This window comes from Paenibacillus sp. NPDC058174 (assembly GCF_042883865.1).
Classification (GTDB): domain Bacteria; phylum Bacillota; class Bacilli; order Paenibacillales; family Paenibacillaceae; genus Pristimantibacillus.
On sequence record NZ_JBHVUY010000002.1, the window covers coordinates 491,028 to 548,698 of the forward strand.

Annotated in this window: 45 protein-coding genes (2 of these 45 cut by a window edge); 36 read left to right on the forward strand and 9 right to left on the reverse strand. The window is 48.1% G+C overall.

Annotated features, from left to right (window positions below; translation table 11 throughout):
- The 18 genes from ACFVVF_RS13705 to ACFVVF_RS13790 form a co-directional block, all read left to right on the forward strand.
- A protein-coding gene (locus ACFVVF_RS13705; protein WP_387810122.1) for an ABC transporter permease crosses the window boundary here: on the forward strand, nucleotides 1-1,175 show its 3' portion. The gene continues 142 nt to the left of window position 1, outside the view; the window shows 1,175 of its 1,317 coding nt (coding positions 143-1,317); the start codon falls outside the window, past its left edge; the stop codon is at nucleotides 1,173-1,175.
- A gap of 335 nt (nucleotides 1,176-1,510) precedes the next feature.
- Entirely contained in the window at nucleotides 1,511-3,313 is a 1,803-nt protein-coding gene (locus ACFVVF_RS13710) for a cache domain-containing sensor histidine kinase (RefSeq protein ID WP_387810125.1), read from the forward strand.
- Nucleotides 3,306-4,907, forward strand: coding sequence for a response regulator (locus tag ACFVVF_RS13715; protein ID WP_387810128.1), 1,602 nt, complete (start codon nucleotides 3,306-3,308; stop codon nucleotides 4,905-4,907). Before ACFVVF_RS13710 ends, ACFVVF_RS13715 begins: the two co-directional genes overlap by 8 nt.
- A 168-nt stretch (nucleotides 4,908-5,075) precedes the next feature.
- Nucleotides 5,076-7,016, forward strand: coding sequence for a beta-L-arabinofuranosidase domain-containing protein (locus ACFVVF_RS13720; RefSeq protein WP_387810131.1), 1,941 nt, complete (start codon nucleotides 5,076-5,078; stop codon nucleotides 7,014-7,016).
- Nucleotides 7,017-7,206: 190 nt separating this feature from the next.
- The gene (locus ACFVVF_RS13725) at nucleotides 7,207-8,547 is read left to right on the forward strand and encodes an ABC transporter substrate-binding protein (RefSeq protein ID WP_387810134.1); all 1,341 of its coding nucleotides are present in this window, start codon (nucleotides 7,207-7,209) and stop codon (nucleotides 8,545-8,547) included.
- Nucleotides 8,548-8,739: 192 nt separating this feature from the next.
- Nucleotides 8,740-9,513 carry a carbohydrate ABC transporter permease gene (locus tag ACFVVF_RS13730; protein ID WP_387810137.1) on the forward strand — a complete coding sequence of 258 codons (774 nt, stop codon included), beginning with the start codon at nucleotides 8,740-8,742 and terminating at the stop codon, nucleotides 9,511-9,513.
- Nucleotides 9,513-10,340: a carbohydrate ABC transporter permease gene (locus ACFVVF_RS13735; protein WP_387810141.1), complete on the forward strand. Its 828-nt coding sequence runs from the start codon at nucleotides 9,513-9,515 to the stop codon at nucleotides 10,338-10,340. Before ACFVVF_RS13730 ends, ACFVVF_RS13735 begins: the two co-directional genes overlap by 1 nt.
- A 93-nt stretch (nucleotides 10,341-10,433) precedes the next feature.
- A complete protein-coding gene (locus ACFVVF_RS13740; RefSeq protein ID WP_387810144.1) occupies nucleotides 10,434-11,906 on the forward strand; it encodes an arylsulfatase in 1,473 nt (490 codons plus the stop codon).
- A gap of 130 nt (nucleotides 11,907-12,036) precedes the next feature.
- Complete coding sequence (locus ACFVVF_RS13745) at nucleotides 12,037-12,990, forward strand: formylglycine-generating enzyme family protein (RefSeq protein ID WP_387810147.1); 954 nt, start codon at nucleotides 12,037-12,039, stop codon at nucleotides 12,988-12,990.
- Nucleotides 12,991-13,042: 52 nt separating this feature from the next.
- Nucleotides 13,043-14,710, forward strand: coding sequence for a discoidin domain-containing protein (locus tag ACFVVF_RS13750; protein ID WP_387811463.1), 1,668 nt, complete (start codon nucleotides 13,043-13,045; stop codon nucleotides 14,708-14,710).
- A 610-nt stretch (nucleotides 14,711-15,320) separates the two neighbouring features.
- Nucleotides 15,321-16,127: an imm11 family protein gene (locus ACFVVF_RS13755; protein ID WP_387810150.1), complete on the forward strand. Its 807-nt coding sequence runs from the start codon at nucleotides 15,321-15,323 to the stop codon at nucleotides 16,125-16,127.
- A gap of 178 nt (nucleotides 16,128-16,305) precedes the next feature.
- Complete coding sequence (locus tag ACFVVF_RS13760) at nucleotides 16,306-16,602, forward strand: hypothetical protein (protein WP_387810153.1); 297 nt, start codon at nucleotides 16,306-16,308, stop codon at nucleotides 16,600-16,602.
- A gap of 81 nt (nucleotides 16,603-16,683) precedes the next feature.
- Nucleotides 16,684-17,799 carry a GntR family transcriptional regulator gene (locus ACFVVF_RS13765; protein ID WP_387810156.1) on the forward strand — a complete coding sequence of 372 codons (1,116 nt, stop codon included), beginning with the start codon at nucleotides 16,684-16,686 and terminating at the stop codon, nucleotides 17,797-17,799.
- Nucleotides 17,800-17,945: 146 nt separating this feature from the next.
- Complete coding sequence (locus tag ACFVVF_RS13770) at nucleotides 17,946-19,238, forward strand: ABC transporter substrate-binding protein (protein ID WP_387810159.1); 1,293 nt, start codon at nucleotides 17,946-17,948, stop codon at nucleotides 19,236-19,238.
- A gap of 88 nt (nucleotides 19,239-19,326) precedes the next feature.
- Entirely contained in the window at nucleotides 19,327-20,619 is a 1,293-nt protein-coding gene (locus tag ACFVVF_RS13775; RefSeq protein ID WP_387810162.1) for a glycoside hydrolase family 125 protein, read from the forward strand.
- A 26-nt stretch (nucleotides 20,620-20,645) separates the two neighbouring features.
- On the forward strand, nucleotides 20,646-21,533 hold the full coding sequence (locus ACFVVF_RS13780) for a carbohydrate ABC transporter permease (protein WP_387810165.1): 888 nt from the start codon (nucleotides 20,646-20,648) through the stop codon (nucleotides 21,531-21,533).
- 6 nt (nucleotides 21,534-21,539) lie between these two features.
- Entirely contained in the window at nucleotides 21,540-22,424 is an 885-nt protein-coding gene (locus tag ACFVVF_RS13785; RefSeq protein WP_387810167.1) for a carbohydrate ABC transporter permease, read from the forward strand.
- A 35-nt stretch (nucleotides 22,425-22,459) separates the two neighbouring features.
- Entirely contained in the window at nucleotides 22,460-23,521 is a 1,062-nt protein-coding gene (locus ACFVVF_RS13790; protein ID WP_387810170.1) for a glycoside hydrolase family 76 protein, read from the forward strand.
- Nucleotides 23,522-23,599: 78 nt separating this feature from the next.
- Here ACFVVF_RS13790 and ACFVVF_RS13795 read toward each other — a convergent pair whose 3' ends face one another.
- Both ACFVVF_RS13795 and ACFVVF_RS13800 read right to left on the reverse strand, forming a co-directional pair.
- Nucleotides 23,600-23,869, reverse strand: a complete 270-nt coding sequence (locus ACFVVF_RS13795; RefSeq protein WP_387810173.1) for a hypothetical protein — start codon at nucleotides 23,867-23,869, stop codon at nucleotides 23,600-23,602.
- 915 nt (nucleotides 23,870-24,784) lie between these two features.
- Nucleotides 24,785-25,585, reverse strand: coding sequence for an AraC family transcriptional regulator (locus tag ACFVVF_RS13800; protein WP_387810175.1), 801 nt, complete (start codon nucleotides 25,583-25,585; stop codon nucleotides 24,785-24,787).
- Nucleotides 25,586-25,785: 200 nt separating this feature from the next.
- On the opposite strand from ACFVVF_RS13800, the gene ACFVVF_RS13805 reads away from it, so the two are divergent.
- A complete protein-coding gene (locus ACFVVF_RS13805; RefSeq protein WP_387810178.1) occupies nucleotides 25,786-26,790 on the forward strand; it encodes an aldo/keto reductase in 1,005 nt (334 codons plus the stop codon).
- 66 nt (nucleotides 26,791-26,856) lie between these two features.
- On the opposite strand, the gene ACFVVF_RS13810 is transcribed toward ACFVVF_RS13805, so the two are convergent.
- Both ACFVVF_RS13810 and ACFVVF_RS13815 read right to left on the reverse strand, forming a co-directional pair.
- Nucleotides 26,857-27,072 (reverse strand): hypothetical protein, encoded by a 216-nt coding sequence (locus tag ACFVVF_RS13810; protein WP_387810181.1) that lies wholly within the window; start codon nucleotides 27,070-27,072, stop codon nucleotides 26,857-26,859.
- Between the two features lie 127 nt (nucleotides 27,073-27,199).
- Nucleotides 27,200-27,784, reverse strand: a complete 585-nt coding sequence (locus ACFVVF_RS13815; protein WP_387811466.1) for a GbsR/MarR family transcriptional regulator — start codon at nucleotides 27,782-27,784, stop codon at nucleotides 27,200-27,202.
- A gap of 230 nt (nucleotides 27,785-28,014) precedes the next feature.
- On the opposite strand from ACFVVF_RS13815, the gene ACFVVF_RS13820 reads away from it, so the two are divergent.
- The 14 genes from ACFVVF_RS13820 (at nucleotide 28,015) to ACFVVF_RS13885 (ending at nucleotide 45,812) form a co-directional block, all read left to right on the forward strand.
- A complete protein-coding gene (locus tag ACFVVF_RS13820; RefSeq protein WP_387810184.1) occupies nucleotides 28,015-28,896 on the forward strand; it encodes a carbohydrate ABC transporter permease in 882 nt (293 codons plus the stop codon).
- 21 nt (nucleotides 28,897-28,917) lie between these two features.
- Nucleotides 28,918-29,760 (forward strand): carbohydrate ABC transporter permease, encoded by an 843-nt coding sequence (locus ACFVVF_RS13825; protein WP_387810187.1) that lies wholly within the window; start codon nucleotides 28,918-28,920, stop codon nucleotides 29,758-29,760.
- Nucleotides 29,761-29,801: 41 nt separating this feature from the next.
- A complete protein-coding gene (locus tag ACFVVF_RS13830) occupies nucleotides 29,802-31,157 on the forward strand; it encodes an ABC transporter substrate-binding protein (RefSeq protein ID WP_387810190.1) in 1,356 nt (451 codons plus the stop codon).
- 16 nt (nucleotides 31,158-31,173) lie between these two features.
- Entirely contained in the window at nucleotides 31,174-31,956 is a 783-nt protein-coding gene (locus tag ACFVVF_RS13835; RefSeq protein ID WP_387810193.1) for an HAD family hydrolase, read from the forward strand.
- Nucleotides 31,953-32,294: a DMT family transporter gene (locus ACFVVF_RS13840; protein WP_387810196.1), complete on the forward strand. Its 342-nt coding sequence runs from the start codon at nucleotides 31,953-31,955 to the stop codon at nucleotides 32,292-32,294. The genes ACFVVF_RS13835 and ACFVVF_RS13840 overlap by 4 nt, the downstream gene beginning before the upstream one ends.
- 35 nt (nucleotides 32,295-32,329) lie before the next feature.
- Entirely contained in the window at nucleotides 32,330-33,187 is an 858-nt protein-coding gene (locus ACFVVF_RS13845; protein WP_387810199.1) for a metallophosphoesterase family protein, read from the forward strand.
- A 199-nt stretch (nucleotides 33,188-33,386) separates the two neighbouring features.
- A complete protein-coding gene (locus tag ACFVVF_RS13850; RefSeq protein WP_387810202.1) occupies nucleotides 33,387-33,950 on the forward strand; it encodes a YdeI/OmpD-associated family protein in 564 nt (187 codons plus the stop codon).
- Between the two features lie 2,068 nt (nucleotides 33,951-36,018).
- Nucleotides 36,019-37,791, forward strand: a complete 1,773-nt coding sequence (locus ACFVVF_RS13855) for a sensor histidine kinase (RefSeq protein ID WP_387810205.1) — start codon at nucleotides 36,019-36,021, stop codon at nucleotides 37,789-37,791.
- On the forward strand, nucleotides 37,784-39,379 hold the full coding sequence (locus ACFVVF_RS13860; RefSeq protein ID WP_387810208.1) for a response regulator: 1,596 nt from the start codon (nucleotides 37,784-37,786) through the stop codon (nucleotides 39,377-39,379). The genes ACFVVF_RS13855 and ACFVVF_RS13860 overlap by 8 nt, the downstream gene beginning before the upstream one ends.
- Nucleotides 39,380-39,505: 126 nt before the next feature.
- Complete coding sequence (locus ACFVVF_RS13865) at nucleotides 39,506-40,810, forward strand: ABC transporter substrate-binding protein (protein ID WP_387810210.1); 1,305 nt, start codon at nucleotides 39,506-39,508, stop codon at nucleotides 40,808-40,810.
- Between the two features lie 76 nt (nucleotides 40,811-40,886).
- Nucleotides 40,887-41,765, forward strand: coding sequence for a carbohydrate ABC transporter permease (locus tag ACFVVF_RS13870; RefSeq protein WP_387810212.1), 879 nt, complete (start codon nucleotides 40,887-40,889; stop codon nucleotides 41,763-41,765).
- On the forward strand, nucleotides 41,765-42,583 hold the full coding sequence (locus ACFVVF_RS13875; RefSeq protein WP_387810215.1) for a carbohydrate ABC transporter permease: 819 nt from the start codon (nucleotides 41,765-41,767) through the stop codon (nucleotides 42,581-42,583). Before ACFVVF_RS13870 ends, ACFVVF_RS13875 begins: the two co-directional genes overlap by 1 nt.
- Nucleotides 42,584-42,715: 132 nt before the next feature.
- Nucleotides 42,716-44,824 carry an alpha-galactosidase gene (locus ACFVVF_RS13880; protein ID WP_387810217.1) on the forward strand — a complete coding sequence of 703 codons (2,109 nt, stop codon included), beginning with the start codon at nucleotides 42,716-42,718 and terminating at the stop codon, nucleotides 44,822-44,824.
- Nucleotides 44,825-44,879: 55 nt separating this feature from the next.
- Nucleotides 44,880-45,812, forward strand: coding sequence for an aldose epimerase family protein (locus ACFVVF_RS13885; protein ID WP_387810219.1), 933 nt, complete (start codon nucleotides 44,880-44,882; stop codon nucleotides 45,810-45,812).
- Nucleotides 45,813-45,851: 39 nt separating this feature from the next.
- Here the strand turns inward: ACFVVF_RS13885 and ACFVVF_RS13890 are convergent, their stop codons facing one another.
- The gene (locus ACFVVF_RS13890; protein WP_387810221.1) at nucleotides 45,852-46,739 is read right to left on the reverse strand and encodes an AraC family transcriptional regulator; all 888 of its coding nucleotides are present in this window, start codon (nucleotides 46,737-46,739) and stop codon (nucleotides 45,852-45,854) included.
- 166 nt (nucleotides 46,740-46,905) lie between these two features.
- On the opposite strand from ACFVVF_RS13890, the gene ACFVVF_RS13895 reads away from it, so the two are divergent.
- The 3 genes from ACFVVF_RS13895 (at nucleotide 46,906) to ACFVVF_RS13905 (ending at nucleotide 52,789) form a co-directional block, all read left to right on the forward strand.
- Entirely contained in the window at nucleotides 46,906-50,268 is a 3,363-nt protein-coding gene (locus tag ACFVVF_RS13895; RefSeq protein WP_387810224.1) for a DUF5107 domain-containing protein, read from the forward strand.
- 863 nt (nucleotides 50,269-51,131) lie between these two features.
- Entirely contained in the window at nucleotides 51,132-51,899 is a 768-nt protein-coding gene (locus ACFVVF_RS13900) for an alpha/beta fold hydrolase (protein WP_387810227.1), read from the forward strand.
- 5 nt (nucleotides 51,900-51,904) lie between these two features.
- Entirely contained in the window at nucleotides 51,905-52,789 is an 885-nt protein-coding gene (locus ACFVVF_RS13905) for an SGNH/GDSL hydrolase family protein (RefSeq protein ID WP_387810230.1), read from the forward strand.
- A gap of 53 nt (nucleotides 52,790-52,842) precedes the next feature.
- Here ACFVVF_RS13905 and araA read toward each other — a convergent pair whose 3' ends face one another.
- The 4 genes from araA to ACFVVF_RS13925 form a co-directional block, all read right to left on the reverse strand.
- A complete protein-coding gene (gene araA / locus ACFVVF_RS13910; RefSeq protein ID WP_387810232.1) occupies nucleotides 52,843-54,345 on the reverse strand; it encodes an L-arabinose isomerase in 1,503 nt (500 codons plus the stop codon).
- A 27-nt stretch (nucleotides 54,346-54,372) separates the two neighbouring features.
- Nucleotides 54,373-56,040, reverse strand: coding sequence for a ribulokinase (locus tag ACFVVF_RS13915; protein WP_387810235.1), 1,668 nt, complete (start codon nucleotides 56,038-56,040; stop codon nucleotides 54,373-54,375).
- A 3-nt stretch (nucleotides 56,041-56,043) separates the two neighbouring features.
- Entirely contained in the window at nucleotides 56,044-56,751 is a 708-nt protein-coding gene (gene araD, locus ACFVVF_RS13920; protein ID WP_387810238.1) for an L-ribulose-5-phosphate 4-epimerase, read from the reverse strand.
- Between the two features lie 178 nt (nucleotides 56,752-56,929).
- On the reverse strand, nucleotides 56,930-57,671 hold the 3' portion of the coding sequence (locus ACFVVF_RS13925; protein WP_387810241.1) for a GntR family transcriptional regulator. It continues 350 nt past the right edge of the window; 742 of the gene's 1,092 nt are visible here — the last part of the coding sequence; its start codon lies beyond the right edge, outside the window; its stop codon occupies nucleotides 56,930-56,932.

The following is a 57,671-nucleotide window of genomic DNA, read 5'->3' on the forward strand; positions in this document are numbered from 1 at the left end:
GCGACAGCGGCAAAACGATTCAAATCGGTTATGTGGTGCAAGCTGATGACAATGCAGGAACGAAGCTCTCCGAGCAGTTGAAAAGCTATTTTGCCTCCCAGGAGAAGCCTGGGGTAGAGTTTATTGAAATTGCGAAGGCGGCAAATGCACAAGAAGGCGAAAAGGCTTTGAAAGCGGCTATTGCCGACAAGAAGATCAAAGGCTACCTGAGCTTTGGCGAAGTGACGCCAAGCGGACTGCCTAGCGTCACGTACAAGTCAGAGAAGATGCTTGAAGGCTCAACAACATTGAAGCTGGAAAGTGCTTTGCGAAATGTGCGGACGGAAAACATTTTGAAGGATGCAGGCGTGTCAGAGGAGCAGAAAGCGCAGCTATTCGCTCCGGTTGCCATTGAGTCGGTACAAATCGCGGCGACTGATGGAGCCGGCAGCACAGCAGGTGGCAAAGACGCTAGCCAGCAAGGTATGGCGATTGCACTCGTTACCATCATTATACTCATTCTGTTCTTTGCCATTATGGTGACGGGACAGATGATCGCTTCCGAGATTACATCGGAGAAGAGCTCCCGCGTCATGGAGGTTCTGATTACAAGCGTAGCGCCGCTGACGCAAATGTTCGGTAAAATTTTCGGCGTATTCCTGGTCGGCCTCTCGCAAATTATCGTATATGTATTGGTTATTGTAGCGAATGCCAGCATGCCGCATAACTCGGATGCATTCAAGCAATACAATATCGATCTGTCGACAATCGATCCGATGCTGCTCGTATACGCGCTTATTTACTATTTGGCTGGTTACTTCCTCTACTCGACGCTGTATGCGGCAGTAGGCTCGATCGTAAGCCGGACGGAGGATCTGGGTCAAGCCGTAATGCCTATTACGCTGCTCTCGATGGCGGGCTTCTATATCGCTACGTTCAGCCTCTCCAACCCGGACAGCATGTTAGTAACCGTTGGTTCTTACGTACCGTTCTTCTCGCCATTCGTCATGATGCTCCGCATCGGCCTGTCGAACCCGCCGGTATGGCAAGTGCTTACCTCGCTCGGTATCCTGTTAGTCAGCATCTACCTGGCAGGCTGGCTGTCGGCTAAGATTTACCGCACTGGTGTACTGATGTACGGCAAGCGCCCATCGTGGAAAGAGATTAGAAAAGCGATGAAGGCTTATAAGATTTAAGGGAAGGGCAACACGCCTAAACAGCCCAGCAGAGCGAGCTACTTGATTCTGCTGGGTTTTTCTTTTCTTAGGCAGCCGGAATAGGGGGTAAAACCTGAAAATTACAACAGCTTTCTATAATGGAATTATATTGAATGGTATATTGACTGTGAGATAAAGTGACTGTTACAATGGCTTCATCAAAGATTGAGCTAAATTTTTTTGATACTAAAACCAACTATACATATAGAATTAATTATCATAGGCTTGCGAGAGGGGCATATCGTTGTTGGGAGTACAGATTCACGAATTGCAGGCTTTATCCAACTGTATAAGGAGTGGAGTCTAGACTGAATATGCGCCATCTAAATTTAAGAACTAAACTAATTTTATCAATAACGATTACAGGCTTGATTCCGCTTCTTTTGCTGGTGTTCATCTCTTATTATCATGTTGTTTCTTTTACAGAAAAAAAGTATGTGAATGGGAATCAGATATCTCTTCATCAGCTAGAGCAAAGGTTCGATGACTATTTTAATCGATTAGATCAAAATTCAGTTCGTTTTTTTAGTGATTCCTTCTATGCAAGTGACATTTTAAACATACAGCTGCAATCAACAGAGTATTATAGCCGCACGTTATACAATTTATTTAATTTCTATTCGGAAAGGAAAGAGACCCATTCTGCGATGTTCTATAATCCTGCGGAGGATGAGGTGTATGTCGTTAACGATACGATTAACGCTTCTTTTCATGGGGGAGAAGAAATAACTAGAAGGGAATGGTATCAACGATTGCTGGCAAGTTCTGAGGGGCGGACAATCGAGCCTCTGCGGTGGATTGAGAAATATCCTGAGCGTTATCATGTGAATCAGCAAGAAGCGATGTTTTCTTTAAACCGTGTTATGTATGATAAAAATAAAGCGTATGGAATTCTTACAGCAAATTATAAAACGGATTTTCTTAAAAGTGCACTATTTGAATTAGTTAGCGATGCAGATGAAATGATTGTCTTGACAGATAAAGCTGGCGCTGAACTTACATCTACCCGGTCGTTTAATCCCTCTCAGCAAGTAGAAGACAGCGGGTTGTATGCTGCAATTATAGGAATGGGAACTTCATCAGGCTATATGCACTATAAGTCTACTGGAGAAAAAACGGAACAAATCGTGATTTTCACTATTTCACCGAAGTGGGGGCATATTCTTTACAAGAAGGTTCCCGTGCAAACGGTGTTGCGTGAAGTCGCTCAGACGAGAAATACGATGCTGGGCATTAGCGCCATATTATTAATACTTTTAATCATTACGACAGCTATACTTTCTATGCGATTTACGAAACCATTGGTTCAATTAATGCGGCATATGATAAAGGTCGGAAATGGTGAATTTGAAAGTGAGCTTATCGTAAAATCGCATGATGAAATTGGAGCTATTTCTGCAGCATTCAATCAGATGAGTCGGAAAATTAATTATATGCTTAATGAGCAGTACAAGAATGAAATCATTCTTAAAACTGCTCAGTTAAAAATGCTTCAATCGCAGATTAATCCTCACTTTTTCAATAATACTTTACAGGCCATCGGAGGAGTAGCGCTTGAAAAAGGTGTAGATGAGATTGAATATATGGCTCGTGTTCTGTCTTCTATGCTAAGATATAGCATTTCAGCGACGGGAAATGCTGTTCCGCTGCGTGCTGAAATTGAAAATATAGAACAATATTTAACGATTCAAAAATTCAGATTTGAAGAACGATTGAACTACTCGCTTGAGGCGGACGAAAAGTATTTAGACTTTCGTGTGCCAAAACTGATTTTGCAGCCTTTAGTGGAAAATGTAATTATTCATGGGATCGAAAAAAGTATTAAGCCAGGTACGATAACTATTAAGATTTTTGCAGATCGCGGCAGCCTCGTTATAATGATTGCGGATAATTTCGAAGGCATAGATCCTGATCGATTGGCTGATCTTCAAGCTAAATTAAAGGAAGCTGCTCCAAACGATTGGATTTATCTGCAGAATCACGGCATTCTGAATGGTTTTTATCGTTTGAAATTACGGTATGGGGAACCATTTAGAATGGAAATAGATAGTGATCAAACAAAGGGAACCACAGTTTCTTTGCACATCCCGATCGAGAGAGAGGATCAGAATGATTAAAGTAGTTATTGCAGATGACGAGAATAAGCCGCGCAAAGCGATCGCTAATATGGGGAGCTGGAACGATCTCGGATTAGTATATGCAGAAGTAACGAATGGAACGGAGTTAGTTGAGTATGTGGCGAAGCATCATCCTGAAATTGTAGTAACCGATTTGCGGATGCCCGGGATAAGCGGAGGTGAGCTTCTTCAGGCTTTGCGTAATTATGATGAGCAGATCCAGGTCATTGTAATTAGCGGTTATGACGAGTTTGAATATATGAAACAAGCAATCGTGACAAAAGTCGTCGATTACTTGATGAAGCCATTTAGTAAAGAACAACTCAATTCGGCATTATCCAAAGCCATAAATGAATTGGAAAGCCTTCGTCAGCGCAGACTGCAAACAGAGTTGGCGGTGCAATATTATAAAGAAGAAGTTATGACGCAGCTCTCTGAAGGGAGGGCGTTCAATCTGGACAATTTTCGTGAGTGGACTGGTATTCCCTTGCGGGAGGAACTGTTCTATCAAGTCACAATGCTAAGGATAGCTAATTTCACTTATTTGAGTAAGCAATTTTCTGATCGTAAGCTGTTGTCCTCTGAGGTAACGAGTGTATTAAATAAAATACTAGAAAAGCGCGGCATTGTGTTCCAGTCTGGCGGAGAAGAGTATGAGTGCGGCATGTTGTTGTATATGAATAGCATGGATATGGATCGTACTGAGGCGTTGCTCGAGGAGATCGTTGCACAATTAAGAACGAGTTTGAATATTGGGGTGTTCATTGGAGTCGGTGAATGTTATTACGGGGTTTCACTAATAGGTGATTCTTACCAGGAAGCGCTTCTTGCTCTGAAACGCAGTTCTTTCCGTCAAGACGGAGGCATTGGGCTTTACCGTGAATTAAATATATTGACCGATACACTCCTCTCGGATCAAGGTAAGAAGATAGATCTTTTAGGTTTAGCAGTTTTGAACGGTAATATGGGTTACATTCGGGAATGGATCAACAGCTGCTACACAGAGATTACAGCTCTGCCAATGATTCAAATAACAAGCATGACGGATCTGTTAATGAGAATATGGAGAGAGTTAGAACTATTAGTAGGGAGCGAATATATTGATCTCATAGACCGGCCAAGGTTGTTGAAGAAAGCGCAAGAAATTGAACAACAGCTCCACGTGGAGTTAGAACTTACTGCTCTCAGAGAATTATGCTTGGCTTTTATTTCAGAGGTAGAATTGATAATGAAAAAGAAACAATCCTATCAGGATTGGGAGCAAGGTGTTATTTATGACATTCGTCTTTACGTTGAAAATCATTTCAATGAAAAGGTTTCATTACAGGACCTGGCAGATCGTTTTTATATAAGCAGAGAATCTATTTCAAGATTGTACAAGAAAATATTCGGAACGAATTTGTTCAATCATATTATTCAATTAAAGGTCGATCAGGCCAAGCTTATGCTGGTGGATGAGCGACGCGTCAAAGTGAGGGAGATTGTTGATAGGCTTGGATTTACAGATGAAAGTCACTTCTCCAAAACATTCAAAAAGTATACGGGTCAGTCTCCGAGTGCATATCGTAATGAATATACGAACTTTTCTATTTAGACGGCAGATGAATATTATAAAAAAGGCTATCTTGTCAGTAGAGTAATCTGCGATAGGATAGCCTTTTGCAATTTAGTACAAGCGGATGACAAGCGTATACCTGCTGTAATTACTTGCGGAGTAATATACTTGGGGTTGCTTATTAAATGTCAGGAGGTTGTTACCGCTATGAGTTCTATTCACGAGATGCCAAGATCTTATTTTAATACATTAAATGTAGGAGAAATTAAACCTAAAGGCTGGATTTTACAACAAATGAAACAGGATTTGGAAGAAGGCATCGCTGGACATTTACCTCAGCTGACTTCCTTTATCAATCCTAAAATATTTAAGGAAAAGCGGGTGGATAGTTTTGAAGTTACACCATCTGGCATGGTACAAGACACACCTAGAACCTGGTGGAGCGGTGAGCAAACTGCTTTTTGGCTGGATGGTTATATACGGATGGCATATTTGACTGGGAGCAAGAAGGACATTCGTATCGCGGACAACTATATAAAGGAGATACTGCATAGTCAGGATGGGGATGGCTACATTGGTATATATACGAGTTTAACTCGATTTAAGCATAAAAAAGAGAATGGTGAATTTTGGACTCAAAGTCGTATTTTTATGGTTATGCTTGCTTACTATGAGCTATCTGGGAAAACAGAGTATTTGGATGCGGTTGTGAAAGCGATGCGCTTAACCATGCAGCATTATGGATCCGGCAATAAAAATTCATATTTTAATAATGAGGAACCGGCAGGAGGAACGGGACATGGTCTTATGATGGTTGAGGTTCTAGAATGGCTCTTCAGGATTACGGGGGAAGATGACTTTTTGACATTTGGGCTTTGGTGCTATGAGGATTACTGCTCGGCAAAAAAGATTCGGGATACGGATAATCAGCTAGAGCATTTATTGGACCTGGAAAAGCCGTTCATGTGGCATGCCCCGCATACTACTGAGCATTTGAGAATTCCAATTTGGCTGTATTATGCAACGGGGGATCCTGTACTTAAAGAGGCTAGTGAGAATGCTTATACGAAAATCAAACGTTATTTGGTTCCAAGCGGTGCTTGTATAGGGGATGAGAATATTATTGGCCGCGATCCAGACCCTTCTTTGCCTTATGAGTATTGCGGCATCACTGAACTAATGATCAGCATGTATGCCGCGCTTCAAAAAACGGGAAATATAGAATGGGCAGAGCGAATTGAAAGACTTGCCTTTAATGCTGCACAAGGTGCAAGACTTCCGGATGGCAAAGCCATTTCATATTTGTGCAAGGATAACCGCGCAAGTGCAACCACAGAGGACATTAGTTCGGGAAATCCTACAGAAAAGCTAGCGAAGTTCCAGTATTCACCTACACATGAGAAGGGAGCCCTCTGCTGTGCTGGAAACTCAGTCAAGCTGATGCCGTATTATGTGAACCAGATGTGGATGCGAGTAGGAGTAGGGGAACGAGAGGGCTTGGCTATGGTTTCTTATGGCCCAAGTTGTGTTAGAACTACAATCCAAAATGTTGCAATTGAAATTGAATCGATAACGTCTTATCCATTCGATGAAAGCTTTATATTCAATATTATTTTAGAGAAAGATCTGGCATGTCCGCTATATTTCCGTATTCCAGCATGGTCGACTGCTTATGACGTACATTGCGAAGAAGCAAAAATCACAGAGCAGGATGGATATTTAGTTATAGTTAAAAGTTGGAAAAGTAAGGATCAGATACGTCTTCTATTCCAGTCTGATATCAATTTAACCTATGCTGTGAATGGGGAGGCCGCGCTTAATAGAGGTCCGTTACTTTATGCTCTGCCAATCACAGAGCAGCGAATCACTACTCATTGTTATGAGGGAACAGATTTTGTTGATTTCGATGCAATTCCTAATAGTGAAAATCTCGTTCATATGGACTGGATGCTGGATGGAACGAAACAAAACTTTGGTTTTACTTTTGAAAACAATTCCTTAAAAACGGAAGCGGGATGGGAGAAGCCCTCGAATCGGCTGAATGGAGAATTGCTTGATCAAGATGAAGCATCCCACCCCGTCACATTAGTACCAATTGGAGCTACTGTTCTTCGTAAGATAACATTTCCGATCTATTTAAGAGATTAGGGAAGGATTAGAGATTGAGCTAGAGTTGTCTTTATTCGTCAATAGAATACAAATGAATGGCAAGGAGATACATATCTTCGTATAACGTGAAAGGGTAAGATGAATTCATAGTAAAAAAGTTGGATATTAAATGGGCGAGAACAATTGTACGAATCGTCCAACAAAAAATGGGCTGAGCAGGAGGATTTATATGAAAAGAAATATTTTGATTTCCGTTATTGTCTTGCTTTTATCGCTGTCTCTAGCAGCATGTGGCAACTCCAACACCACGAATGAAGCGTTAACCCCGCCGGCATCGGGTTCCACCCCTGCCTCTGAGAGCACCAGCGCATCTCCTGAACAAATAGGAAAGCCTGTTTCGCTCGAGTACTTCACCATGCAGCAAATTACGGCGGATCAAAAGAAATTCATCAATGATGCGCTTCAGAAAGATCAACCGAATCTTACGGTACAATTCAAGCATGTCAGCGATAATTATCTCGTCGCTCTGAAGTCGAGAATCGCTGCAGGGGATGCTCCTGATCTGTTCGATGGAAACGGATACGTGGCAAATGCAGATTATGTTGAACCGGGTTATGTTCTTGACCTGACAGATTCGGGAATAATCGACGGAATACTGCCTCAATTTCAAGATGCGGGTAAATACAAAGGTAAAGTATACGGAATTCCTACCCTTGCCCAAGGAAAGGGGATGATTTACAACAAGACCGTCTTCGAGAAGGCGGGCATTACAGCACCTCCTAAGACCTTGGATGAACTCACGCAAGCTGTGGAAAAACTGAAAGCCATCGGCGTAACTCCGATAGCGACTGGATTCAAGGACGTGTGGGTAAGCCACCAAATGTTCTGGGATGTTCTCGCGCCGAACGCGAACGCGGGCGACTTCGTTCAATGGTATGCCGATATGACTTCGGGTAAGGCCTCTTTCTCCGATAATAAAGGACTGGAACAATCGCTGCAGCTTATCGATATCGTGAAGAGCAATACGTTTAACCGTCCATTGACGAGCGATATCAATAATTTGGCTAACAATATTGCAACAGATAAAGCCGGTATCGCCTTCCAAGGAGACTGGACGTATTCCAACAATATTGTAAATATGAATCCCGATGTGAAGGTAGGATTGGCTCCTATCCCGGTTTCCAGCAATCCGGATGATGCAGTCATGCTTTACTCAGCCCAAGGAATCGCATTTGTGTCTAAGGATACGAAACATCCGGAAGAAGCGAAAGCTTTCTTGAAATGGATGACTTCCCAAGCCGGCGCTCAGGCGTATACGGAAGTTCTTAATCAGGCTTCTCCGGTGAAAACGGATGTGGAATTAAAAATAACGAATCCGCTTAGCATTGACGCCAATACTTATGTACAAAGCGGCGGCAAAACAGTAGGTTTCATTAAAACGTACTGGCCAACCGGTTTCCAAGACACAGTAGGAAAAGAAATGCAAAGGTATGTTTTGGGAGAGATTGATAAGAAACAATTCTTCAAACTGCTGGATGACAAATGGAAAGAGCTAACAGCCGTCAAATAGCTAACATAATCGGGCGGTAACCTCTGAACGTCAGGTTATCGTCTGATCTTAATTTATGAGAGGAGTCGGCTTATGTCGTTAGTCAATATTAGAGAAAAATGGCGTTCATGGCTGTCATATTGGATTTTTCTATTACCATTTACTGTTATGTTCGTCATATTCTTTTTTATTCCCTTATTAAGAGGGTTATGGATGTCGTTTACGGATTCCACGATGGATCCCAGTGCATGCTTTATCGGGATTAAAAATTACGTCGATATTTTCACAAGTGATTCCAACTTCTTTCATTCGTTATGGATTACGATCTTGTTTACTTTTCTAAACGTCCTATTATCCAATTTAATTGCCATATTACTAGCTCTGGCGGTGGAATCAGTTCAATCTAGATTGAAGAACGTGTTCCGTACATTGTTTTTCCTGCCTTATATTTTTGCGTTAGTTGTCGTTGGTTTTACTTGGAAATTCATTTTTATTGACGCATTGCCTGATTTAGCGGAGAAGCTGCATTTGCCATTCCTGAATATAGATTTTCTAGGTGTTGCGAGTAATGCGATCTATGCCATTATCATAATGAATGTCTGGTATACCTTGGGATACTTCATGGTTATCTATGTGGCTGGTTTGCAGGGCGTAGATAAATCTATTTTAGAATCCGCCCGAATGGAAGGCGCGACAAGCCTTACTTTATTTGTGAAAATAATTCTGCCATTGCTCATGCCCGCGGTAACGATTTGCGTCTTTACGGGTTGCATGTCATCATTCAAAATTTTTGATGCTGTATTCGTCTTAACGGGCGGCGGGCCTGGATATGCGACTGATTTATTGTCTTTGAACATTTATACCAATGCCTTCGGTGAATTTAAGTACGGATATGGCATGGCTAAGGCTGTAATCATGGCGCTGGTACTCTTTGCTGCCGGTTTTATTCAACTGAAATTTTTCAAAGAGAGAGAAGTTGAAGCCTGATGGAGACTAACCGTAAATCAAATAATTGGTTAACCGTCGGATTGTTGATTAGCGTCATTTTGTATCTTTATCCGCTCTTTATGACTGTCATGAATTCCTTCAAGACTTACGGCGAGATGTTTGATTCTTACATTTCCTTGCCTTCCAAACTCAACTTCGATAATTACTCAACCGCTTTGGAGTCCTTGGATTACGCCAAATCCTTAAAGAATAGCGTGCTGCTAACTGGCATAACGGTAATCGGTATTCTGATTACTGCTTCGCTGGCGGGGTATAAACTTAGTCGGGTGAATTCGAAATTTAATAGATTTATGTATACGTTGTTTATTTTGCCCTACTTGATTCCGTTTTTCGCTTATATGATTCCGGTTGTTCAGATGGCGAACTACTTCAATCTAAACAATAGCATTATAGGCGTATCGCTCATTAATATCGGTACATCGGGGGCATTCGCCCTTCTTATGTTTCATGGATTCGTCAAGTCCGTACCAAAGGAGTTGGATGAAGCAGGATATATCGATGGATGTTCGGAACTGGACGTTTTCTTCAGGATTATCGTACCGTTAATGAAACCGGTCATAAGCACTGTCGCGATCGTCTACTCGTTATGGATCTGGAATGAATTCCTCATTCCGTTTCTATTGCTTTCAGATGACAATTCGAACACTCTGATCATTAAAATGTATGAACTATTCGGAACCTACGGGAGCAAATGGGATATTATCCTGGCTAGCATGGTCTTCATTTCATTGCCTATTGTTGTGCTTTATATGCTATTTCAAAGGCAAATTATTAGCGGTATCTCCGCCGGTGCGGTAAAAGGCTAAGGAAACAAGCCCGGCATTACGATGACAAAATCGGAGGTCCCGGGCTGTCGTGGTGATTGACTCCATTATCGGTAAACTCAAAGGAGGGATCATATGAAGTCTAACGTTTTGTTCATTACTGTAGATCAGATGAGGGCGGATTGCCTTCACTTTCTGGGTCACCCCGTAATCGAAACGCCTAATTTGGACAATCTGGCGAGAACTGGCGTCACTTATTCAAACGCTTATACTGCTACTCCATCTTGCGTTCCGGCCAGAGCGGCTATTCTTACGGGAATGAGCCAGCAAAATCACGGAAGGGTCGGATACGAGGACAAGGTGCCTTGGAACTATGAACACACGATGCCCGGCGAGTTCGCCAAGGCAGGCTACCATACGCAAAGTGTCGGAAAGATGCACGTATATCCGACGCGCAGCCTATGCGGATTCCATAATATCGTTTTGCATGACGGGTACATGCATTACAACCGGGATCGTTCACAGTCATCTGCGCTTCAGTGGTGGGATCAAACTGACGATTATTTAACTTGGTTGAGAGAGCGGGCGGGATCGCAGCATGACATTATGGATCATGGACTTGATTGCAATGCTTCGACGGTTGCAAGACCGTGGCATCTGGACGAATCTCTCCATCCGACAAATTGGGCGGTTACCCAATCCATTGATTTCTTGAGACGCAGGGATCCAAGCAAGCCTTTCTTCTTATGGACATCGTTCGTGCGGCCGCATTCGCCGCTTGATCCTCCGCAGATATTTCTTGATCTTTACAACGGAATAGAACTGCCGGAGCCGCCGATAGGCGATTGGGCCCGGACCGATGACCCGGAACGTGACGGACTTAACCCAACCACCAATAGAGGCAACGTACATGAACGCATGCGCCGTAAATCCATGGCAGCTTATTATGCGTTGATTACCCATATTGACAATCAGGTTGGCCGTTTGCTGAACGCCCTATTCGAATTCGGCGTTAGTAAGGAAACGATCATTCTGTTTACGTCCGATCACGGCGACTTATTGGGGGACCATAGGTTGTACCAGAAAAGATTGCCTTATGAAGGAAGCGCTAAGGTGCCGCTCATCCTTAACGACCCGACAGGCAAGTTGAATCTCGTCCGCGGAAAGCAGGTGGACGGTGTCGTAGAACTGAGAGATATTATGCCAACTTTACTGGATGCAACCGACGTTCCGATTCCAGAATCGGTTGATGGAAAGAGCATCATTCCTCTTGGGACTAGCGTAAGCGCGACAGAATGGAGGGATTACATCCATGGTGAGCATGCCTACTCTGAACTTTCCTATCATTACGTAACCGATGGAAAGGTCAAATACATTTGGTATTCCCAGACAGGTGAGGAGCAATTATTCGACCTTCGAGCGGATCCTAATGAGCTGCGCAACCTTGCGATGTCGGGGGAGCAAGCGGAGGTGCTGGAATGTTGGAGAAACCGATTAATACGAGAACTCACTGGGAGAGAAGAAGGGTACACAGATGGAGTAAATCTTATAGTCGGCAGAACACCGCAAGCTTGTCTGCAACATCTCAAGTCGAGTGTTGGACATTGATTTCGGAAAATCGAATGATTGCCCATGCAGCATTTTATTTTGGATTTGCAAACCAAGCGGACAGTCTAGCGAAGGATCTTTACGTTCATGTTGTTACTTAACTGCGCAGCTTCATAAGGGGGGGAAGAGTATGAGATCACACGGGAGCAAGGAGATTAAGCTATCTTCTTGTTGTTCTGCCTCCCGGGAATCGGCACGGTTTGGGGTGAAGACAGCTGCAGATACACCGAATGTAGTCTCTAATTACGCCGTACCTCAACTGCAGCGTGAAGGTATGTTGTACCTTCATGGGGGGACTTTTCTCATGGGTGCCGACGAAAAGGAAGGTTTTCCGGAAGACGGGGAAGGGCCCGTACGAGATACGACCGTTTCTCCCTTTTATATGGATGAAACAGCGGTTACGAATGAACGGTTCAGTCGATTTATTAATGAGACTGGATACATTACAGATGCTGAAAAGTATGGCTGGTCTTTCGTTTTTCATCTGCTTGTTTCCTCAGAGACTGCGAAGTTAGTTAAGCATAAGGTAACCGAGACACCGTGGTGGTATGTGGTAGAAGGCGCGAATTGGAGACATCCGGAAGGTCCGGATTCAGGTGTGGATAATAGGTATGATCACCCCGTCATCCATGTATCTTGGAACGATGCAATCGCATATTGCAATTGGGCTGGCAAACGATTGCCTAAGGAAACGGAATGGGAGTACGCAGCTCGCGGCGGACTTGTACAGAAACGATATCCTTGGGGAGACGAACTTGAGCCTGACGGAGAACATCGCTGCAATATTTGGCAAGGGGATTTTCCTTATCACAACACCACCAAAGATGGCTATTTGGGTACGGCACCCGCACGTTCTTATCAACCGAACGGATTCGGACTATACAATATGTCGGGAAACGTGTGGGAATGGGCGGATGACGCTTTCCACTCCAGCGGTGAGTCGAAATCGATGAGAGGCGGATCCTACCTATGTCATAACTCCTATTGCAATCGTTATCGGGTAGCTGCACGAAGTAAAAACACTCCGGATAGTTCATCTGGAAACGTAGGATTCCGTTGTGTTGCCGATGTAGATATCGTCTAAACTTGAAAGTTGATTAATTTAATTGGAGGAAGAGGATGATCATTTGAACAAGGTGCTTGTTAGTTGCCTTCTTTCGTTTGCTGCATTAGGTTTGACAATCTTTGCTGGCCATATTGATACTGCAGATGCTGCGCCGCCAGTTAACACTGAATGGCAATTACACGTGGAAGACAATTTTGAAGGCAGTTCTATCAACTTGAATTATTGGTATCCCAAATATTTTCCAAGCTGGCATCCGTCAACTCACAATTTCTCTAATCCTTCTTATGAGGTTTCCGACGGTACGTTAAAGCTCCGTATTCCTTTTAAGGGCTGGGGGAAAGATGCGACTGACAATAATTATGTCGTGAGCGGAATTGTATCCGCAAACCAAGACTGGCTGCCGTGGGGTACCGAAAGAGGATTTACAACAAAGAATATGACTCCGGATCATAGCGAGAAGGCGGGAAGCTATGCACCGCTATACGGATACTATGAAATCAGAGCCCGGGCTAATATCGGCGGAGGAGATCATATTGCCTGGTGGATAACAGGCATGCAGGATGACTTCAATGTAAATACGAAGAAGACGAATCAAAACGGTGAAGTAGACATTTTCGAAATACTCGGTAGAAACGGCGGAGAGTACCAGATAAATACACACAAGTGGGATGATCCGGGCATGCAAAGAATGAGCAGCAATGTTACACCTGCGGGATTTAATGTAGCTGATTGGCATGTTTATGGCTTTGAATGGCTGCCGGGATCAATGAAAATGTATTTGGATGGGGCAGTGATAAAGCAATTTAATTTTTCTCCCTCTTATCGAAGTGTAATGCTTCTTAGCATGTATGAGTCCGAAGATAATTCGTACTGGACCGGACCTTACGATCCGAGTACAGCATATCCTAAATACTTTGAAATTGATTATTACAAACACTATAAGCTTCCGGCTGACTATATCAATATTGCCTTAAATAAGACTGCATCTGCTATAAGTCAGAATACTCATACAGCAGCCATGGCTGCTGATGGAAATACTGGCACTTGGTGGTCTGCGGGCAACGGAAATGCGAACAATTGGTGGAAAGTAGATCTGGGCCAAGACCACGATTTAACCGGGAGCGAGATTGTTTTCATGAACGATACCTATGTATGGAAGTACAAGGTTGAAATCTCGCAAGACAACACCAATTGGACGACAGTATGGGATAGTACAGCCAATACAAGCACCGCACAAACGCAGACACACAGCTACAAGGCTACAGCAAGATATGTGAGAGTAATGGTCACCCAAACACCCGCATCTTTATGGACTGCTTTCAGCGAATTCAGAGTGTTTGGCACCCCAGTTAATATTGCCGTTAACAAGTCTGCTACAGCTATTAGTCAAAATGCGAACACCTCAGACAGGGCCGTAGACGGCAAAGCGGGAACATGGTGGTCTGCGGGCAACGGAAACCCTAATAACTGGTGGAAGGTTGATCTCGGGCGCAGCTATAATTTGACAGGAAGTCAAATCCAATTTCTCGATAATGACCGGCTTTGGAAATATAAAATAGAAGTATCTGCTGACGATGTCAACTGGACAACGGTTGCAGACAAAACTGCGAACACCAGCCAAACTCAGGTTCAGACGCACAATTATTCAGCAACTGGAAGATATCTAAAAGTAACCGTAACCGAAACTCCTCTGGGAGCTTGGACTGCTTTCAGCGAGTTCAGAGTGTTCGGAAACTGATTGTGTTTGTCGAATGAAAGACTTACTTTTTAGAATAAGACGTAATCCCTCTTGAATATAGGTCCCCCACTAAATTGAAAAATTGCTCTGACGATATCTACGATTATATTTTCGTTACCGTTCGTTATGTTCGGTCGGAATCAGCGTTATTAGCACTAAAGGATAATCAGAGCAAAAATATAGTAACATCATCAACAAAAAAACAGCCAGAACCCGAAAGACGGCAAGTAAAATAACAGTCACTTTAAAAGTGTATCTAAAGGCAATACAAAAAGCGGGCGTTGCAATTGATCCGCCAATGCTTAAGAGGGTGCTTAAGCTCCCAAACTTATTTTTGGATTATTTCTTTATAATATGGCTGCGAACTAGAATGGTTAGGGATATGATGCTGCCGGATTATGCGAAAAATGCTAATAAAGAGATTGTGCAGATGAGTAATGATTTAATGAAATTTTTAAGTCAAATGATATCAAAGCGGAAGTACAAGTTCATTAATTAATCACAGCCGAAAAGTCTTATGACTTTTCGGTATTTTGTTTATTAACCGGTAATTTCTACCGATTAAATAATAGATGACTTTTTTTCTAAAATTAGAATAGGAAGTGGAACGATGAAAGTTTGGGAAATCAAATCAGATCGAAGAAGTTTTACATATAATTTGGTTAACTTTAATGAGGATAAGGAACAACTCTATCGTACAGAAGAAGGAAGGTATCTTTTAGATTGGAAGCCTTTGAGAATGGAAGTTAGCAGAAAGGGAATAAAAAGTGATTTGCCTCATTTTACTCTTGGAGTACTTGTATTCTCTAGGAAGTCAGTCGATATATTGAATAACTACATAAATAAATATGTGCAATATTTATCAATTGATAATAATGAACATGTACTGGTGAACATTACTAACGTTGCTGACTGTGTTAATTATGATCGATCAACAAGCTTTAAAGATCGTCATGGTGAATTTGCAGGGTTTGATAAGCTTTATTTTGTGGAAGATAAATTGGAAGATCAGTACATTTTTAAAATTAAAGAGCATGTTCAAAGTAATATCTACGTAACGGATAAGTTCAGAGATCTTGTGCTCCAATCCAAGCTTAAGGGCTTTGATTTCATAGAAGTATGGGATTCGGAGATAACGGAAGAGATGGAGCAAGATAAACAAAAGAATTACGAGAATAGACTGCTCGAGATCGAGCAATATAAGGGTACGGAGTACAATTGGTCAGAAGCAATTGAAAAAGTGGAGACTGGTAAAGTAATGGCTAGTGGAGCATGGAAAATACAACAAAATGATAAAGGTATAATAATGCTTGGTCAATTGTTGAAGGACTTAACCTATTTATGGATCGACCCTATTTATTATCCTCCAATTTCACTAGATTTGAAATGGCATGAAGCAGAGGTATGTGAGATTTAACCAAAGAACTTTAATTGAACAATCTAAGAGCAGCTGCCAGGGCAGCTGCTCTTTTCTTTACGACCATAACTCACAATCTGGTACTAGAAAATGATGGTACTATTTTTAATTTATTGCTGTGCTACTCTGAGAACATGAGTGATTTGAAAATGATATCAATTATTGAGGAGGACAAGCCTTGAAGCTAGGGAAGGTGCTTTATATGATTGCTTGCGCTGGAGTGGGATTTGGATGTTTCATCGCTGTATTCTTTATCGCTTTCAATTTAGAGGACGGCTTTATGAGTCAAGATAATAAACCTTTGGCAGCTTTAGTAGCTGTTACAAGTTTATTTGGCCTTACCGTGTTCTTTTTTATAGGGAAAGCGATATTTAAATCAAATCAGTTTCTAGGTCCTGCCATTGCTATAATTATAATCAGTGCAATTTTTTCACTGCCCGCAATGGAATTGATTACAAACCTAATATACAATTAACTCGCGAATTTAATTATTTCTTGATCACTAAAATGATTTTAGGTATAGTTGATATATCATGATACATCAAGGGATGATGAAATGGACGGTCCATTGTATGAGCAAATCTATAACTACCTATACGAAAAGATTAAAAGCGGGGAGCTCCCGACCGGCAGCAGAGTGCCTTCCGAGAAAGAACTGGCAACCCAGTTTGGCGTTAGCCGAATAACCTCCAAGAAAGCGCTGGAGATATTGGCCTCCGATCATTTGATTGAGAGGGTGCAAGGAAAAGGTTCCTTTGTAGCGGAGCATATGCCTGATCGCAAGGAGAAGGAAAGTGAGAACAAATCCAGTCAACAGCAATGGAAGGTTATTGGACTGATTTTGCCTGACTTTGCCGATTCCTATGGACTACGCCTTATTCAAGGCGTCGAGGAGAGGAGCTCTGAGCTTGGCGGAAGAATGATGATGAAGCTCACTTATGACAAGCGGGAAGAAGAAGAGGCAGCGATCCGGTCGTTTCATCAAATCGGCGTCGATGGACTCATTATTTTCCCCGTGCATGGCGAACATTATAGCCCAGAATTCCTTCGGCTTGTGCTCGACAAATACCCGCTCGTATTTGTTGACCGTTACTTGAAAGGGCTGGCTGCATGTTCCGTCTATACGGACAATCGTTCTGCCTCCTACGACATTACGAAATATTTAATCGACCGCGGGCATACGAAGATCGGCTTTATTTCGCTTCCTGCCGAGAACACGTCAACGATCGAAGACCGAATTCTGGGTTATACAGAAGCATTAATCATGCACGGTCAGCAGCTGAATCCCCAGCATCTTATGACTAATTTATTCAGCTCTGTACCGCGTTCCTTTGAAGAACGCAACGTTCAAGTCGATTTTGAGAATGTCAAAACATTCGTTGAGCTGAATCCTGATCTTACCGCGTTTGTTGTTGCCGAGTACAATTTGGCATTGATTTTGAGAGAAGTGCTTCTATCACTGGGTAAAAAGATTCCTGAAGAATGCAGTATTGTATGTTTCGATTCTCCGCGAAGTCCCTTTCATAAATATTTATTTACTCATGTTAGACAAGACGAATTTGAGATGGGTAGACAAGCAGTTGAGCTTCTTCAGAAGCAGTGGGATTCGCAGGAGGTTCCTTTTCACAATACGGTTCCATATAGCATCATTAAGGGAGACTCAACTTTATAATCATAAAGATTCGTTAGGTGCTCGAAGAATTCGAGCATCTTTTTTTGTATTGATATATCATTATGGTTAAATAATATGTTGACATAATATCAAGTATCTAATATTATTTTATTTGAAAGCGCTTAATAACAACGAGGGGGATTGAAATGAAAAAATGGATCGTTATTGCATTATCTTGTTTCTTAATGGCTTCGATTATTCAGGGTTGCGGGAAGAACAACTCAGATACGAATGCAGGAGCAGGAAAAAAAGATAGCGGCAAACCAGTCGAGCTTACTTTCTGGGGTGATTGGGGCGGAGAAGGGCAAAAACAATTCGAGACGATGGTGGACGCGTTCAACAAGTCTCAGGATAAAATACGCGTAAAGTATGAGCTTCAGCAAGATATGATTACGAAGTTTCTTACAGCTTCAACTGCTGGAGCTTCACCTGATATTATGTTCTGGGATCGTTGGCGGACAAATCTGTATGCACCTAAAAATGTTCTACACCCGATCGATGAGTATATGGAACGCGACGGTATTAAGAAAGAGGACTATTACGATGAGGCGTTAAAGGAGTTAAGCTACGCCGATAAGCTTTATGGTCTTCCGTTAACGGTAGATGCGCGCGCATTATTCTATAACAAGAAGATGTTCGCCGAAGCTAATCTTCAGCCTCCGGCAAACTGGGATGAGCTGCAGGCTGCTGCCAAGAAGCTGACGAAATGGAACGGCAATAAGCTGGAAGTAGCGGGCTTTTCATTCAGCGATCCGGGATTGTTTAATCTGTACTTGCAGCAGGCAGGCGGGTCGATGATGAATGAGAGCAATGATGCAACCAATTTTAATAACGACAAAGGTCTAGCGGTATTGAATCTGTGGGACCGTATGCTCAATCAAGACAAAGTGTATAAAACTGGATTTGAGCAAGGTCTTGGCGAGGGCACCGATGCTTTTGTTACTGGCAAGCTTGCGATGCTCTATACAGGACCATGGATGTTGAGCACGTATAAGAAATACGGGAAAGAGCTTGATTACGGTGTCGTTGCCCCACCTAAAGGGCCGAACGGAGATCAAGGAAGCGTAATGGGCGGTTTCGGGCTTGTTATCGCGGAGGGCTCCAAGCATAAAGAAGAGGCATGGGAGTTTGTGAAATGGTGGCTTGCGAATAAAGACAATTACTTGATGTGGTCGAAAATGAGCTTGAACATTCCTGGCTACAAGCCTGCGCTTGAAGATCCGTTCTTCAAGGATGATCCGGACTGGAAGCCATTCCTTGAAACGCTTGAATTTGCGAAAATTAGACCGCAGCATCCGGGGTACTCAGTGATGGAAAATGATGCGCTGATCCCGAATATACAGCTTTTCTTAGAGGGCAAGCAGGATGCGGCAACTACGCTTAAGAAGGCTCAAGAGCAAGGTGATCGTCTGCTGAAAAATAACTCGGCAGTCAAATAAAAGCAGATACAGGGGCGGAGAGGGATTGCGGAAATCTCTTTCTGCTCCAATACACTAAATACAGATGAATGCTGGATGGAGGAAAACCATGAGTAACACTGCTTATCAAACAGAATCTTTAGATGAACTGATCGCTAGAGTGCAACAATCTCTCCCCGATCGCACCAAGACGCAAGCTATGTTCGCGTCATGTATACGGAATACGATTGATACAACCTTCAGCCGGCTTTCGGATGGCACAGCCTTCGTAATCACCGGAGACATCCCGGCTATGTGGCTGCGTGATTCTGCCGCTCAAGCCAGACCTTATATTTTGCTTGCCGAGAAAGACCCTCATATTAAAAGCTTATTGCTCGGAATTGTGGAAAGACAGTTCCAATATGTCATTCAGGATCCATACGCCAACGCCTTCAATAAGGATGCGAGCGGTAAAGGTCATCAGGCCGATAAAACGGCGATGACTCCGTGGATATGGGAAAGAAAATATGAGATAGATTCTTTGTGTTATCCGATTCAGCTCGCTTATTTGCTTTGGAAAAACACAGGGGAAACCTCTCAATTCAATGCGACGTTTAAGAAAGCTGCTAGTATCATACTTGATACTTGGACAATCGAACAAAATCATGAAAGCGATTCGGAGTATCGTTTCCAACGTGAAAACTGCCCGATTACCAATACATTGCCAAGAGAAGGAAAAGGAAGTTTGACTGCCCGGACAGGTATGACATGGTCAGGCTTTAGACCAAGCGACGATGCTTGCGACTATGGCTATCTTGTTCCTTCCAACATGTTCGCTGTCGTCGTTCTCAAGTATTTGTCTGAAATTGCTGAAACGGTATTGGGTGATGACGAACTGAAGACCAAGGCCTTGCAACTGGCACAGGAAATTGACTTGGGTATACATGATTATGGCAAAGTGGAGCACCCTGATTATGGGATGATCTACGCCTACGAGACTGACGGACTGGGAAATTACAATCTCATGGATGATGCGAATGTACCAAGCCTGCTGTCCATTCCCTATTTAGGCTACACGAGTGAGAACGATCCTCTGTATCTGAATACGAGACAATTTATTTTAAGCCCGGATAATCCGTATTTCTTTGCTGGTTCCGAGGCATCCGGCATTGGCAGCCCGCATACGCCAGATCAGTATATTTGGCATATCGCGATAGCGATGCAAGGGTTAACGACGACAGATGCCGCAGAAAAAATCCGTTTGCTTAACTTGCTGGAAAGTACGGACGCAGGTAAAGGAATGATGCATGAAGGATTTCATGCAGATGATCCGCTGCAGTTTACGAGAGAATGGTTCTCTTGGGCAAATATGATGTACTGTGAGCTTGTTCTGGACGTATGCGGCATTCATCTAGTGAAATAAAAACCTCTAAAGGAGGATAGAACAGCATGTTTCAAACCCGAAAATTAAACGGCCATCAAGCGAGAATCGCTTATTTGTTTATTACGCCGACTTTGCTGCTGTTTGCCATTTTTACTGTTATCCCCGTCATTATGGCTTTCTATTTAAGTTTTACTAATTATGACGTACTCAGTCATCAGGACTGGGTTGGATTAGACAACTACCGCAAACTGGTGAGCGATAATCTGCTGTGGCAAACCTTTCGCAACGTGTTTTACTATACGATTATTTTTGTTCCATTAAATATTCTGTTATCGCTGTCTGTGGCTTTGCTTTTAAATAGATCAGTACGGGGGATTAAGCTGTTCCGGACAATGAATTACGTGCCAACCCTGACATCGGCTGTTGCAGCCGCAACGGTATGGCTGTGGGTGCTGCATCCCGACTATGGTTTATTGAACGGATTGCTGAGCTTATTCGGTATTACTGGTCCGGCGTGGCTTGCGCAATCGGGCACTGCAATGCTGTCTGTCATTATGGTTACGCTGTGGCAGGCAATTGGCTCGAACATGATTATTTATTTGGCGGGATTGCAAGGCGTGCCTGACTTTTTATATGAGTCTGCCAAATTGGATGGCGCGAATGCGTTTCAAAGGTTTCTTTATATTACATGGCCTCAACTTCGGCCAACAACGTTTCTGGTCAGCACGATGGCAATTATCGGGGCTCTTCAACTATTTGACCAAGCCTTTGTCCTTACGCAAGGCGGGCCGGCAAATGCGACCAAAACGCCGGTATATCTCATTTATCAGCAAGGCTTTAACCAATTGCAAATGGGCTATGCTTCCGCTCAAGCGTTTGTCCTTGCTCTTGCTATTCTGATTTTTTCATTGATCAATATGAGGCTTTCCAAAGCGGAAGAGCCAATCGTATAGAAAGCGGTGAACGGTGTGAAATCCAATTCCTCAAAATCGCTAAGGGGCGTAGTGCTGTATGCCGTAGCGCTCCTTATCTCTGTGGCGATGTTTTTGCCATTTCTTTGGAGCGTAATTACATCATTTAAACCGGACGAGGAAATTTTCTCGGTGCCTATACGTTTCCTTCCGTCGAAAATAACTTTTGAGCATTATATAGCGGCCTTCGAGACGGTTCCTTTTGCCCGTTATTTTATGAACTCCTTTTATTTGGCCGTGATGGGGGTATTAACGAATCTTTTCTTCGGCTCGTTGAGCGGCTATGCATTTGCGAAGCTGTCGTTCCGGCTGAAGCAGCCCATATTCCGTGTCTTGCTTATGGCCATGATGATTCCTGGTATTGTTACCATGATTCCGAGCTTTTACGTCCTGATGAAATTCCCGTTTCTAGGAGGGAATGACTGGATGGGTTCAGGAGGATACGGTCTCGTTAACTCGTTCTGGGCGATTATTCTTCCTGGAGCATCCGGTACGTTTGCTGTATTTTTCATGAGACAGTTTTTTCTGACCTTGCCGAGCGACATGATGGAAATGGCCAGAATTGAAGGGGCTGGGGAGTTTCGTATCTTTTTGCGAATCTATCTTCCGCTTACGAAGCCGGCTTTGGCAACTCTCGGGATCTTTACATTCCAGGCAGGGTGGAATGCTTTCCTCTGGCCTATGATCGTGCTGAACGATCCAATGAAGCATACGATTCAAATGGGATTGCAGGCCTTTTCCTATAACCATCAGACGGACTTCGGCCCCATGATGGCAGGCGCGATTATTGCGATTTTGCCTATTCTAATTCTATTTATATTGCTGCAAAAATACTTTGTGCAAGGCATCGCCTTTAGCGGAGTCAAAGGTTAATTTCGTTTAAAAGATGAGCTTTAGGAGGACTGAAAATGACTAAATATGCTGCAAGGGCCGACCTTGCACAGCAGAAGCTTCATGAACTTTTTTGGAATCCTGATATTAATATGTACAACATTGAGACGCCTTGTCCGGATGGAAGCTGCAATACTATCTTTCATTACTGGTGGATGGCGCATGCGGTAGACGTGCTGGTTGACGGTTATGTCAGGACAGGCGATAACGAATATCGCACAACATTGTCTAATTTGTATGACGGCTTGCTTCAGCGCAATGGCGGCGCTTGGCCGAATGAATTGTATGACGATATGGAATGGATGGCGCTGGCATGGCTGCGGGCATACTCTGCGACGGGGGAAGAGAAATACCGGAAAGCCGTTCATGAATTATGGGAAGATATCAAAACCGGGTGGAACGACAATTTGGGCGGAGGCATTGCCTGGAGAAAAAGCCAGCTCGATTACAAAAACACGCCGGCTAATGCTCCCGCTATTATTTTAGCTATGCACTTGTACAAGGCCTTTGGCGATTCTGAGGATTTGGAATGGGCCAAAAAAATATATGCATGGCAAAAAAATACGCTGGTTGATCCCGAAAATGGCTTTGTGTGGGACGGCATGAATAGAACAGGTGACGGAATGATAGATAAACATTGGGAGTTTACCTATTGTCAGGGTGTTTTCATAGGAGCGGCTCATGAGCTGTACCAGGCGACGGGCCAGCAAAGCTATTTAGACGATGCGGCTGCAACGGCCAGCATTACGATTAAGAAGCTGACAGATCCGCAAACGCACCTGCTTCCGGATGAAGGGAACGGGGACGGGGGGTTGTTCAAAGGCATATTCGTTCGTTATGCAGCCGGCTTGGCAGCTGATTACCCGGAGCAATTTTCCTTTGTAACTGAAGTTTTATTGCAAAATGCTGAACGGATGTGGAATGAAGGCCGTGATGCGGAAAATACGTTGTTTGGCCCAGCATGGAACCAGACTCCAGGAGAAACAGTTGAGTTAGGTACTCAAATTTGCGGTGTCACCTTGCTTGAGATGACAGCCAAATTGGAGCGCGCCGGATTATTGGGGAATTTAGAGAGCTAAAGTATAGCATTATAGTGAAAAAAGCAGCAAGCAGCCGATGACGGCTGCTTGTTTGCGTTCGAAGAAGCTGGAGAATGTTTATTTTTTCGATAATTGATTGAGCTGTGCGGATAAGTAATCAATTTGTTTTTGCATATTTGACATTTTCTCATCTTGAGTCCGTTGGTTTTCTTGGTCGAGAATGTCGCTAACAGCGAGTTCTTCCAGAGCTATTACAGCTGCGATTGTCGTTATAAAATCCCCTAATGTAGTAACGGCGCTGCCTATGAGGGCGAGTTTAGCTGCATTATTTTCAGATTTATTGAAAGACTGTCCCATGTCCATAGGTTCCGCTTTAGTTTTACTCAATGCTTCGCCTCCTCATGACGCATAGACGTATAGTGTGATCTTGATGCCCCCGAAACGGAGGTTTGTTACGAGGCTGCAGGAGTTCATCTCGTTGTTGATTCATTAATATACAAATATGCTCAAACCGGGCAGCGTGTGTATACCGTCCAGAAGTGGAGTTGTGGCAGCATAGTATTTTGTATGTCATATCCTCATATGACTCCAACGAAGCAGGTTCGCAAATTTGCGAATCGATCTTCGCTGTGGAGCTTGATTTTCGTGGGTGGGGGACGCGGAACGAACTTAATTTCGCTACTCGCGAACCTAGGTTCATGGATAGAGAAAATCAGTTCGCTGTAGCTCTTGGGTGCTGCGTCAGAGGAGTAAAGAGCGAATTTGCCTTCGCAAATTAGCGAAAGGGATTCGCTATATAAATAGAAGGGGGCGTCGTACAGGACCTGGTTGATGAGCCAGTTGGGGAATGCAGTTAATACAGTCGAGTTGTGCCTGCGCGTCCATCACAATTGGAGGCGATAGCGTTAAGGTTTCGATTTTAGCGAAGAAGGTTCGCAAATTTGCGAATCGATCTTCGCTATTGGGTTTGATTTTCGAAGGTGGGGGACGTGGAACGAACTTAATTTCGCTACTCGCGAACCTAGGTTCATGGATAGCGAAATTAAGTTCGCTTTAGACGGTACTCTGTAACAGCAGAGCGGAAAGAGCGAACTTGCCTTCGCTAAATAGCGAAGCAGATTCGCTCTGCGTTAGGTTTGTTGGTTTGGCGATATGATAGATATATCGCGAAGTCGAACCACTGCTGCAGCAGAAAGTTACTTTCACTTCATAGCATTAGCATACAGCGGGGTTAGCTTCACGAATTGTGAAGCCAACCCCGCCTGCGTCTATTACCTAAATTTGCGTACGCTCCCACAAACCTCACTCCAGAACGCGATACCGTTGTTCCCTATAGGCAGTCGGCGAGGAGCCGATCACTTTTTTGAACATTTTGGAGAATAGCAGCGGGTCGTTGTACCCGACGGAGTGCGATACGTCCGTGATGCTCAGCGCAGGATTCACCAGCAGGTCGCATGCTTTCTGAATGCGGAACTGCAGCAAATACTGCTGCGGTGAGAGCCCGGAGCTTTCCTTGAACAATGTAGATAAATAAATCCGGTCGATGCGGATGAACTGGGCCAGGCTGGAAATTGTTATTTTCAGGCTGTAGTTCGTATGGATGTAGTCCATCGCTTTGCGAACGTATACATCTTTGGCCCGAAAGCTGCGCGGCGTTTGCCGGTCAGCAAGGAGCAGGTCTGTCCATTCCGCCAGCAGACGGAATAACAGGCTTTGACAGCGGAGCTGGCCGTTCAGGTCGCCGGTATCCATATCCGTTAATTCTTCCAAATAAGCATCTACCTTATGCAGCGATGAGAATGAGAAGATCGGATGGTCGGCCGTTAACTGAACTTGATCCAGCAGCGGCTGTACATCATCCCCTGTAAAAGCAAACCACGAATACACCCACGGATCATCATGGTCTGCTTTCATATAACAAACGGTATCGGCGAAGACAAGAAAGCCTTGGCCTTTCTCTAGGGCATAGGTTTTGTCATTGAACCGATAGATCCCTTTGCCCTTATGAATGAACATAATTTTATATTGCTCTTTGTAGCCGGGTCCCCAATAGTAGCCTGGTTCGCAATCTTGCTTGCCATGATACTGATATTGAATATTCAATGGGATGATCTCCTTTAACGGGTAAAAATATAACATAATGACATGTAATCATTACATGCCGACATTTAATAGACTTGATAGAGTCGCATATAATTAGGGAGACATTAAGCTTCTGGTTATAAATTATAACATACCATAAGCAATGCTGCTTTATTCAATGTTTTATTCAGTCTCAACTAGAGGGAAAGAAGGAATGCATCATGCCTTATCAAGCAGATGAGCAACGGTATACACAAATGGAATATAGACGCAGCGGCAGAAGCGGGCTGAAATTGCCTGCAATTGCGCTCGGTCTCTGGCAGAACTTTGGCGGGAACAAACCGCTGGAGGACTCGCGCGCAATGATACGCAAATCGTTCGACCTAGGCGTCACCCATTTCGATTTGGCGAATAACTATGGCCCTCCAGCCGGGTCAGCAGAGGAAACCTTCGGACAAGTATACAGCAAGGACTTGAAGCCTTACCGTGATGAGCTGCTCATTTCGACCAAAGCCGGTTATTACATGTGGCCAGGCCCTTACGGCGAGTGGGGCTCCCGCAAAAACCTGCTGGCAAGTCTGGATCAGAGTCTTCAGCGGATGGGACTCGATTATGTCGATATCTTTTATCACCATCGACCAGATCCGGACACACCAATTGAGGAGTCGATGAGCGCACTGGCTCAAGCCGTTCGTCAAGGCAAAGCGCTCTATGTCGGTCTGTCGAATTACGGTCCAGAGGATACGCGAAAAGCGGCCGAAATATTGCGTGAGATGGGAACGCCGCTGCTTGTCCATCAGCCGAATTATTCGATGCTGAACCGCTGGATCGAAGACGGCTTGCAGGATGTGCTGGAGGAGCAAGGCGTCGGTTCCATCGCCTTTTGTCCGCTGGGACGGGGACAACTGACGGGCAAATATATCGATAAGCTGGAAGCGGAGATGAAATCCGGCGTTCTGACAGTGAAGCCAGAGGCGATTGCGCCGGAGCGGGTGGAGAAATTTCGCCAGCTTGAGGCGTTTGCCAAAGGCCGGGGCCAAAGCCTCGCGCAAATGGCGCTTTCTTGGGCGCTGCGGGATGGGGGCGTAACATCGGTGCTGATCGGAGCAAGCCGTGTGAGCCAGATTGAGGAGAACGTGCAAGCGGTTGGCCAAGCGCCATTCACGCAAGATGAATTGAAGTCGATCGATGCGATTTTGCAAGATATCGGCGACATTCCTTGGTAAAAATAATGAAAGAGGCAGTATCCAAGTCATGGACTCGGATACTGCCTCTTTCATTTGTAAATCAGGCTATCGTTTTTTTAACTTTTGCTTACGGAACGCTTTAGCTTTGGCAGGCTTCTTGGAGGGAGCCTTTGCCGGATCGGCTGGAGTTGCTGGAGCGGCTTCATCAGCAGGAACTTCTACGCTGTTTTCCACCGTATCGGATTCCACTTGTACCGCTCTGCCAAAATTAATCACGCCTTGATTTTTGACAATAATGACCTTACCGACACAGCACCACATAAAGGAGCAGCATCCTTCCCTATACTTCTAGATTGGCAATGGCGAAGCGTCGCCGAATGCTTTTCCTCTATATATATGGCGGACCAGCTTCCCCGGAGCGGTCGTTTGTACAGGTTAATAAGCCTGTTTAAGCTTCTTGCCCGGATTTCGAACCGTTGTTACTAGCAATCCCTGTACTCATGTCTCCGGGCTCCCAATTGAAATAAACACCGTTCTCCAGATCATCGACAAATTTATGAAGCCAATTGTAATAGCTTTCGGCATGCCTCAGCTTGTGAAGATCCTTCAAACCTTGCTCCCTCTCTTCTTCGGAGGTTCCGGCATCGAGAATCATCTCCGATAATGGAGGAATGACCTCGACAATCGCGCCTCGCATCACATCAATTTCTCGTCGCAGCTTCGTGACGAAAAACGCTTGGAACGCTTTGAAAAAGTCCGTTTCCGCTGCATAAAGCTCTTTGCGATCCTGCTTCTCGTTCAGCTTGGAGACCATCTTCGAATCGATCAGCGAACGTACAGCGTAGCTCATATTGCTCTTGCTCATATTCATGCTCGTCTGCATTTCTTCGAGCGTCATTGGCCGGTCTTCAAAAAACATAATGCCGTAAAGCTGTCCGAATGAATAGTTTGCTCCGTATAAATCCATCGTCTGCGCGATCGCATCAATGACCTTGACCCGCAGTTCCTCTCCGACCGTTTCCGGCTCCTTCATCTTTCCAGAGTTCTCTTTCTTCACAATATAGCCTCCGACTGGGATCGAAAATTTACATAATATCCACTTAAAATTGATGTTGCGTTAACCATACGATAACGATTCGAACGTACAATATTTATTGAACAGAGGAAAGGAATGATCTTATTCTTAATCATTATAGCAAAAATTCAATTAATATTGAACATTAGAAAAATGCTATTTAAGCGCTTATTGAAGAGGGAGGAACAATGAAACGATCTGCGATTGCCCAAGAATTCAAAGCTTTGCTTTTCACATTACCTGCGATGGTTCCATTGACTGTTTTCTGGTTTGCACCGCTTGTCTACGTTATCTATCTCAGCTTTATGGAATGGGATTTCATGAATCCTGTCAAAGTATTCGTCGGGTTGGAAAATTATCAAAACTTGTTCAGCAACCCTGCCTTTTACGAATCGCTGAGAATTTCGATACTGTTCTGTCTGGGCAGCGTACTGCCTGTCGTCATTGTTGGACTAGCTCTTGCAATGCTGCTTAGCAGTAAATTCAAGGGAGGCGCGCTGTACCGGACTCTAATGTTCTCGCCTTGGGTAACGCCAACAGTTGCCGTCTCCATCGTCTGGTCTTGGATTTATGAGCCGGATGTCGGTCTCGCCAACAACCTGCTTCGCTTCATCGGTATTGACGGTATCCGCTGGCTGGAGGACCCCAATTGGGCTTTAATCGGCGTCCTGCTCGTTACGGTATGGAAGTCAGCCGGCTGGTGTATGATTTTTTATCTGGTGGCGATCAAGAACGTTCCGCCGGAGTTGCTGGAGGCTGCTGAACTGGATGGTGCAAGCGGTTGGCGCAAATTTACGAATGTAACCTTGCCGCTTATTTCGCCGACAACGTTCTTCCTGATCGTCGTACAGACCATTCAGGCGCTTCAGGCCTACGACCAGATCAACGTGCTGACGCAAGGCGGACCTGCAGGATCGACGCGTACGCTGCTTTATCTCTACTATCAATCGGCATTCGATTCCTTCCAGATCGGGGAAGCTTCTTCCGTTGCCATTACGCTTATTGTCGGCTGCGTCGTGCTATCGTTGTTCTCGTTCGTAGTCGGACGCCGCAATGTACATTACAACTAAGGGAGAAGGAGGACAAGGATCATGCAAGGGTTAAAAGGGGTTCGGACCGTAGTCCGTCATTTACTGCTGGCGGCTGCAGCTCTTATTATCGCATTCCCGTTTTATTGGATGGTTACGAATGCTTTGAAAACGAACGATGAAATTTGGCAGTTCCCGCCAACGCTATGGCCGCATGCGCCATTATGGAGCAATTTCGCGGACGCATGGCATGCCGCTCCATTCGCACGTTATATCGGCAATAGTATTTTTGTAGCCGGCGTTATTGTTATTTTGCAAGTGATCAACTCGGGGATGATGGCCTATGCTCTCTCTCATATGAAATTCCGGTTAAAAGGCGTCTTCACAGCCGCCGTGCTAGTTGGGTACATGGTACCAGCGACAGCCGTCTATTTGCCGAGCTATATCATTCTAGGTCAGCTCAATTTGCTCAATACGTACGGCGGGCTTATTTTATCCAACTGCGTTAGCGTGTTTTCGATCTTTTTGATCCGGCAGGCTTTCCTGCAAGTGTCGCATGACATGGTAGAGGCCGGGATGATCGACGGAGCGTCGCATTTCCGGATTTTATGGACCATTCTCATTCCGCTCACGCGTCCTTCTTTTGCCGTATTGGCTCTGATTACCTTCATCGACCAGTACAACAATTATTTCTGGCCGATGCTTATTACGAAAGATCCGAGCATGCAATTAATATCGGCTGGACTGCGGAGCTTCTTTGTGGAAGGGGGTGCTTACGGACTGAAATGGCCTTTGATTATGGCAGCCAGCGCCTTTACGGTTGCGCCGCTGCTTGCACTGTTTCTGCTTACACAAAAGACCATTATCAGCAGTGTCAATCTGCAGGCAGGCGCAAGTAAAGGATAACGCTTTACGATGTAGAATCGATAAATGGAGGGAAACAACAAATGTTGCACTGGAAAAAAATGTTGACGGGGTTTGGTGTATTATCAATGCTGTTCGTGGCCGCTTGCGGTTCGACGACAGGTACAGGCACAGGTACGAACGGAAGCAATGGGGGCAATGCGCCGGCAAACGGTGAAGCCACACAATCGCCTGCCGCTGCGCAGCCGGTAACGATCGAGTTCTGGTACGGGCTTGGCGGCAAGCTGGGTGAGAACATGCAAACACTGATTAACAATTTCAACGCTTCGCAGAGCGAAGTAATCGTCAAGCCTGTTGTACAAGCTGATTACTCCGAGACAGAGAAAAAACTGCAAGCAGCGATTGCTGGCGGCAAAGTACCGGCAGCAGTACTTTCCTCGAACGTAGATTGGGCACGCAAAGGTTATTATGCATCATTGGATGATTTAATTGCTGGACAAGCGGACTTCAATGCAGCGGACGTTATTCCGACGTTTCTGGAGCAAGGCAAAGTAGACGGCAAACAATATTTCCTGCCGATGTACGGTACGACGCAAGTGATGTACTACCGGAAAGACGCCTTGGAGAAAATCAACGTGAAGCCAGAAGACCTGACCACTTGGGAAGCACTGGCGAATGCGGCAAAAGAAATGACAGTTAAGAACGGCGCTCAAACTTCGTTCTATGGCTGGGAGCCAATGTGGGGCATGGAAAACATGATGGACGCGGTATTCGGCAAGGGCGGTTCTGTCCTTAGCGAAGACGGCAAAACCGTTACGATCGATTCCCCGGAATGGGTGGAGACATGGGATCAATTCCGCAAATGGATTCATGAAGACAAAATCATGCGTATCCATTCGGGCGGTCAAGGCTGGGAATATTGGTACAAAACGATTGATGATGTCATGAAGGGCCAAGCAGCAGGCTACACAGGCTCCAGCGGTGACCAAGGCGATTTGGATTTCAGCATTTTGGGCGCAATGGAACAACCAGGCTGGGAAGGAAAAGGTCCGGGTAAACCAGTTGCAAACGCGATTATGGCGGGCATTCCGGCAGGTGCAAGCCCAGAGCAGCAGCAAGCAGCGTTTAAGTGGTTCACTTATTTCATGAATGCGGAAAATACGGCGTTCTGGTCCATGAATACTGGCTACATCGCAGTTCGCCAGTCTGCACAGGATGACCCGAAATTTGCAGCCTTTACACAAGAAAATCCGCAAAGCATGGTACCGCTCAAGCAAGCAGCACATGCATCGAAGCCGTTCCAAGATCCAACTGGCGGCAAAATTAATGACGCACTGAAAGTTGCCGCAGACAAAGTCCAAATCAGCAACGTGCCGGCTGCGGAAGCACTTAAAGAAGCAAAGGAAAAAGCACAACGAGAACTTGACAAATTGAAGTAAGCAGGAGGGTTTGCGAATGGCTGAATTGACGATAGCGGGTGCAAGCTGCCAAATCGAAGGCATTTTATTCGACAAGGACGGTACGCTGATGGATTTTATCCATACGTGGGGATATTGGGGCGAGCGTCTGCTCGCCCGGTTCTCCAGCCTGTTGGAGGAGAAGGGGCTGTCGCCTTTACCCGCCAAGGATTCGCTGCTGGGAACGTTTGGCGGCGAGACTGGCACAATAACGGACTATGACCGGAACGGACCGCTGGCTATGGGGACGATTGAAGAACAGATTGCGATTCTGGCTTGGCAAGGCTATCAAGCGGGCTTGTCTTGGGCGGAGTCGAAGGAAATGGCTTATGCGAGCAAAAGCTATGCGGACCGGGCGTTGGAAGAAGCCCGGCAAGCTCGGCTGCTGCCAGACCTGCTGCCGTTTCTGGAGCAATGCCGCAATAACGGATTGAAACTTGCAGTGGTAACAGCCGATGACACGGAGCCTGCGATTCGTCACTTGGAATGGCTGGGCATCCGTGAATATTTCACAGCTTGCGTCGGCAATGACGTAGTGGGACGGGGCAAGCCGTTCCCTGATATGGCGGAGCTTGCTTGCCGTGAGTTGGGACTTTCCTGTTCGCAGGTTGTCGTAATCGGCGATACGAACGGGGATATGCGGATGGCGAAAGCAGCAGGGGCCGTTGCAGCAATCGGGATTGCTGCGAGCACTGCTGAATCGGCTGCGGATTTGCTGCCAGACGCCGACTGGACGATTACTTCCTATCGGGAGCTTGCGATTCGAGGCGATTCGCAATGAAGGAAGGCAGTGGCATCGGCTGGCTATTTCTAAGCATGGCTATACTGCTGGAGGTGCTGGGCACGATGTCGATGAAGTGGTCGGAGAGCTTTACCCGGCTGCTTCCATCCATTATGATGTTCATTTTCTATGGCGCTAGCTTCACATCGCTTAACTATACGCTCGGCTACATGGGGGTAAGCACCGTTTATGCCACATGGTCCGGGGTCGGAATCGTACTCATCTCGTTAATCGGGTACTTTGTGTTTCAAGAAAAGCTGTCGATAGCTTCGGTTTGCTGGATCGTTGTTATCGTTGTTGGTGTAGTGGGTTTGAATGCAAGCACCAAAGGTCATTAACCTGGAACGGAATCAATTAGAGGAGGTTGTCAACCGTGGAGAATGCAATCGAATGCAAGCAGCTGCCGCTTCTCTCCTTTCAGGTCATAACCGATACCCATATTACGGTTGACCCGGAGCATACGCATAACCGCAATTTTGCCAGAGCGCTTGAAGATATTCGGGTAAATGCATCAGATAGCGTCGGCATTATGCATGCCGGAGACGTGACAGATCACGGATTTCCTCAGGAGTATGAGGAACTGCGCCGACTGCTTCGGGAACGCGGGGAATCAGTACCGGAGATTCATTTTACGATGGGCAATCATGATGTAGCTTTGGGCGAATGGCGAAGCCGGATTTCTAATTTCAATGAGGCGACCCGGACGGCAGGCTCTTATCATGACCATTGGATCGAAGGCTATCATTTTATTTTTCTCGGGACGGAGCAGGGATTGGAGCTGTTCTGCACGCTTTCTGAGGAGCAGCTGGCTTGGCTCGATGAGAAGCTGGGCGAAGATGCATCGCCAGATCGTCCGGTGTTCGTATTTTTGCATCAGCCTTTAAAAGATACCGTCGCCGGTTCGTTCGAGGAGCAGAAGTGGTTTGGCGTAACCGAAGACGAGGAGCTGCAAGCCGTTCTGAACAAGCATCCTCAGGCGATGCTGTTCACCGGGCATACGCATTGGGAGCTGGAAGCCCATCATACGGCTCATCAATTGGAAGTTGACATGCCGGCGATGTTCAACGCAGCATCGGTTGCCTATCTGTGGACGGATGAAGATGAGCATAAGGACGGCAGCCAAGGCTACTATATTGAAGTGTATGCGGACAGGGTGCTCGTCAGAGGGCGTGACTTTGAGCGCGGCGCATGGGTTGAAGCAGCGCAATTTGAGGTAAAGCTATCGGGTTAGCTGCGGGTGCTTGAAGTTTTTTTGAAGAGGTATGAAGGAAGTATGACAGCGTGCTGTCATACTTCTTTTTTTATAATAATAGCAGCAGTTGCAGTAAGATGGTCAGTTGAGCTGTGTACTCATAGTTGAACGCTCATCCATTTTTACGGTATTATGGTCACGATTACTCTCCCCATTCGAAAGGAGATTGAACATTTTTATGGAAATTGAAAATTTGCTTCCCATTACTTCGAGAGAAGATTTGAGGGGCTGGCTTAGGGAACATAGCAAGACGGACAAATTCTGTTGGGTCATAGTGAGTATGACGCCCAAGCCGGATACGCTGCTCTATTTGGATGTAGTTGAAGAGTGTTTATGCTTTGGCTGGATCGATGGTATCAAAAAGTCATTTGCCGGAGCGGGAACGGCGCAACGGCTGTCACCTAGAAGTAAAAAGAGTTCTTGGACCGAATTGAACAAAGAGCGCGTCCGCCGCCTTGAAAAGCTGGGCTTAATGAGCGATGAAGGCAGAAAAGTGCTTCCTGATATGGTCTCTTTTGAAATAGATCGCGATATAGAGCAAAGGCTGAAAGAGGATAGGGAGGTGTATGCTAATTTCTTAGCTATGCCGGCACTGTATAGAAAAGTACGGATCGACAACATACAAAGCATAAAAGATCAGCCGGAGCTGTTTCAGAGCAGACTAGACAAATTTATCGCCAACACAAAAGAAAACAAGCTGTACGGTCAATGGCATGATAACGGACGTCTGCTGGAGTATTGAGTAAAATAGTTCTTCTGGCTGCTCCAACCCCCCAAAACCTCGTTACCGTACTACCGATTCGCCGCGCTCCACTAAAATTGGTCGTCTGGCTGCTCCAACGAACCTGCTTCGCAAAATAGCGAAGCAAACTTCGTAGTTAGTTGGCAGAAGGGACTGCAACGTTGGCGCAGCGAAGCAAACTTCGCAAATGGAGAACCTTGGTTCACGAAAAGCGAAATTTGCTTCGCTAATTCGCAAATGCCCCGTTCCGACAGCCAGAATAGCGAAAATCGCTTCGTTACAAAGCGAACCAGCTTCGTTGCGGTCAAAGAGGGAGGCTAGCTGCTCCCTCGCACTTCAGAAACTTTGAACCTCTGAGCATGCTCCTCCGTAGTTCCGCTCTCGAAATCCGCTGCTCTCGAAGCTAGGACTACCACTGTCCAGAACCACAAAACCTCCAACTCCCCAAGGCACCGTTACCGTACTGCCGATTTGTCACGCTCCACTAAAGTAGTTCTTCTGGCTGCTCCAACTCCCAAAACCCCGTTACTGTACTACCGATTCGCCGCGCTCCACAAAAATTGGTCGTCTGGCTGCTCCAGCGAACCTGCTTCGCAAAATAGCGAAGCAAACTTCGGAGTTAGTTGGCAGAGAGGACTGCAACGTTGGCACAGCGAAGCAAACTTCGCAAATGGAGAACCCAGGTTCACGGAAAGCGAAATTGTCTTCGCTAATTCGCAAACACCCCGTCCGGACAGCCAAAATAGCGAAAGCAGCTTCGTTAAACAGCGAAGTCGCTTCGCTCTAGACTGTTGGTGCTATAACTCTTTTGCTCCAACGAACCTGCTTCGCAAAATAGCGAAGCAAATTTCGTAGTTAGTTGGCAGAGGGGACTGCAACGTTGGCGCAGCGAAGCAAACTTCGCAAATGGAGAACCTAGGTTCATGGAAAGCGAAATTGTCTTCGTTAATTCGCAAACGCCCCATCTCGACAGGCAGAATAGCGAAAGCATCTTCGTTAAACAGCGAAGCTGCTTCGCTCTAGATTATTGGTACTATAACTCTTTTGCTCCAGCGAACCTGCTTCGCAAAATAGCGAAGCAAAATTCGTAGTTAGTTGACAGAGAGGACTGCAACGTTGGCGGAGCGAAGCAAACTTCGCAAATGGAGAACCTTAGTTCACGGAAAGCGAAAATCGCTTCGCTAATTCGCAAACGCCCTGTCCGGACAGCCAAAATAGCGAAAGCATCTTCGTTAAACAGCGAAGCCGCTTCGCTCTAGACTGCTGGTGTTAAAACTCTGCTGCTCCAACGAACCTGCTTCGCAAAATAGCGAAGCAAACTTCGTAGTTAGTTGGTTGAGAGGACTGCAACGTTGGCACAGCGAAGCAAACTTCGCAAATGGAGAATCTAGGTTCGCGAAAAGCGAAATTGTCTTCGCTAATTCGCAAATGCCCCGTCCCCACAGGCAGAATAGCGAAAGCAGCTTCGTTAAACAGCGAAGCCGCTTCGCTCTAGACTGCTGGTGTTAAAACTCTGCTGCTCCAGCGAACCTGCTTCGCAAAATAGCGAAGCAAACTTCGTAGTTAGTTGGTTGAATGGACTGCAACGTTGGCGGAGTGAAGCAAACTTCGCAAATGGAGAACCTAGGTTCGCGAAAAGCGAAATTTGCTTCGCTAATTCGCAAACGTCCCGTCCCGACAGCCAGAATAGCGAAAGCAGCTTCGTTAAACAGCGAAGCCGCTTCGCTCTAGACTGCTGGTGTTAAAACTCTGCTGCTTCGTTCTGGGCCGCGGGGACGCCAAGCTAAGCTACTCCAAGCCTCATAACCTGTCTTGTCGGGCATGCTTAGCCTCGCCCAACCCCCGCCAGTATAAAATATTGAACATCAATCCGACAAAAGACTAAATTGTGGCAGGCACGTGCGAAATGTTACAATTATGAGCGCAAAACGCGCTGCGTTTTAAGCTAAGCAATCTATACCGCCAAGCAAACGTTACAACATAACAATCGTTACCGCGAACTAAATACTACGACAAGCAGTGACACCTCGACGGGGAAGTGACATAACGCATGTATAAATGGCTTTTCGTGAACAGAAGCATTCGAACGAAGATCGTTTGGAGCAGCGTAGTCATCTCGCTTATTCCGATGCTGGTGCTGTCTTTTTTGTTTTACCGCAGCAGCAATCTGTCGCTGGAGAAGACGATGGTGCGCAGCGCGGACCAGAACGCGGCCTATCTCTCCGATGACTTGGATGAATATTTCCGCAACTTCACTTCCTCCGCTCTTCAGGTTTACGGCTTTAAGCGGATTACGAATATGATGGCGCATGGCGCTGACTACAGCGACGCAGACATTATCAATCTTCGCGAATCACTGGCCAGCTACTATTTGCTCGTCGTCAATAAGAACACGGACATTATCAAAATTATGATTTACGGGCAAAACAATGAGCTGCAGGATACATGGTCAAGGGCAGCCAGCTACAATGCAATTGTGCTCGGACCGGGCACTCCCCACTTCAAGGAGATGCTCGATTTGCCGTTTCAGCATACGCTGATGTACACCTATCGCGAACCTGCGCTGAATCAAGATTTATTTGTCTATTCCATTACGATCTATGATCCGTTTTACCGGAAAAAATACGGTTCCATGGTCTTCTTCGTGCAGCATAAAGAGCTGGCGAAAAAAATCGAATCGATGAACCGTCCTCCGAACATCATCTCGCTGCAAAATGCGTTTGGCGAAACCTTTTATCGGACCAGCGAAGCTTATCCGAATGAGGTGCAGCCGTATACAAGGCCGGATGAGCCGCCAGCCGAGCGGACGAGAGAGCTGCATTTTTCAAAAAGCAAGGATCTGCTCGTCAATCAGTCTCAGCTTGATCATGCCAATATCGGACTTACCGTGCTTTATCCGGCAACCGAGCTTGCCCAAAACCGGAAAAACACCATGTTCATTATTTTCGGCGCGGTGGCCTTCGTTATCCTGATCGTTGCTGTATGCTCCATGCTGGTACAGAAGTCGATTACGAGGCCGATACAGCTGCTTGGAAAAGCGATGAAGTCCGTACGTGGGGGAGACTTCCATGTCACCTTAGAGCCGAGGCGCTATCGCGACGATCTGTCGGAGCTGATGCGAAACTTCAACTTCATGACCGATAAAATCCGGGAGCTGATCGAGACGGAGTACCAGATGCAGCTCCGCAACAAAGAGGCGCAAATTTTAACGCTGCAAATGCAGATCAATCCTCATTTTCTCTATAATACGCTCCAGACGATTGGCGGCAAGGCGGTGCTCATCGGCGAATATGATATCCATGAAATGTGCCGGGCGCTGGCTGATATGTTCCGCTACAGCTTTTACGAGGGCAATATGGAATCGACGATCACGCAGGAGCTGGCCCACGTGAACAACTATCTGTACATTCAGCAGCTTCGGTTTGAGGAATCGATCTCGACTGAATTTGAAATTGAGCCCGATCTGATGGACGTCTCCATCATCCGCTTCGTCATGCAGCCGCTTATCGAGAATGTCGTTGTGCATGTACTGGACAAGCATAGTGAAGGCCAGCTTCGAATACGGCTAGCTGCGTTCCGCCAGGAAGATTCCGTAATTGTGGAGCTGCGGGACAATGGCCCCGGCATCAAGCCGGAGAAGCTTTCCGCCTTACAGCGTAGTCTGGAGAAACGTTCCGTTGAGGTGTTTTCGGGCGTCTCCATCGGTCTGAAAAACGTACATGAACGTATCCGGCTCGTCTACGGCGAACCGTACGGGCTGGAGCTGGACAGCGAATTAGGAAAAGGAACGACGATTCGAATTCGAATCCCCTATAAGAAACGAGGGATGAATCATGTATAAAATTATGGTGGTCGACGATGAGGCGCTAAGCCGCAAAACGATCGTCAAAATGATAGATGAGCTGGGGCTTCAAACGGACATCATCGCAGAGGCGAAGCATGGCGAGGAGGCGCTGCAGCTTATTCAGATCAACAAGCCGCATATCGTCGTTACGGACATGAATATGCCGGTGATGAACGGACAGCAGTTTCTGGAGAGTCTGTACCGCGATTTCAGCGAGATTCGAGTCATCGTCATCAGCGGTTACTCGCAGTTTGAATATTTGAAGGCTGCACTGACCTTCCAGGCTTGCGAGTATGTGCTGAAGCCGGTCGCTGTTGCAGAGCTGCGCGGGGCGCTCACCAAGGCGATAGAAGCGGTGAGCGAATATTCCAGCAGGCAGCAGGAGCGGAAGTCCTCCCGGGAGATGATGAAGCTGCGGCGCGAAGACTTTCTTCAGCATGTAGCCAACAAGCGGATTGCGAATAAATTCGATATTCAGTCGCAGGCGGAGGAGCTTGGGCTTGCACCGGCATTGTCTGAGGACGGCTACCGGGTGGCGGTCTGTGTCATTCGCCAGTTCAAGGAAATATCGCGGATTAAATTTCATGGCAATGCCGATCTGTTTATGTTTTGTCTCGAAAATATTATGTATGAGCTATTGCCGCAGGAAGAGCATGCATGGATTTACAAATCGGATGACCGGTTCCGCCTCTGCCTCATCTTACCGGTCACTTCCTTCCAAAAGAAGCGTACCGAGGAAACGCTGCTGGCCTTTCACAAGGCCGTTCACCAGACGCTTGGCGGCGACGTGGCAGTGGGCATCAGCCCCGAGTTTGGCGGATTGGAGAAGCTGCCGGAAGCATACGGCGCGGCGATTGACGCCTATGAACATAACCCTTTTGCCGGAAACGGCCTGACTGTCCGTCATGCGGAAGCCGGGGAGCGGGCATCCGGGCTGGAATTGCTCGCCTCCTTCGATCTGAAACGGCTCAGACAGGCGTTTGGTTCGGGTAAAGCGAAGGATATGCGGGGCATTATGAGCGATTTTGTACGGAAGCTGGGGCAGCATGCCGAAGCGTCGATTCGCGGCGTCCACCGGGAGCTGTTCAAGATCCGGCAAGCTGCAATGTCCGAAATGAACGGCATCGCGGCGGCAGAGCCTGCCCTATTCGAGCCGCAGGCTGTGGAAGCAGTACTTAGTCCGTTGGAGCTGCGGTCATTTCTCGATAGGCTGGCCTCGGCGGCAGAGGATTTTAGCAAAAATCGCGATATGCCTGAATCGGTTCAGATCGTCCGGAAAATCGCACAATATATGGATGAGCATTACTTCGAGGATATCGGCTTGATCGATATTGCTACGCGTCATTATATGGACCCTGCTTATTTGAGCAAGCTGTTCAAGGCGGTCACCGATGAGAATTTCATCGAGTATTTGACGCGCAAGCGGATGGAGAAGGCTTGCGAGCTGCTATGCTCGCCCGAGCGGAAGGTGAATGAAATTGCGGAGCTGGTCGGATACGAGAATCAGCGCTATTTCAGCCAGGTATTCAAGAAGTTTACCGGCCGGACACCCTCCGAATATCGCGAAGCATTCGGCCAACTGTAGCTGTCTTTTTCAAAAAAATAAACATGAGGCTCACAATAAAATGGATTACCGTTCCTCCCGGCGGCTAGTAAGCTTAAGTTCAGAACAAGCAAGTTGTTCCCGTATAAATCGAGGAGGGGTTACAGAATGAAAAAAGCTTTAAGCCTGATCATCGTATCAGCGCTCCTGACCGTGCTTCTGGCAGCATGCGGCTCATCTAATGAAAAGCCGGAAAGCACCGTCGCACCTACAAGCGGCGAAAATCAAGGAGGCAAGCCGGTCACCATTTCCTTCATGCACTTCAAGAGTGATTTCACTGATGGTGTAGCAAAAATCGTCGAGCAGTTCGAGACGGAAAATCCGTTGATCAAAGTCAACGTACAGCCGGTCAAGTATGATGACTACTACACGCTGCTGAAAACGAAGCTGGCGAGCGGTGACATCGTAGACGTCTTTACGCTGAATGCAGGAGCACAGACGAAGCTGTTCTCCGACGGCGGCTACCTGGAGGATTTGACAGGCAAGCCGTTTCTGGCTGACTTCGAAGAAGCTGTACTGAAGTCGCAATCGACTGACGGTAAAAACTACGTTATGCCGATTAACGCCAATCCGATCGCAGTCTTTTACAATAAACAAATTTTCACAGAGCTTGGCATCGAAATTCCACGGACGTATGACGCGCTGATTGAGGCGGCGAAAAAGATCAAGGAAGCGGGCAAAACGCCGTTCGCCTTGGGCTGGAAAGATCCGTGGACACTGAGCATGTGGCTGTCACGCGATATGCCTAGTAACTCGGCACTCGTATACAATCAGCCGGATTTCTTCGAGAAGCTGGAGACAGGCTCCGTTAAATTTGCCGACAACCCGGCGACAAGAACGATGATTGAGCATGCGCAGCAGCTGTTCGAGCTCGGCAACAAGGACCAGCTGGGCGTTGATTACAACGGTGCGGTTGACCTGTTCGCCAAAGGCGACGTTGGCATGATGTACATGGGAACATGGCCGCTTGCCGATATTCAGAAGAAAAATCCGGATCTCTACAACAACATGGGTTACTTCCCGTACCCTTTCAGCAACGATGAGAGCCTCAACAAGCTGGAGTTCAACCCGGACGCTTCCATCGCAATCAACACGAAATCGCCGAATAAAGAAGCAGCTGAGAAGTTCCTGGCATTCCTTGCAAGCAAAGAAGGCGGAGACCTGTGGGTTAAGAACATCAATTCCCTCAGCTATGTAAAAGGAACCGATACGAACATTGCGCCGGCAGTCAACGATCTGAAGCCTTACTTTGACAGCGGCGAAATGTACGATTCCCAGCTCTACCTGGCTAAAACAACGATTGACTGGGGTACGCCATTCACGCAATCGCTGCAAAAGCTGTTCTTCAAAAAATCGACTGTAGATCAAGTCATTCAAGAAATGGACGACTGGATTGCGAAAAACCACAATTAACGCTCTTTAATAAGCAAAGAAGAATGGCACGAGGACCTTTCACCTGTGCCATTCCTCTTCAGAAAGGAAATTTCTTATGACCAACGCGAAGCGAATTCTCCGTGGAGAAGGCTGGTACCTCTTCTTCCTTTTGCCCGCCGTCTGTCTGTTCATTCTGGCGGTTGTCGTACCTTTAGCGATGGGAGCACGCTATTCCTTTTCCAGCTGGGATGGCGTATCCAGTACAATTACTTACAATGGTTGGGACAATTACGTGAAAGCTTTCCAGGATAAAGATTTGTGGAGAGCGTTATGGAACACGTTCAAATACGCCATCATTTTAACGATTCTGATTAATGCATTATCCTTGTTCCTTGCTTTGCTGCTTGATTCCTACCTCAAATTCAGAAACGTATTCCGCACGGTCTTTTTCCTGCCAAGCGTCATCTCCATCGTCTTGTCAGGCTTCGTATGGAATTATAACTACAGTCAAGGTTTTCCGAAGCTGCTCGCTTATTTCGGCGTCGACATGACGAGCCCGCTGGGCAATCCCGATTATGCGATGGTGGGCCTCATTATCGTCGCGCTGTGGCAAGGCATCGGCTCGCCGATGATCATTTATATTGCAGGCTTGCAGGGCATTCCGGGTGAATTGCTGGAGAGCGCCAAGATGGACGGAGCGACGACATGGAAGGTTTTCCGCCATATTACGTTCCCGCTGCTTGCGCCTTCGTTAACGATCAACTTGCTCCTCGTCATGACGGGCGCGCTTAAAGTGTTTGATCTGGTCTATGTAACGACAAAAGGCGGACCGGGCTTTGCTACAGAGGTTATGTCCACCTATATTTACCGCACATCGTTCGATAACTTCAAAGCGGGGTACGGCATGACGCTGTCGATGATATTCTTCCTCGTGCTTGTAATCGTCACCGTCGCGCAAGTCGGAATTTTCAGAAGACGGGAAGTGGATTTGTAATGAAAATAACTAAAATTTCGGTTTTTACCCTGGTTACTCTGCTTGCTGTCCTGTTTATCTTTCCGCTTTATGTGGCTGTACTTATGGCGTTCAAATCGGCGAAGCAAACGTTTGATTCCTTTTATGCCTGGCCATCGAGCCTCGATTTCTCGAACTTTGTTCAAGCGTGGAATACCTCGGAATATCCGAAAGCGATTTTTAACAGCCTTATTATTACCGTGATTTCGGTGGCGCTCATTATTATTGCGTCGGCACTGGCTGGTTACTCGATCGCAAGAAGGAACAAGCCGTTCTATAACGTCGTCTTTCTGTTGTTTCTTTCGGGGATGATGGTTCCTTTTCAGGTGACGATGCTTCCGCTCTATAAGCTTGGCAAGTCACTTAACCTCGTTGACAGTCATTGGGGAATCGCGCTGATCTATGGCGGCTTTGGCGTTCAGATGGGCGTCTTGTTCTTCTCCGGCTTCGTGCGCGGCATTTCAAGGGAAATTGAGGAGGCGGCCCGGATTGACGGCTGCTCGACGCCGGGCATCTTCTTCCGCATCATTATGCCGCTGCTCAAGCCTGTTACCGCGACAGTTGTCGTGCTGAACGTGCTCTACATTTGGAATGACTTCCTGCTTCCGTTATTGTATTTGCAAGGGAAGGATTTCCGGACGATTCCGCTGCAGCAGTACTTTTTCTTCGGCCAATACAGCAGCGATCTGAATCTGGCCTTCGCCTATGCTGTAATGGGCATGGTGCCAATCGTCGTCTTCTTCCTGTTCATGCAGCGTTTTATCGTCAAAGGTATTGCGGCAGGCGCAATCAAAGGCTAACAAATCCGAATATAGTCCATGATAATCCGAATTCAGTCAATTGGCTCCGTGACCGTTTCGGGATAAAGTGAAGCATACGTTCAAAAATAGCAGCAACCCGCAATGGAAGGTTAACGGAGGAGGATGACAGCGATGACGATTAAATTTTGGGAAAAGTCCAACCTATTCGAGCTTCGTACCAAAAATACATCTTATCTTTTTGGAGTCAATGAGAGCGGTACACTTCAACATATTTATTGGGGAGCGCCGGTTCAGGCGGAGGAATGTGCAGGCCTGCTTCGGGCACGGGCGCATAGCTCGTTCGATATGGCTGTTGACCGCGAGACCGAGGAGTATGGCGGCCGGGGCGGCGCGGGTTATTCCGAGCCGGGCCTGCAGGTCACTTTCGCAGACGGAGTCCGCGACTTAAGGCTCGTCTATTCCGGCTATGAGCTGGAAGGCGACAGCAAGCTGACGATCCGGCTGGCCGATGAGCATTATGCGCTGAAGGTGGATGTAAGCTACACGGTCATTCCGAACCATGATGTAATCGAGCGTCAGGTCAAGGTGACGAACGAGGAAGAGCAGCCTGTTCGTGTCGAGCAAGTCATGTCGGCGTTGTGGTCGGTCGGCGAGCTTCCGGATTACCGCTTGACGCATGTAACCGGTCGGTGGGCCGGTGAATATCAATTGCGCTCCAATCTGTTGACCGAGGGGAAAAAAGTGCTGGAGTCCCGCAGAGGCTTTACGGGCCCGCATGCCAACCCTTGGTTTGTCATTGATGATGGCAATGCGCGGGAAACAACCGGCAGCGTCTGGTTTGGCGCGCTCGCATGGAGCGGCAACTGGAAGCTGGTGCTGGAGCGGACGACGTTCGGCAAGCTTCGCATTGCCGGCGGTATCCATGATTTTGACGGTTCGTTCCTGCTTGCGCCGGGAGCATCGTATGAGGCACCTGTCTTTGTTGGCGGATTTACGGATGGCGGCTTTGGCGAGATGAGCCGGATTTTGCACCGTTATGAGCGAAGCGAGATTATACCGGCGAAACAGCTGCGCAAAGTGCTGTACAACTCCTGGGAGGCGACGGAGTTCGATGTTACCGTTCAAGGACAGCGCGCGCTTGCTGAGCGGGCGGCAAAGCTTGGTGTGGAGCGATTCGTTGTTGATGACGGCTGGTTCGGCCAGCGGCACAGCGACCGGGCTGGTCTTGGCGACTGGTACGTCAACCCGGAGAAGTTCCCGAACGGCTTATCGGAGCTGATCGATGAGGTGAAAGGCCTTGGCATGGAATTCGGCCTATGGGTAGAGCCGGAATCTGTCAATCCGGACAGCGATCTTTACCGCAAGCATCCGGATTGGACGTACCATTTTCCAACACGCGTAGGCACGGAGCTTCGCAATCAGTATTTGCTCAACTTGGGCAAGCCTGAAGTCAAAGCGTTCGTATTGGATTTCATGACCGAACTGCTGTCCACGTACGACATCTCCTTCATTAAATGGGATATGAACCGGACGGTAACGGAGCCTGGCGAAACGTCCGGACCGGGGCAGGACAAGTCGGTATGGATTCGTCATGTCGAGCATCTTTATGAGATCTGGGCCGAGCTGCGCCGCCGTTTCCCGAATGTGGAATTCGAGACTTGCGCCGGCGGCGGAGGCCGGATCGATCTGGGTATCCTTCGTTATGCCGATCAGGCATGGATTAGCGACAATACGGATGCGAGAGACCGGCTAAGCATCCAAGAGGGCTTCAGCTATGCTTACAGCCCGTCGGTCATGATGTGCTGGGTAACGGAATCGCCGAATGGATTCAACGGCAGAAGCTTGCCGCTCTCCTATCGCTTCCATAGCGCCATGATGGGCGGACTTGGCATCGGGGCGAACATTGGCAAGTGGTCGCCGGAGGAGATGGAGGAAGCGGGCAAATACGTGGAGCTGTACAAGGAGATTCGCCATGTAGTGCAAGAGGGCGAGCTGTATCGCTTGCAATCGCTGCGCGACTCTAATGTTTCAGCTACTCAGTATGTCAGTGCAGACGGCGAGGAATCCGTTGCATTTGCCTTCCTGCAGTCGAATCACTTCGGCAATTCGCTGACGATGCTTCGTCTTCAAGGGCTGGATCCGGAAGCAGCCTATGAAGTATTGGGGGCTGCACCAGAAGGAACGGGTGTATTCCATGGCTCGAATCTGATGCAGATCGGCTTGCCGATCTCTTGGAGAGGCGACTATGCCAGCGTTCTGATCCAGTTAAAGCGGGTATAAGAGCGTAAGGGCGTAGGGGATAAACAATTTGTGTAAAAGGGAGGCGGCGAATGAGATGACAGGCAAGTGGAGCAAGGTGCAGGAACAAGGATATGAGGCTTGGACGGGCAGCAGCGAATGCCTGTCGATCACCGTCATCCCCGCCCTTGGCGGCAAGGCGGTGTCGTTCCGCAGTCTGGCTGCGAATCGGGAATGGCTGTGGAGCAGCGGGAAGCCGCTCGGCAACAACGGCTTTGGCTCCCCGTTCGGTGAAGGGGACGAGAGCGGCTGGGATGAGATGTTCCCCGGCATCAATGCGTGCACGTATGCGGAGGAGCCATGGCAGGGACGCCCTGTTCCGGATCATGGCGAAGTATGGTCTTTGCCCTGGCAAGCAGAGCAGAGCGAAGGTTCTCTTCATTGCAAGGTAGAGGGACGAAACTTTCCATACACACTGGAAAAAACATATTCATTCTCCGGTCCAGACACCCTTCGGATCGACTACGTGGTGACCAACAGGGGAGAGGCCTCGCTCCCCTTCCTATGGGCGGCGCATCCGTTGTTCCAGGCTCCTGAGGGCTTGCAGATTCGCGTTCCCGAAGGAATGAACGCCATTGAGGTTTCCTACTCTGCCGATGAACGGCTGGGCGTGTTCGGTGACCGGCGCAGCTGGCCGATTGCCGCGAACGGAATCGATTTGAGCGTTGTGGAACCAGCGTCGAACCTTTCTGCAGAAAAGTATTATTTTGAAGGCAAAGTGCCGGAGGGCTGGGCAGAGCTGCATGATCCCGGAACGGGAGAAGCGGTGAGGTTCCGCTTTCCGCCGGATAAGGTTCCCTATTTGGCCGTATGGGCGAATAGCGGCGGCTATGGCGGGCATCATCATGTCGCGCTTGAGCCGGCAACGGGCAGGATGGATGACCTGACCGTTGCCATGGAACGGGGCGAAATTGCAGTCGTGGAGCCCGGCGATCGGTACGAATGGTATTTGGAGCTGCAGGTGAAGTGATGCTCTGTGGCGGTATGCGGGAGGCATCTAGTGCAGCGGTTAGCCCTTCGGGGCGCTCCGGTATTCCGTTGGCGAAGCCCCCATTCTTTTTTTGAACAAGCGGGAGAAATAGTAGGGGTCGGACACCCCAACGGAGGCGGCGATTTCTTTCACCGTAAGGCTGGTCAAGCTGAGAAGCTGACCGGCCTTTTGCATTTTCATCCGCAAAAAATATTCAATCGGCGGGAACCCCGTCTCTTGGTTGAACATAAAGATCAAATGCTGCTTGGACAAGCCCGTATGCGTGGCCAGCTCAGGCAAAGTAATGACATCAGATAGCCGCTCGCTCATGTATTGAATGGCCCGCTCGAGATCCTGCCGTTTCTTGCGGTCGCGTGCCGTGCCGCCCGAACCGAGTCCAATCCGGCCAAGCAGCTGGCCCATCGACTGCGAGACATGCACTTGAACCGGCATCGAATAAGGCTTGTCCGTCAGCAGCTCGAAGCAGCGGGAGAAATTATCGGCCCATTCGGCGTAAAGGGCTGCCGGGAGCGGCAGCGGGCCAGAGTCGAGACCGTACAGCTGGATGTAGTCGGCGACATGCTCGCCTTTGAGATGGAACCAGTAGATGCTCCAAGGATGAGTCGCGGATGCGCCGTAACGATGTGGGACACCTGCAGGGATGACGGCAAGATGATGCTCGGGCACCGGTACTGTCCGGCCGTTCAGCTCAAGCCAGCCCTCCCCCCGCAGGCAATAGATGAAAATATGGGCGTCACAGCCCTCCGGCCGCTCCCGGTAATGATACTGGGCTTCCGGAAAAAAACCGATGTCGCTCACGAACAAGCTGCGCGTCAGCTCATAGCGGGACAGCTCCTCGATATGATAGGCGGGAAGCACGAACAGCTTCTCCTCCTCGAACCCTTCAGACTTTCTCAGCTCATCCATGTTATCCGCACCTTTTCAGAAAATCATTCATCTGTTTCGATGATTGCTTTTATTTATAAACTAAAGAGTTTTTCGAAAATAAGAATATAGTCCATTATAAACCGAATTCCGTCAATTGGCACTATCCTCATTTCGCGATAAAGTGAAGGTAATCAGCAAAGGGGGAATGACAATGGCTACAACGCAAGCAAATGCCGGTTCAGCCGTGCGTATCTGGGAAGAGGAAGTAACGATTCCGACTTACGGTATCGGCGCTCCGGACCGCAACCCGATGTTTTTGGAGAAGCGTGTCTATCAAGGAAGCACAGGCAAAGTGTACCCGCATCCCGTCGTCGACAAAATCGAGGATGAGAAAAAGGATCAAACGTACAAGCTCGCTATTTTGGAAAATGAATACGTTCGCATCGAAATTATGCCGGAGCTCGGCGGCCGGATTTACCGGGCGCTGGACAAAACCAACGACTATGATTTCGTTTATTATAACCGCGTTATTAAGCCTGCGCTTGTCGGTCTTGCCGGTCCTTGGATTTCCGGGGGCATCGAGTTCAACTGGCCGCAGCACCATAGACCTAACACTTACGGGCCGGTAGAGTATCGGCTGACCGAGGGTGAGGACGGCAGCGCGACAGTATGGGTGAGTGAAATCGACCGGATGTACGGAACGAAAGTGACGGCCGGATTTACTTTGTATCCAGGCAAAGCTTATCTGGAAGTTTCTGCACAGCTGTACAACCGGACGACATTGCCGCAGACCTTCCTGTGGTGGGCGAACCCGGCTGTAGCCGTCAACGATGATACGCAGTCGGTCTTTCCGCCGGACGTTACTGCCGTATTCGACCATGGCAAACGGGACGTTTCCCGCTTTCCGATCGCTACAGGCACCTACTATAAAATGGACTACTCCGAGGGCGTCGATATTTCCCGCTACCGCAATATTCCGGTTCCGACCTCGTACATGGCTTACAAGTCGGATTACAATTTCGTAGGCGGCTACGATCATGGCGTACAAGCCGGCCTGCTTCATGTAGCCAACCATTTCGTATCGCCGGGCAAGAAGCAGTGGACGTGGGGAAATGGCGAATTCGGACAGGCATGGGACCGCAACCTGACGGATGAAGACGGTCCGTATATCGAGCTCATGACGGGCATGTACACGGATAACCAGCCGGATTTTACATGGCTGCAGCCTTACGAGGAGAAGACGTTCAAGCAATATTTCATGCCATATAAGGATGTAGGCGTCGTTAAAAACGCATCCATTGATGCAGCAGTTAATCTCGAAGTTGACGAGGAAACGGGAAAAGCAACGGTACTCGCTTACGCGACTTCGGTGTTCGAAGGCGCAGTAATTGAGCTTAAAGGAAGCCGTCGTTCTTACTTCCGCGAGACAGTAGAGCTGTCTCCGGTATCGACGTTCAAATCGGTAGTTGCGCTGGACGAAGGCGATTTGCCGCATGATCTGATCGTTACCATTCGGGCTGCAAACGGCAAGCTGCTGATTTCCTACAGACCGGCTAAGCCGTCCATTGAAGAAGTTCCGGATGCCGCTCAGCCGCTGCCAGAGCCGCATGAGCTGCGTACGAATGAGCAGCTGTATCTGGCAGGTCTGCATCTGGAGCAATACCGTCATGCTACTTTTGAGCCGGCGACGTATTACCTGGAGGGGCTGAAACGCGATCCGTCGGATATTCGGATTAACGTTGCCTACGGAACGCTGCTGCTCCGCCAAGGGCTGTTCAAGGAAGCGGAAGGGCATCTGCGCAAAGCGATAGCTTCTATGACATGGCGCAACCCGAACCCTTATGACAGCGAAGCGTTGTACCAGCTGGGCCTTGCACTGAAGCTGCAAGACCGGCCGGAGGAAGCATTCGCCGTATTCTACAAAGCAGTATGGTCTGCTGCATGGCAGGACGCTGGCTACTTCAATCTGGCCCGTATTGCTTGCGCGAACGGCTCGTTTGCAGAGGCGCTTGAGCTGGTGGACCGCGCGCTTATCCGCAATACGCGCAACTACAAGTCACGTCATCTTCGCGCGGCACTGCTTCGCAAGCTGGGACGCTTGTCCGAAGCTGTTGCCTACGCGAAAGAGACACTGAGTATCGATGTCGCCGACTTTGGCGCTGCTCGCGAGCTGGGTCTGGCGCTGGCTGAGCAGGGGCTATCTGCGGAAGCGGATGCTGTTGTAGCCGAGCTTGACCGTCTCATGCGGAATGACCCGCATAACTATTTGAGCCTCGCTTCCGATTATGCGGAAAGCGGCTTGTATGCGGAGGCAATCGAAGTGCTGAACGTGCTTGTTGGCCAAACGCCGGCAGCGGACGATGTATATCCGATGGTTCACTACACGCTGGGGTATTTGTATGAGCGTGCAGGACAGCCGGAGCAAGCGGCTGCCGCTCGTAAAGCGGGTCAGGTTGCGAAGCCGGACTATTGCTTCCCGAACAGCCTGTTCGAACTGCTTGTGCTGGAGAGCGCAGTTCAGGCTGATGCGCAAGACGCGCGTGCCCTTTATTATCTAGGTAATCTGCTGTACGACAAGAAGCGGCATGGAGAAGCTGTAGCGAAATGGGAAGCTTCCCGTAAGCTGAATGGCGGATTCCCGACGGTACATCGTAACCTGGCGCTCGCTTACTTCAATAAGCTTGGAGACAGCAAGGCGGCATTGGAGTCGCTGGAGCAGGCTTTTGCTTGCGGCCCAGAGGATGCCCGCGTCTTCTACGAGCTGGATCAGCTTTATAAAAAGCTCGGCTACGCGCCGCAAGTGCGCTTGGCCGGTCTGGAGCAGCATTTGAACCTTGTGCAGCTGCGGGATGATCTGTACTTGGAGTACGTAGCGCTGTTCAATGCGCTTGGCCGTCATGAGGAGGCAGCAGGCAAGCTGGCTGCCCGGAAGTTCCATCCTTGGGAAGGCGGAGAAGGCAAAACGACAGGTCAGCATGTGCTGAGCCGCGTTGAATGGGCGAAGCATGAAATCGCGGAAGGCCGCCATGCGCATGCAGCCGAGCTGCTTCAAGAAGCGCTTGTCTACCCGGAAAATCTGGGTGAAGGCAAGCTGGACGGGGCGCAGGAGAACAACGTGCATTACCATCTGGGACGCGCTTACCTCGGTTTGCAGCAGCCGGAGCAGGCGGAAAGACATTTCCGCGTCGCCTCGCAAGGACTGGAGGAGCCAGCCAGTGCGATGTACTACAACGATCAGCCGCCGGATATGATTTTCTATCAAGGCATGGCGTGGCTGCAGCTTGGCGACCACAAGGAAGCGAAGCGCCGCTTCAACAAGCTGATCGATTTCGGTGAAAAGCATCTCCGCGACGATGTGAAATTCGACTACTTCGCCGTATCGCTTCCGGACTTCCTCGTATTCGAGGATGACCTGAACAAGCGCAACGAAATTCACTGCCGCTACATGATGGGCCTCGGCCTGATCGGCCTCGGCCGCTACGCCGAAGCGCGCGTTCAATTGAACGAAGCGCTGGCGATGGAACCAAACCACCAAGGAGCCAAGCTTCACCTTGGCCTGTGCGAATAAAGCAAAATTCAGAGAGCCCGCGTATATCGCGGGCTCTTGGTTTTATTTATAATCTCGTGTGCCGCGAACGTCTCTCCTCACAAGCTCATACCAGAAGCTCAAAATAGAATAACCATGCTCCTGTACGCAAACTGACGGGGATGGGTTAAGTAACTAAGATTCTATGTGCAGACTGATGGGGATGAGCCAAGTAACCAAGATATTATGTGCAGACTTATGTAAGAGAGCCAGAACTGCCTCCCAATGCGCAGATTGATGACGAGAGCAGCACATTAACAGGAACAAAATGTAAAAGTACATTTTAAAACGTCTCAAAAGCTCTGAAACAGCCTTCAAAATGTAAAAGTACATTTGAAATCATCGAATTTGGCTCTTTTGGCCCTGTTTGCCCCGATCAAAATGCACTTTTGCATTTTGAAGCCATAAATCATCGGAAAATCGACTTCCAACCTGCACTTTTACATTTTGACTGGCTCAGTTGCCGCCGACAGCGAACTTCCTTCGCTATGGATGAGTTAGTTTCTAGGAGTACGACTGATATAGAGTTGTGTATGTGCTAGTGCAGCAGGTGAGCGGAGCGTTTTGAGTCCAAGGGGACTTTTTGCAGATTCTATCCATTACTCATCGGGACAGCGATGAGGAAATGGAATCAAGAACGGCACCATGGACCAAAACGCGCAGCGATCCCGGTGTCTGGCAAAACGCGCAGCGATCCCGTGTCTCACACGTCCGAAAATAATCCCAGCTACAAAGAAGGAGAGTCCACACCAACAAAGAATTGATAAAAGAGTATAAAGCGTTTACATAGTCTGCTAGATGATAGGCTAGCGCTTGAGAGTACAAACGACAAGGGGAGATTTTACATGTCTGCTGTTAAAGGGATTTGGAAGGGATATGAGCGTTACGATTTTACCGTCAACGGGCGCGAAGCGCTGGTTGTTAGTCCTAAAGAGGCGGCTCCGGGAAATCCGTGGGTGTGGCGCGCTGAGTTTTTCGATGCGTTCAGCCAAGTCGATATGGCGCTGCTGGAGCAAGGCTGGCATTTGGCTTACTGCAATGTCAGCGATATGTATGGCTCGCCGGAGGCGATTGAGCTGATGCGCCCGTTCCAACTGCATGTATGCTCAGAGTTTGGATTAGCGGATAAACCGTCTATTTTCGGCTTCAGCCGGGGCGGCCTATACGCAGTAAACTATGCCTTGAAATATCCAGAGTCGGTCTCTTCGCTGTATCTGGACGCGCCGGTGCTGGACTTGGGGAGCTGGCCTGGCGGCAACGGGAAAGCGGATCAGTATAAAAAAGAGTGGGAGGAATGCTTGCAAACCTACCGGCTCACCGAAGAGCAGTTTGCAGACTTCCGGGAAAGTCCGCTCGACCGCGTAACAGAGCTGGCGGCCCTTCGAATTCCGGTTATCCTTGTAGTCGGCGATGCCGATGAGGACGTGCCGTTCTTGGATAACGGGCACCCATTCGCCGAGCGTTTTACAGCAAACGGCGGGGAGATCGAGGTCATTGTGAAGCCGGGTGTGGCGCATCATCCGCATTCATTGGATGACCCGACTCCTGTTGCCGAATTTATTCAACGCGTTTTTTACGGCCAGCCAGAAACTGAATCGATTGGAGCAGAGTAACCATCATGAATGCAAATGCATCGAAGAGAATCGTATTTCTAGGGGACAGCATTACCGACGACGGCACTTATATTTCTTATTTGGACGCTTTTTTCCGGCAGCAGCCCGATGCTAGGCACCCCTGTACGTTCATAAACTTGGGTGTCAGCAGTGAGACGGCTTCCGGTCTAAGCGAGCCCGATCATCCGTTTCCGCGCCCATGCATTCATGAGCGGCTGGAAAGGGCGCTGAGCGAAAGCCGTCCAGATTGGACAGTGATTTGCTATGGCATGAACGACGGCATTTATTACCCGTTTTCAGAAGAACGGTTTGCCGCTTATCGGGATGGAATGAACCGACTGATCGAGGCTGTTCGGGCGACGGGCTCCAAGGTCATTGTGATGACCCCGCCGCCTTTTGATGCCGCTTCATTAAGCGGTGCAATTCTTCTTCCCGAGGGGGAAGAAAAGTACAGCTACCTTACGCCCTTTATCCGATATGACGATGTATTGGAGAGGTACGCCGAATGGGTGCTTGGACTCGAATCAGCGGTTGACGCGGTTATTGCCATTCGCGAGCCGCTGTTGCAGTACATCGCGGCGCAAAAAAACAGCAATACCGACTATCGCTACGGAGACGGCATTCATCCCGATGCGGGAGGGCATTGGGTCATTGCGCAGACGCTGCTCCGCCAATTGTTCCAGCAAAATGTGGAGCAGGGGCCGGACACATGGCCGATATATCCTCTGGTCTATGAACGCCACCGCTTGTTAAGCGCAGCGTGGAAGGAGCATGTCGGGCATACGAACGAAAACAAAGCGGAGGCTTTGCCATTGGATAAGGCCATCCAACATGGCGAATTGCTGGAGGGTCAAATTCAGGAGCTGCTGCAAGCCTACCGCAACGGATAACCACTATAAACAAGAGGCGATGGACTCAATCCATCGCCTCTTGCTTTACCAAGCTACATCAGCCGCCATACAGCGTCTGATATCCGCAATTGCTGGCGAAGCGCTGCTGCTGCCGTATTTTGATCGATGACAACGAGTTCAATGCCCATCCATTCTGCAAAATCGGCCAGCTGCTCCGTCGTAACCGTGTAGGAGAAGACGGTGTGATGCGCGCCGCCGGCCAAAATCCACGATTCTATTCCGTCCTTCATACTCGGCTGAACCTTCCACAATACACGGGCAACAGGCAGATGGGGCATTGCTTGTTCAGCTTCAGGCGAGACGGCTTCCACTTCATTGACGAGCAGCCGGAAGCGGTTGCCCAGATCGATAATCGAAGCATTTATCGCGCTGCCAGCCCGGCCATTGAATACGAGTCTAGCCGGATCAGCTTTGCCTCCAATTCCGAGCGGATGCACCTGTATGGCAGGCTTGCTGGCTTCAACGTCTGCGATGGTAGGACAGATCTCCAGCATATGTGCTCCCAATACGAGCTCATTGTCCGAATCAAGATGGTAAGTGTAGTCCTCCATAAAAGACGTTCCGGCGTTGCCGGACATGATTTTCATCACGCGCAGCAAAGCCGCGGTTTTCCAATCGCCTTCGCCGCCGAAGCCATAGCCTTGTGCCATCAGACGCTGAACGGCTAACCCGGGAAGCTGCTGCATCCCGTGCAAATCCTCGAACGTCGTCGTAAACGCGCCATAGCCGCCCTCCTCGAGAAAAGCCTTCAGTCCCAGCTCAATCCTCGCCTGGTACCGTATCGATTCACGCACCGCCTCATCATCCGCCAGCGACGGAATTTCATACTGCTGCTCGTAGACGGCCATCAGGCTATCAATCTCTTCGTCGGCAATCTGTTCCATCCGCTCAACGAGATCGCCGATACCGTAGCCATCCACCGTCCAGCCGAGCTTAATCAGCGCTTCAACCTTATCGCCTTCCGTAACCGCGACCCCTCGCATATTGTCGCCAAAGCGGGCTACCTTGAGGCTGCGGCACTCCAGACAGGCGATGGCTGTTGCCATCCAACCGCTAATCCGGCTGCGTACCTCCGGGCTTTTCCAATGGCCAAATACGACCTTACGGGGCAGTCTGAGGCGTGTGTTAACAAATCCAAATTCCCGGTCGCCATGCGCCGCCTGATTCAGGTTCATGAAGTCCATATCGATCGATTGCCAAGGAATATCCCGGTTGAACTGAGTAGCTAGATGGAGAAGCGGCTTTTGCAGTCGGCTAAGTCCGCCTATCCACATTTTGGCCGGGGAAAAGGTGTGCATCCATGCAATAATGCCGGCGCATCTTACATCCGTATTCGCTTCCGCCATGAAGCGGGCGATTTCATCCGGTGTCGTCACAACGGGTTTGAAAATAATTTCGAAAGGAATAGAAGCGTCCTCATTCATACCCGCTGCGATTGCAGTGGAATGTGCGTTGACCTGCTCCAATGTTTCAGGACCGTATAAGTGCTGGCTTCCGGTTACAAACCAGAATTGATAAGCTCTAGTCGTCGTCATACCGATAACCTCTTTCCGCATCGGGCATTAGTATTGTTTTTTAAGTTTTTTGAGCCGTTTCATCACATCATTGCCGCCGCGGCCAAAATAATCATGCAGCGTCACATATTCCTGATAGAGCTCCTCATAGACAGCCGCATGACTCGGATTCGGCTTGAACGATTCCTCGCGTACGCGGGCCATTTTTTCCGCAGCTTCAACGATAGACGGGTAGCCGCCAGCTTCAGCTCCCGCCGCTACAGCCGCGAACATCGCTGCTCCAACAGCCGGAGTGTGCTTGGAATCGGCGACTTTGATCTCCATATTGGTGACATCGGCATAAATTTTCATCAGCAGCCGGTTCTTCTGCGGCAGTCCGCCGCAGGCATAGAGCGTATCGACAGCTACGCCGCTGGAGCGGAAGGCGTCGACGATTTTACGCGTGCCATAAGCTGTAGATTCCAATAAAGCGCGATAGATTTCTTCGGGCTTCGTTAACAGAGTGCAGCCTAACAACAGCCCTGTCAGATCGGTGTCGACGAGAGTGGAGCGGTTGCCATTCCACCAATCCAAGGCGAGAAGCCCTGATTGACCCGGCTGCTGGAGTGCTGCTTTCTCCTCTAACCATTCGTGAACGCTCACACCAGCTTGCGCCGCTTCTTCCTTCACATAAGCGGGGACCGCTTCATCCACGTACCATTCGAAAATATCGCCAACAGCCGATTGACCCGCCTCATAGCCGTAAAAGCCGGGAATAATGCCGTCTTCTACGACGCCGCACATGCCTTCGACTTCCTTCTCCTCATCGCCAAGCAGCATATGACAGATGGAGGTGCCCATTGCCATCACCAGCTTGCCTGGCGTAACAACGCCAACTGCTGGCACAGCCGCGTGGGCATCTACGTTGCCGACAGCGACGGCGATTCCCGGTCGAAGTCCCGTTAAATCAGCAAGCTTTTCGCTTAGCTCGCCAGCCTTCGTGCCAAGCGGAACGATGTCGCCTCTGAGCTTCGTATCGGCCAGATTCTCCAGCCTAGGATCAAGGGAGGCGAGGAAGGCTTCACTCGGATAGCCGTCCTGCTTATGCCAGATCGCTTTATAGCCAGCTGTACAGCTGTTCCGCGTCATTTGTCCGGTTAATTGAGAGATGACCCAGTCTGTCGCTTCGACGAATTGATCCGCAGCTTCATAGATTTCAGGAGCTTCATTCAGTATTTGCCATATTTTTGCCAGCATCCATTCGGATGAGATTTTGCCTCCATAGCGGGCCAGCCATTTCTCACCGCGCTTCGCGGCGATTTCATTGATCAGGTTCGCTTCGTCTTGAGCGGCATGATGCTTCCACAGCTTAACCCAGCTGTGCGGGTTGTCCTGATAAGCGGGCAAGGTGCACAGCGGTTCATGAAGCTCTGTAATCGGGAGCATGGTACAGGCTGTAAAATCAATACCAATGCCGATAACGTCGGCCGGATCGATGCCGGATTGCTTCATGACTGCCGGAATCGACGTCGTTAATACTTCGATATAATCGAGGGGGTGCTGGAGCGCCCAATCTGCTTCAAGCGCTTTACCGGAATGGGGCAGACGCTCGTCGATGACATGATGGGTATAAGGCGTTACATGATCCACTATTTCATGACCGTTCGATAAATCGACGAGAACCGCCCGTCCGGATTGGGTGCCGTAGTCGACACCAATTGCATATTTTTGAGTCATTGTTTATTCCTCCCCAGTGGCAGCAGACTGGCCATAGTAAGCGTTTGCACCATGTTTTCTCAGAAAATGGCGGTCAAGGAGCGTCTGCTGCATAGCTGCAGCCTCTTGGTTGATAACATGCGTGCGCGAAGCCATTTTGGCGACTTCCTCCAGCACGACGGCGTTATGAACCGCTTCATGTGCATTTTTACCCCAAGTAAAGGGGGCGTGGCTGTGGACGAGAACGCCGGGAATTTGCTGTGGATTGCGGTCGCGGAACGTCTCTACGATGACATGTCCGGTTTCTTTTTCATATTCGCCTTTAATTTCAGCTTCCGTCATCGGTCTGGTGCAAGGCACATCGCCGAAAAAATAATCGGCATGCGTCGTGCCGAGAGCCGGAATACTCTTGGCAGCCTGAGCCCAGCTTGTAGCCCATGGGGAATGGGTATGGACGATGCCGCCGATCCCCGGAAAATGACGATATAAGACCAAATGCGTAGCCGTATCGGATGATGGACGGTATTGGCTGTCTACGACATTGCCTTGTAAATTGACGACGACCATTTTATCCGCTGTCAGCTCTTCATAGGGGACGCCGCTTGGCTTAATGACGACGAGGCCGTGTTCCCGGTCGATGCCGCTGACATTGCCCCAGGTAAAGGTGACGAGCCCATACTTCGGCAAATCCAAATTTGCTTGGAGTACGTCTTGTTTCAGTTGTTGAAGCACGATTATCACTCCTCATGCTGTATTAAGTAAGTACAAGTTTTGTTTATATTATAAACATGTACGTACAAGTTGGCTATGTTTTTTTTCAGGGAATGAAAAAAGGCCTTGATGCAGCCTGTGAGCCGCTTAGTCAGCAGCAGCATGGCAATCATCAACGCCGTTTTGAGGTGGTGCATGGTTAAGCAGGTGAGCCGGGAGCGGCTGTGGAGCTTCGGATTATGAGTTCCGGCTGGAACACGAAATCCTCCGCTTTTGATCTTTTCTCGATCAGATCGAGCAGCAGCTCGGCTGCTTTTTCCCCCAGCTCTGCCTTGGGGTGCGACACGGTTGTTAAGCCCATTGCAGCTGCGAGCGGAGAATCATCAAAGCCAACGACGGAAAGATGCTCCGGCATGCTCAGATTTAATGGTTTGATCGTCTCGAGCAGCTTCATGGCGAGCTCGTCATTGTAGCAGATCAGCGCGGTTGGCCGATTTGCCTCGCCGGCTTGCAGCAGTTGGTTTGCAGCAGCGGGAACATGAGTATGAAGATCCTCAGTCGCATAGTGAATGAGCCATTCCGGATTGACCGCGATCCGGTATTGCTGATGAGCGCGAATGAAACCTTTGAGCCGGTTAACCCCTTGCAGGTCATCCGTTTTGAAAAAGCCGGCAATACGCCGGTGTCCCAGCTTGATCAAATGCTCCGCTGCGAGAAAACCGCCCAGCTCGTCATCGACTTTTACGACCGGACAATGGATTTCAGGGTATCGCTCATTAATCATCACATAAGGGATGTTCAGGTTGGAGAGCGTCAAATAGAAATTGAGATTGAGATTGGTCTGGGCGCTTTTCGTCGGCTCGATAATGAGCCCGCTTAACGGCTGTTGGATGAGCAGACTTAAGCTTTCCTGTTCTCTCTGTTTGTCGTTGTCTGTGCTG

Bases quoted from the DNA above. Each gene is read 5' to 3' on its own strand.
- ACFVVF_RS13710 (WP_387810125.1), top strand. From the start codon at position 1,511: ATGCGCCATCTAAATTTAAGAACTAAACTAATTTTATCAATAACGATT.
- ACFVVF_RS13715 (WP_387810128.1), top strand. From the start codon at position 3,306: ATGATTAAAGTAGTTATTGCAGATGACGAGAATAAGCCGCGCAAAGCG.
- ACFVVF_RS13720 (WP_387810131.1), top strand. From the start codon at position 5,076: ATGAGTTCTATTCACGAGATGCCAAGATCTTATTTTAATACATTAAAT.
- ACFVVF_RS13725 (WP_387810134.1), top strand. From the start codon at position 7,207: ATGAAAAGAAATATTTTGATTTCCGTTATTGTCTTGCTTTTATCGCTG.
- ACFVVF_RS13730 (WP_387810137.1), top strand. From the start codon at position 8,740: ATGTCGTTTACGGATTCCACGATGGATCCCAGTGCATGCTTTATCGGG.
- ACFVVF_RS13735 (WP_387810141.1), top strand. From the start codon at position 9,513: ATGGAGACTAACCGTAAATCAAATAATTGGTTAACCGTCGGATTGTTG.
- ACFVVF_RS13740 (WP_387810144.1), top strand. From the start codon at position 10,434: ATGAAGTCTAACGTTTTGTTCATTACTGTAGATCAGATGAGGGCGGAT.
- ACFVVF_RS13745 (WP_387810147.1), top strand. From the start codon at position 12,037: ATGAGATCACACGGGAGCAAGGAGATTAAGCTATCTTCTTGTTGTTCT.
- ACFVVF_RS13755 (WP_387810150.1), top strand. From the start codon at position 15,321: ATGAAAGTTTGGGAAATCAAATCAGATCGAAGAAGTTTTACATATAAT.
- ACFVVF_RS13765 (WP_387810156.1), top strand. From the start codon at position 16,684: ATGGACGGTCCATTGTATGAGCAAATCTATAACTACCTATACGAAAAG.
- ACFVVF_RS13770 (WP_387810159.1), top strand. From the start codon at position 17,946: ATGAAAAAATGGATCGTTATTGCATTATCTTGTTTCTTAATGGCTTCG.
- ACFVVF_RS13775 (WP_387810162.1), top strand. From the start codon at position 19,327: ATGAGTAACACTGCTTATCAAACAGAATCTTTAGATGAACTGATCGCT.
- ACFVVF_RS13780 (WP_387810165.1), top strand. From the start codon at position 20,646: ATGTTTCAAACCCGAAAATTAAACGGCCATCAAGCGAGAATCGCTTAT.
- ACFVVF_RS13790 (WP_387810170.1), top strand. From the start codon at position 22,460: ATGACTAAATATGCTGCAAGGGCCGACCTTGCACAGCAGAAGCTTCAT.
- ACFVVF_RS13805 (WP_387810178.1), top strand. From the start codon at position 25,786: ATGCCTTATCAAGCAGATGAGCAACGGTATACACAAATGGAATATAGA.
- ACFVVF_RS13810 (WP_387810181.1), bottom strand. From the start codon at position 27,072: ATGTGGTGCTGTGTCGGTAAGGTCATTATTGTCAAAAATCAAGGCGTG.
- ACFVVF_RS13815 (WP_387811466.1), bottom strand. From the start codon at position 27,784: ATGAAGGAGCCGGAAACGGTCGGAGAGGAACTGCGGGTCAAGGTCATT.
- ACFVVF_RS13820 (WP_387810184.1), top strand. From the start codon at position 28,015: ATGAAACGATCTGCGATTGCCCAAGAATTCAAAGCTTTGCTTTTCACA.
- ACFVVF_RS13825 (WP_387810187.1), top strand. From the start codon at position 28,918: ATGCAAGGGTTAAAAGGGGTTCGGACCGTAGTCCGTCATTTACTGCTG.
- ACFVVF_RS13830 (WP_387810190.1), top strand. From the start codon at position 29,802: ATGTTGCACTGGAAAAAAATGTTGACGGGGTTTGGTGTATTATCAATG.
- ACFVVF_RS13835 (WP_387810193.1), top strand. From the start codon at position 31,174: ATGGCTGAATTGACGATAGCGGGTGCAAGCTGCCAAATCGAAGGCATT.
- ACFVVF_RS13840 (WP_387810196.1), top strand. From the start codon at position 31,953: ATGAAGGAAGGCAGTGGCATCGGCTGGCTATTTCTAAGCATGGCTATA.
- ACFVVF_RS13850 (WP_387810202.1), top strand. From the start codon at position 33,387: ATGGAAATTGAAAATTTGCTTCCCATTACTTCGAGAGAAGATTTGAGG.
- ACFVVF_RS13860 (WP_387810208.1), top strand. From the start codon at position 37,784: ATGTATAAAATTATGGTGGTCGACGATGAGGCGCTAAGCCGCAAAACG.
- ACFVVF_RS13865 (WP_387810210.1), top strand. From the start codon at position 39,506: ATGAAAAAAGCTTTAAGCCTGATCATCGTATCAGCGCTCCTGACCGTG.
- ACFVVF_RS13870 (WP_387810212.1), top strand. From the start codon at position 40,887: ATGACCAACGCGAAGCGAATTCTCCGTGGAGAAGGCTGGTACCTCTTC.
- ACFVVF_RS13875 (WP_387810215.1), top strand. From the start codon at position 41,765: ATGAAAATAACTAAAATTTCGGTTTTTACCCTGGTTACTCTGCTTGCT.
- ACFVVF_RS13880 (WP_387810217.1), top strand. From the start codon at position 42,716: ATGACGATTAAATTTTGGGAAAAGTCCAACCTATTCGAGCTTCGTACC.
- ACFVVF_RS13885 (WP_387810219.1), top strand. From the start codon at position 44,880: ATGACAGGCAAGTGGAGCAAGGTGCAGGAACAAGGATATGAGGCTTGG.
- ACFVVF_RS13890 (WP_387810221.1), bottom strand. From the start codon at position 46,739: ATGGATGAGCTGAGAAAGTCTGAAGGGTTCGAGGAGGAGAAGCTGTTC.
- ACFVVF_RS13895 (WP_387810224.1), top strand. From the start codon at position 46,906: ATGACAATGGCTACAACGCAAGCAAATGCCGGTTCAGCCGTGCGTATC.
- ACFVVF_RS13900 (WP_387810227.1), top strand. From the start codon at position 51,132: ATGTCTGCTGTTAAAGGGATTTGGAAGGGATATGAGCGTTACGATTTT.
- ACFVVF_RS13905 (WP_387810230.1), top strand. From the start codon at position 51,905: ATGAATGCAAATGCATCGAAGAGAATCGTATTTCTAGGGGACAGCATT.
- araA (WP_387810232.1), bottom strand. From the start codon at position 54,345: ATGACGACGACTAGAGCTTATCAATTCTGGTTTGTAACCGGAAGCCAG.
- ACFVVF_RS13915 (WP_387810235.1), bottom strand. From the start codon at position 56,040: ATGACTCAAAAATATGCAATTGGTGTCGACTACGGCACCCAATCCGGA.